At 70.4% G+C, this 57,469-nt stretch carries 53 protein-coding genes and 1 pseudogene (2 of these 54 cut by a window edge); 37 read left to right on the top strand and 17 right to left on the bottom strand.

What is annotated here, in order from left to right:
• Both EDD30_RS05350 and EDD30_RS05345 read right to left on the bottom strand, forming a co-directional pair.
• Positions 1–438, bottom strand: partial view of a hypothetical protein gene (locus EDD30_RS05350; protein ID WP_071809874.1) — the 5' portion only. It extends 171 nt beyond the left edge of the window; 438 of the gene's 609 nt are visible here — the first part of the coding sequence; it begins with the start codon at positions 436–438; the stop codon falls past the left edge of the window.
• A 308-nt stretch (positions 439–746) separates the two neighbouring features.
• Positions 747–1,211, bottom strand: coding sequence for a histone-like nucleoid-structuring protein Lsr2 (locus EDD30_RS05345; protein WP_071809876.1), 465 nt, complete (start codon positions 1,209–1,211; stop codon positions 747–749).
• A 627-nt stretch (positions 1,212–1,838) separates the two neighbouring features.
• On the opposite strand from EDD30_RS05345, the gene EDD30_RS40390 reads away from it, so the two are divergent.
• From EDD30_RS40390 to EDD30_RS40385, 3 genes are all read left to right on the top strand, one after another.
• On the top strand, positions 1,839–2,759 hold the full coding sequence (locus tag EDD30_RS40390; RefSeq protein ID WP_244945126.1) for an SRPBCC family protein: 921 nt from the start codon (positions 1,839–1,841) through the stop codon (positions 2,757–2,759).
• A complete protein-coding gene (locus tag EDD30_RS05335; RefSeq protein WP_071809880.1) occupies positions 2,756–3,931 on the top strand; it encodes a zinc-dependent alcohol dehydrogenase in 1,176 nt (391 codons plus the stop codon). Before EDD30_RS40390 ends, EDD30_RS05335 begins: the two co-directional genes overlap by 4 nt.
• A gap of 99 nt (positions 3,932–4,030) precedes the next feature.
• Positions 4,031–4,402: a hypothetical protein gene (locus EDD30_RS40385; RefSeq protein ID WP_084557881.1), complete on the top strand. Its 372-nt coding sequence runs from the start codon at positions 4,031–4,033 to the stop codon at positions 4,400–4,402.
• On the opposite strand, the gene EDD30_RS05325 is transcribed toward EDD30_RS40385, so the two are convergent.
• The 4 genes from EDD30_RS05325 to EDD30_RS05315 form a co-directional block, all read right to left on the bottom strand.
• Complete coding sequence (locus tag EDD30_RS05325; RefSeq protein ID WP_123678086.1) at positions 4,344–5,372, bottom strand: LuxR C-terminal-related transcriptional regulator; 1,029 nt, start codon at positions 5,370–5,372, stop codon at positions 4,344–4,346. The two genes, EDD30_RS40385 and EDD30_RS05325, sit on opposite strands and share 59 nt — an antisense overlap.
• Positions 5,369–6,232: a helix-turn-helix transcriptional regulator gene (locus tag EDD30_RS05320; RefSeq protein ID WP_071809884.1), complete on the bottom strand. Its 864-nt coding sequence runs from the start codon at positions 6,230–6,232 to the stop codon at positions 5,369–5,371. The genes EDD30_RS05325 and EDD30_RS05320 overlap by 4 nt, the downstream gene beginning before the upstream one ends.
• Before the next feature lie 316 nt (positions 6,233–6,548).
• A complete protein-coding gene (locus tag EDD30_RS38785) occupies positions 6,549–6,689 on the bottom strand; it encodes a hypothetical protein (protein WP_170047709.1) in 141 nt (46 codons plus the stop codon).
• A 380-nt stretch (positions 6,690–7,069) separates the two neighbouring features.
• Complete coding sequence (locus tag EDD30_RS05315) at positions 7,070–7,480, bottom strand: hypothetical protein (protein ID WP_084557883.1); 411 nt, start codon at positions 7,478–7,480, stop codon at positions 7,070–7,072.
• Positions 7,481–8,285: 805 nt separating this feature from the next.
• Here EDD30_RS05315 and EDD30_RS05310 point away from each other — a divergent pair.
• The 3 genes from EDD30_RS05310 to EDD30_RS38775 all read left to right on the top strand — a co-directional run bounded on the left by EDD30_RS05310 (position 8,286) and on the right by EDD30_RS38775 (position 13,110).
• Positions 8,286–11,510: an AfsR/SARP family transcriptional regulator gene (locus tag EDD30_RS05310; RefSeq protein WP_071809888.1), complete on the top strand. Its 3,225-nt coding sequence runs from the start codon at positions 8,286–8,288 to the stop codon at positions 11,508–11,510.
• Positions 11,511–11,633: 123 nt separating this feature from the next.
• Complete coding sequence (locus tag EDD30_RS38780; protein ID WP_170047711.1) at positions 11,634–12,530, top strand: GNAT family N-acetyltransferase; 897 nt, start codon at positions 11,634–11,636, stop codon at positions 12,528–12,530.
• Between the two features lie 82 nt (positions 12,531–12,612).
• Entirely contained in the window at positions 12,613–13,110 is a 498-nt protein-coding gene (locus EDD30_RS38775) for a peptidoglycan-binding domain-containing protein (protein ID WP_071809890.1), read from the top strand.
• 58 nt (positions 13,111–13,168) lie between these two features.
• Here the strand turns inward: EDD30_RS38775 and EDD30_RS05300 are convergent, their stop codons facing one another.
• A complete protein-coding gene (locus tag EDD30_RS05300; protein ID WP_170208251.1) occupies positions 13,169–14,914 on the bottom strand; it encodes an AMP-binding protein in 1,746 nt (581 codons plus the stop codon).
• Positions 14,915–15,252: 338 nt separating this feature from the next.
• On the opposite strand from EDD30_RS05300, the pseudogene EDD30_RS40380 reads away from it, so the two are divergent.
• Positions 15,253–15,495 (top strand): annotated as a pseudogene (locus EDD30_RS40380) (transposase); the annotation flags it as partial.
• Positions 15,496–15,762: 267 nt separating this feature from the next.
• Here the strand turns inward: EDD30_RS40380 and EDD30_RS05290 are convergent.
• Positions 15,763–16,125, bottom strand: coding sequence for a hypothetical protein (locus EDD30_RS05290; RefSeq protein WP_071805083.1), 363 nt, complete (start codon positions 16,123–16,125; stop codon positions 15,763–15,765).
• Positions 16,126–16,257: 132 nt separating this feature from the next.
• Entirely contained in the window at positions 16,258–16,893 is a 636-nt protein-coding gene (locus EDD30_RS05285; protein ID WP_084556344.1) for a LuxR C-terminal-related transcriptional regulator, read from the bottom strand.
• A 38-nt stretch (positions 16,894–16,931) separates the two neighbouring features.
• On the opposite strand from EDD30_RS05285, the gene EDD30_RS05280 reads away from it, so the two are divergent.
• The 28 genes from EDD30_RS05280 (at position 16,932) to EDD30_RS05145 (ending at position 51,425) form a co-directional block, all read left to right on the top strand.
• Complete coding sequence (locus EDD30_RS05280; RefSeq protein ID WP_143162651.1) at positions 16,932–17,831, top strand: helix-turn-helix transcriptional regulator; 900 nt, start codon at positions 16,932–16,934, stop codon at positions 17,829–17,831.
• 136 nt (positions 17,832–17,967) lie between these two features.
• On the top strand, positions 17,968–18,582 hold the full coding sequence (locus EDD30_RS05275) for a LuxR C-terminal-related transcriptional regulator (RefSeq protein ID WP_244945564.1): 615 nt from the start codon (positions 17,968–17,970) through the stop codon (positions 18,580–18,582).
• Positions 18,583–18,703: 121 nt separating this feature from the next.
• A complete protein-coding gene (locus EDD30_RS39790; protein ID WP_148088116.1) occupies positions 18,704–20,767 on the top strand; it encodes an AAA family ATPase in 2,064 nt (687 codons plus the stop codon).
• Positions 20,764–21,342, top strand: a complete 579-nt coding sequence (locus EDD30_RS05265) for a Pvc16 family protein (RefSeq protein WP_071805078.1) — start codon at positions 20,764–20,766, stop codon at positions 21,340–21,342. Before EDD30_RS39790 ends, EDD30_RS05265 begins: the two co-directional genes overlap by 4 nt.
• On the top strand, positions 21,339–21,989 hold the full coding sequence (locus tag EDD30_RS05260; RefSeq protein ID WP_071805077.1) for a hypothetical protein: 651 nt from the start codon (positions 21,339–21,341) through the stop codon (positions 21,987–21,989). Before EDD30_RS05265 ends, EDD30_RS05260 begins: the two co-directional genes overlap by 4 nt.
• Positions 21,990–22,006: 17 nt before the next feature.
• Positions 22,007–22,960, top strand: coding sequence for a coiled-coil domain-containing protein (locus EDD30_RS05255; protein WP_071805076.1), 954 nt, complete (start codon positions 22,007–22,009; stop codon positions 22,958–22,960).
• Complete coding sequence (locus EDD30_RS05250) at positions 22,953–24,473, top strand: phage tail sheath family protein (RefSeq protein ID WP_071805075.1); 1,521 nt, start codon at positions 22,953–22,955, stop codon at positions 24,471–24,473. The genes EDD30_RS05255 and EDD30_RS05250 overlap by 8 nt, the downstream gene beginning before the upstream one ends.
• Positions 24,474–24,499: 26 nt before the next feature.
• Entirely contained in the window at positions 24,500–24,940 is a 441-nt protein-coding gene (locus EDD30_RS05245) for a phage tail protein (RefSeq protein WP_071805074.1), read from the top strand.
• 16 nt (positions 24,941–24,956) lie between these two features.
• On the top strand, positions 24,957–25,301 hold the full coding sequence (locus EDD30_RS05240; RefSeq protein WP_071805073.1) for a hypothetical protein: 345 nt from the start codon (positions 24,957–24,959) through the stop codon (positions 25,299–25,301).
• Positions 25,298–25,480, top strand: coding sequence for a DUF6760 family protein (locus tag EDD30_RS05235; RefSeq protein WP_071805072.1), 183 nt, complete (start codon positions 25,298–25,300; stop codon positions 25,478–25,480). Before EDD30_RS05240 ends, EDD30_RS05235 begins: the two co-directional genes overlap by 4 nt.
• 10 nt (positions 25,481–25,490) lie before the next feature.
• Positions 25,491–25,913: a phage tail protein gene (locus EDD30_RS05230; RefSeq protein ID WP_071805071.1), complete on the top strand. Its 423-nt coding sequence runs from the start codon at positions 25,491–25,493 to the stop codon at positions 25,911–25,913.
• 797 nt (positions 25,914–26,710) lie between these two features.
• On the top strand, positions 26,711–27,436 hold the full coding sequence (locus tag EDD30_RS05225; protein WP_071805070.1) for a hypothetical protein: 726 nt from the start codon (positions 26,711–26,713) through the stop codon (positions 27,434–27,436).
• Positions 27,437–27,442: 6 nt separating this feature from the next.
• Positions 27,443–28,117: a CIS tube protein gene (locus EDD30_RS05220; RefSeq protein ID WP_071805069.1), complete on the top strand. Its 675-nt coding sequence runs from the start codon at positions 27,443–27,445 to the stop codon at positions 28,115–28,117.
• Positions 28,098–29,207: a phage late control D family protein gene (locus EDD30_RS05215; RefSeq protein WP_071805068.1), complete on the top strand. Its 1,110-nt coding sequence runs from the start codon at positions 28,098–28,100 to the stop codon at positions 29,205–29,207. The genes EDD30_RS05220 and EDD30_RS05215 overlap by 20 nt, the downstream gene beginning before the upstream one ends.
• Complete coding sequence (locus EDD30_RS05210) at positions 29,207–29,851, top strand: phage baseplate assembly protein V (protein WP_071805067.1); 645 nt, start codon at positions 29,207–29,209, stop codon at positions 29,849–29,851. Before EDD30_RS05215 ends, EDD30_RS05210 begins: the two co-directional genes overlap by 1 nt.
• Before the next feature lie 28 nt (positions 29,852–29,879).
• Positions 29,880–30,176, top strand: a complete 297-nt coding sequence (locus EDD30_RS05205) for a PAAR domain-containing protein (RefSeq protein ID WP_071805066.1) — start codon at positions 29,880–29,882, stop codon at positions 30,174–30,176.
• Complete coding sequence (locus EDD30_RS05200; RefSeq protein ID WP_071805065.1) at positions 30,173–30,604, top strand: GPW/gp25 family protein; 432 nt, start codon at positions 30,173–30,175, stop codon at positions 30,602–30,604. Before EDD30_RS05205 ends, EDD30_RS05200 begins: the two co-directional genes overlap by 4 nt.
• Positions 30,601–35,532 carry a baseplate J/gp47 family protein gene (locus tag EDD30_RS05195; protein WP_071805064.1) on the top strand — a complete coding sequence of 1,644 codons (4,932 nt, stop codon included), beginning with the start codon at positions 30,601–30,603 and terminating at the stop codon, positions 35,530–35,532. Before EDD30_RS05200 ends, EDD30_RS05195 begins: the two co-directional genes overlap by 4 nt.
• Positions 35,529–37,286: a baseplate J/gp47 family protein gene (locus tag EDD30_RS05190; RefSeq protein ID WP_071805063.1), complete on the top strand. Its 1,758-nt coding sequence runs from the start codon at positions 35,529–35,531 to the stop codon at positions 37,284–37,286. The genes EDD30_RS05195 and EDD30_RS05190 overlap by 4 nt, the downstream gene beginning before the upstream one ends.
• A complete protein-coding gene (locus EDD30_RS05185) occupies positions 37,283–39,424 on the top strand; it encodes a hypothetical protein (protein ID WP_071805062.1) in 2,142 nt (713 codons plus the stop codon). Before EDD30_RS05190 ends, EDD30_RS05185 begins: the two co-directional genes overlap by 4 nt.
• Positions 39,425–39,444: 20 nt before the next feature.
• On the top strand, positions 39,445–40,812 hold the full coding sequence (locus EDD30_RS05180; protein WP_071805061.1) for a hypothetical protein: 1,368 nt from the start codon (positions 39,445–39,447) through the stop codon (positions 40,810–40,812).
• 11 nt (positions 40,813–40,823) lie between these two features.
• Entirely contained in the window at positions 40,824–41,627 is an 804-nt protein-coding gene (locus EDD30_RS05175) for a hypothetical protein (protein WP_071805060.1), read from the top strand.
• 175 nt (positions 41,628–41,802) lie between these two features.
• Entirely contained in the window at positions 41,803–45,102 is a 3,300-nt protein-coding gene (locus tag EDD30_RS05170) for an eCIS core domain-containing protein (protein ID WP_071805059.1), read from the top strand.
• 161 nt (positions 45,103–45,263) lie between these two features.
• Entirely contained in the window at positions 45,264–47,744 is a 2,481-nt protein-coding gene (locus EDD30_RS05165) for a hypothetical protein (RefSeq protein ID WP_143162649.1), read from the top strand.
• Positions 47,741–48,922, top strand: coding sequence for a hypothetical protein (locus EDD30_RS05160; RefSeq protein ID WP_071805057.1), 1,182 nt, complete (start codon positions 47,741–47,743; stop codon positions 48,920–48,922). The genes EDD30_RS05165 and EDD30_RS05160 overlap by 4 nt, the downstream gene beginning before the upstream one ends.
• Positions 48,844–49,758: a hypothetical protein gene (locus EDD30_RS05155; protein WP_143162648.1), complete on the top strand. Its 915-nt coding sequence runs from the start codon at positions 48,844–48,846 to the stop codon at positions 49,756–49,758. The genes EDD30_RS05160 and EDD30_RS05155 overlap by 79 nt, the downstream gene beginning before the upstream one ends.
• Before the next feature lie 125 nt (positions 49,759–49,883).
• Entirely contained in the window at positions 49,884–50,270 is a 387-nt protein-coding gene (locus tag EDD30_RS05150; protein WP_071805055.1) for an effector-associated constant component EACC1, read from the top strand.
• A 3-nt stretch (positions 50,271–50,273) separates the two neighbouring features.
• A complete protein-coding gene (locus EDD30_RS05145) occupies positions 50,274–51,425 on the top strand; it encodes a caspase family protein (RefSeq protein WP_071805054.1) in 1,152 nt (383 codons plus the stop codon).
• On the opposite strand, the gene EDD30_RS05140 is transcribed toward EDD30_RS05145, so the two are convergent.
• From EDD30_RS05140 to EDD30_RS05130, 3 genes are all read right to left on the bottom strand, one after another.
• Positions 51,407–51,931, bottom strand: coding sequence for a zinc ribbon domain-containing protein (locus EDD30_RS05140; protein WP_071805053.1), 525 nt, complete (start codon positions 51,929–51,931; stop codon positions 51,407–51,409). The two genes, EDD30_RS05145 and EDD30_RS05140, sit on opposite strands and share 19 nt — an antisense overlap.
• The gene (locus EDD30_RS05135; protein ID WP_244945563.1) at positions 51,918–52,895 is read right to left on the bottom strand and encodes a M48 family metallopeptidase; all 978 of its coding nucleotides are present in this window, start codon (positions 52,893–52,895) and stop codon (positions 51,918–51,920) included. Before EDD30_RS05135 ends, EDD30_RS05140 begins: the two co-directional genes overlap by 14 nt.
• A gap of 171 nt (positions 52,896–53,066) precedes the next feature.
• Positions 53,067–53,423 (bottom strand): hypothetical protein, encoded by a 357-nt coding sequence (locus EDD30_RS05130; protein ID WP_071805051.1) that lies wholly within the window; start codon positions 53,421–53,423, stop codon positions 53,067–53,069.
• 29 nt (positions 53,424–53,452) lie between these two features.
• On the opposite strand from EDD30_RS05130, the gene EDD30_RS05125 reads away from it, so the two are divergent.
• Both EDD30_RS05125 and EDD30_RS40375 read left to right on the top strand, forming a co-directional pair.
• Positions 53,453–53,872 (top strand): hypothetical protein, encoded by a 420-nt coding sequence (locus EDD30_RS05125; RefSeq protein WP_071805050.1) that lies wholly within the window; start codon positions 53,453–53,455, stop codon positions 53,870–53,872.
• Positions 53,873–54,060: 188 nt separating this feature from the next.
• Positions 54,061–54,474, top strand: coding sequence for an alpha/beta hydrolase (locus EDD30_RS40375; protein ID WP_244945125.1), 414 nt, complete (start codon positions 54,061–54,063; stop codon positions 54,472–54,474).
• Between the two features lie 226 nt (positions 54,475–54,700).
• Here EDD30_RS40375 and EDD30_RS05115 read toward each other — a convergent pair whose 3' ends face one another.
• From EDD30_RS05115 to EDD30_RS05095, 5 genes are all read right to left on the bottom strand, one after another.
• The gene (locus EDD30_RS05115) at positions 54,701–55,045 is read right to left on the bottom strand and encodes a hypothetical protein (RefSeq protein ID WP_143162647.1); all 345 of its coding nucleotides are present in this window, start codon (positions 55,043–55,045) and stop codon (positions 54,701–54,703) included.
• 191 nt (positions 55,046–55,236) lie between these two features.
• Positions 55,237–55,599, bottom strand: coding sequence for an ArsR/SmtB family transcription factor (locus EDD30_RS05110; RefSeq protein ID WP_071805048.1), 363 nt, complete (start codon positions 55,597–55,599; stop codon positions 55,237–55,239).
• A complete protein-coding gene (locus EDD30_RS05105; RefSeq protein WP_071805047.1) occupies positions 55,596–56,435 on the bottom strand; it encodes a metal ABC transporter permease in 840 nt (279 codons plus the stop codon). The genes EDD30_RS05110 and EDD30_RS05105 overlap by 4 nt, the downstream gene beginning before the upstream one ends.
• Positions 56,419–57,303, bottom strand: coding sequence for a metal ABC transporter permease (locus EDD30_RS05100; protein WP_071805046.1), 885 nt, complete (start codon positions 57,301–57,303; stop codon positions 56,419–56,421). Before EDD30_RS05100 ends, EDD30_RS05105 begins: the two co-directional genes overlap by 17 nt.
• Positions 57,300–57,469, bottom strand: partial view of a metal ABC transporter ATP-binding protein gene (locus EDD30_RS05095; protein WP_071805045.1) — the 3' portion only. 601 nt of this gene lie beyond the right edge of the window; only the last 170 of its 771 coding nucleotides appear in the window; the start codon falls outside the window, past its right edge; the stop codon is at positions 57,300–57,302. Before EDD30_RS05095 ends, EDD30_RS05100 begins: the two co-directional genes overlap by 4 nt.

The raw sequence follows: 57,469 nt of genomic DNA, 5'->3' as shown, positions 1-57,469 counted from the left end.
CGAGTCGACGTAGATGGCACTGCCGGAACTCCACGCCTGCCCATTGACCTCTCGCGTGCCAGCGCCTCGCAGCCACGAGTAGCGCTGCTGGGCAATGTCCAAGGACCCGTCCGAACCTGTACTGACGGCGTCGGGCTCGGCAGATGCCACCGCGATGAAACCGGGCGGAAGGTGACTGCGCTTGTCGAGCACAACGACCCGAAATGAGCCGCCTTTCTGAGGGTTGGGTGGCCGGTTCCAGACAACCCGTCCGAGGAAGATCTGGTCGCCGTCCTCGGCTTGTTCCGCGTTGCCGGGCTTGAGCGCGGCGTCGGCGGTCGCCTGGTCGACGACCTCGAGCGTCGCGTGAGCGTTGAGCGCCTCCGGCCCGTACGGCACACGGTGGTGCCACCACCTCCAGCCCGCCACGCCGGCGACCCCAGCCAGCAGCAATGCCATGCTCAGGAGCAGACTCGCCCTTCTTTTCACACCCGGCAGTAGAGCACAGAGGGAAGAAGCCCGCCGCCCCTTCGACCGACCTATGCGTCGGCGCCATCCGTACCGCCGAGCCGCGTCCGCAGCTATCGATGTTCGTTGTGGCGGTCATGACGGTCCGGAGGAAGCGATCGAGGAGCCTGGCCGGCCTGGCCATCACCTGTGCGTGATGACCAGGCGGGAGCGACCGCTCGAGCCTTCGGTGCGGCGCGGGCAAGGCCGTACGTGAGGACGTCGGTGGCGACCTTCCAGTTCGCCTTGTCGACGTACGGTCAGTTCGCCTTGAACTGCACTGCGGCGGGCTTCTTACGCGTTACCTGCTTCTCTACTTTGACCGTTGTGCTCGCTATGGCTTTCGCCTTGCGCGCGGGCTTGGCCGGCGGCGCGGCAGGCACCTTCTTGGCGGCCTCGTGCGTCTCGACCACGGTGTGTGAGATGCGCTCTCTATCGGACACCTCGTGACCGTTGACGGTCGCCCACCCGCGGATTGCCTTGTTGTCGGTCTTCGCGGCCTGTCGACTCCGCGTGAGTGTCATGCCCGGCCGCCAGTTGCCGAAGCCCCGTCCGACCTTCGTGCCCGCGCCGACGTACGCTGCCAGCGCGTCGCGCAGCGTCGCGGCGTTGGTCTCGTTCAAGTCGATCGTGTAGTCGGCACCTTCGAGCGAGAACGTGACGGTTTCCGTGGCGACACTTCCATCGAGGTCGTCGATCAGGGTTTCAATAATCTGCTTTGCCATGTTTCCTCAATGGTGTCGTGGGCCGTGAGTAGCCACCGGATCGCCGGTGCATGGAAGTCGCGGTGATGAAGGAGCTGAACTGGACGTGAGTGTCCGTTCCGATTTGACCCGATACCGCGGCCTGCTGCAACCGCCGGAGGCGGTGCAACTGTTGAATGCCTCGGTGGCGGCGCGCGCCTGCCCATGTGGGTGCTGACCGTTCAAGCGCCTTGACGGCGTTGCACCGACGCGGTCTACGTGCCGGCTACGGGCGCATCGAGGCCGAACAAGCTCCCGTGGCGTGACTGGGCTATGCGCACTGGGTCGACCTTCCAGATCTCTGTTGGAGCACCGCCGTCCAGGCGGCCCGATCGTGACGACGCGGGCTCGCCGGCGCCCCACCGTTCCCAGGGTGACACGGCAACCCGCGTCGGTAGTGCCATCTCCACGAGGCGGTCGATTGGCGGGTTTGGGTGACTTCTTGCGGGGGATACCGGCTCGAATAGGACGTGTTCCGGGCCGCTGTGGGCCGGGACGCTCGACCGGGCGTGATCGGATACGGATGTCGCCATGACTCAACTGGCAACCCGAGAGGCAGTGAAGGCAAGGCAGGATGAGGTGCAGCGGCGGAGCCGCGGGCTGGGCTGGATGAGTCTCGGTCTGGGCGTGGCACAGCTGGCGGCGCCGGAGACGGTGCGCCGGATCAGCGGCGTGGACGACTCCCTGACATCGCGGGCGGTGGTGCCGCTGGTCGGGGCGCGGGAGCTGGTCCACGCGGCCGGGCTCCTGACGAGCCGGCGCAAGAGCGTCTGGGCGTGGACCCGCGTCGCGGGCGACGCGATGGACCTGACCGCGCTGGGGATGGCCCTCGCCCACCGGGGTGGGCGCCGTCGGCGGCGGCTCGTCGGTGTCACCGGCGCCGTCGTCGCGATCACGGTGCTGGACCTGCTGACCGCAGTGCAGGCCACCCGGACGCGAGAAATCGGCTCTGTGCCGGCCCTGCGGCGCTCACGCAAAGGAGGATCCATGGAATTGACGGCAACGACGACCATCCGCAAACCCGCGTCGGAGGTCTACGCGTTCTGGCGCGATCTGGAGAACCTCCCGACGTTCATGGCGCATCTCGAGCAGGTTCGCGCCACGGGTGACCGTACGAGCCACTGGTCCGCGGGTGCTCCGTTCGGCACGAACGTCGAGTGGGACGCGGAGATCATCGACGAGGCGCCCGGCGAGAGGATCGCGTGGCGCTCCACCGGGCATGCCGACGTGCCGAACAGCGGCACCGTGCGGTTCGTCCCCGCCCCGGACGGTGTCAGCACCGAGGTGCACGTCGTGCTGGTGTACGACATTCCGGGCGGCGCGGTCGGCAAGGCGGTCGCGAAGTACTTCGGCGAGGAACCGCACCAGCAGCTCGACGACGACCTGCGCCGGCTCAAGCAGGTGCTGGAGACCGGCGAGGTGGTCCGCTCCGACGGCGCCCCGTGGGGCAAGCGGGCCCGCAAGGAGTTCCCGCAGCGTCCGGCGCAACCGCTGTCGGACGCCGAGCTCGCGAAGGGAGCGGACGCGTGAGGGCGAACACCTGGGCGGGCCGCAACAAGGTCGAGGTCCGTGACGTGCCGGACCCGAAGATCCTGAACAAGCGCGATGCCATCGTACGGATCACCTCCACCGCGATCTGCGGCTCGGACCTGCACCTGGTCAACGGCTATGTGCCCACGATGCAGGACGGCGACGTCATGGGCCATGAGTTCATGGGTGAGGTGATCGAGGTCGGCCCGGGCGTCGATCCGGATCGGCTGCGCGTCGGGGACCGGGTCGTCGTGCCGTTCCCCATCGCCTGCGGCGCGTGCGCCGCCTGCGCCGCAGAGATGTACTCCTGCTGCGAGAACTCCAACCCCAACGCCGGGATCGCGGAGAAGATGTTCGGTCACCCGGTCGCCGGGATCTTCGGCTATTCGCATCTGACCGGCGGCTTCGCGGGCGGCCAGGCACAGTACGCGCGGGTGCCGTTCGCCGACGTCGGCCCGCTGAAGATCGAGTCCGATCTGAGCGACGAGCAGGTGCTGTTCCTGTCCGACATCCTGCCCACCGGCTACATGGGTGCCGAGATGTGCGACATCCGGCCCAGCGACGTGGTGGCAGTGTGGGGCGCCGGCCCGGTCGGCCAGTTCGCCATGGACAGCGCCCGGGTGCTCGGCGCCGCGAAGGTCATCGCCATCGACAAGGAGCCGTACCGGCTGGAGATGGCGGAGCGGGCGGGATACACGCCGGTGAACTTCGAGGAGGTCGACGTGCGGTCCCGGCTGCTGGAACTGACCGGTGGGCGCGGACCCGACAAGTGCATCGACGCGGTCGGCCTGGAGGCCACCCACGGCAGCGCGCACATCGCCGCGTACGACCGGGTCAAGCAGGCCGTACGGTCGGAGACCGAGCGCCCCCACGCGCTGCGCCAGGCGATCATGTCGTGCCGCAGCGGCGGCGTGGTGTCGGTGATCGGCGTGTACGGCGGACTGATGGACAAGTTCCCCGCCGGCGCGTGGATGAACCGGGCCCTGACCCTGCGCACCGGGCAATGCCACGTGCAGCGCTACATGAAGCCGCTGCTGCAGCGCATCGAGCGGGGCGAGATCGATCCCACCCGGATCATCACCCACACGATGCCTCTCGACGAGGCGGAACGCGGCTTCGACATCTTCAAGAACAAGCAGGACAACTGCGAGAAGATCGTCCTCAAACCCTGACTGCCAGCCGCATCCGGCCGCCGCGGCAAGCACGGCGGCCGGATGCGGCGTTGCTCCGGCGGCGCCGGTACGCCCTTCGTACCCGGGACGCTCGCGCTCGTGTTGCACGATCTCATCGCCGCAGGCGAGGCCGAGCCGTCCTTCATCGTCAGCCACGAGCTGCCCCTCGACCGCGCGCCCGAGGCCTGTCAGAACTTTGACAAGCGGGACGACGGCTGGACGAAGGTCGTCCTGCACCCGGCGATCGAGGTCCGCTTTCGCCGGGCCGCCGACGGCAAGAGCACCGAACTGGCGGCCCGGCTGCGCGACCGGCGGCCGTCGGGCGCCGCGCTCAGCCGGCTGAATGACCCCACCGGCCCGTCAGGCCGCGTGACTGAGTTGGCACCTATCGGTCCAGCAGATCCCCGTGTGGTCACCGGGGTGTGGCGATGGTCGGGGGTAGGTAGAGGCCGCGGTCGGCAGCGCGCATGACGGCGGCCTCGCAGCTCGGGGCGCCGAGTTTGATGCGGGCGTGCTCCAGGGCGGTCCGCATGGTGGCGGCGGTGATGCCCAGGCGGGCGATGACTTGGGCGGGGGCGAAACCGGTGATGAGCATGCCGAGGACGGTCATCTCCCGGTGGCTGAGCCGGTGCAGGTCACCGGGTGGGCTCAGCAGGACGATGGCGGTGAGGTCGTGTGGTGACTGGTCGGGACAGGCCAGCATGGTGGCTTTGAGGTAGCCGGGCGCGGCGTGGGTTTGCCGGCTGGGGGTGAGGAAGGCGGCGCGGGTGTCGCCGTCGGCGTAACAGGTGGCGGCTTCGGTGGGCACGGGTGCGCCGGGGGTGAGCAGGCGGTGTCCGGGCAGACCGGGGACCGCGACGGTGTCGCCGGTGTGGGTGAGCACCACGCCGGCGACGGCATCGCCGACCAGGGCGGCGAGGGTCGTGATGCTGCGCATGGGGTCGACGGCGTGGGCGATCAGCGGGGCGAGGCGCTGCAGCAGGTCGCGGGCGGCGTCGCTCAGCGGTGTGGCGCTCACGGTGTTAGCGCCGAACAAGCCGAGGTAGCGACCGTCAGCCGTGACCAGTGGCACGGCGATACCCTCGCGGAACCCGGCCGGGTGTAGCTGCTCCCTCCAGACGGTCAGTGCCGAGGGGCAGATCGTCAGGTCTTTCATCCGTAGCGGGGTCCGATCGCGCTCCAGCCCCAGGAGCTCCAGCTCGCGGATGGTTTCCGGTCCCTGCAGGTACTGCTGGATCTTTTCGTCGTAGCCGTGGCTGCTCAGGGCGGGTTGCCGGCGGCGTTGGCTGTCGAGCAGGGCGATGCGGGCGGCGTCGAAACGGATCAGCCGATGCAGTGGGGCCAGTACGGCCTCGGCGCGGGCGGTGATGCCGGCAGGCATCGCGGCGATCTGCGCTACCTCGGCGACGACCCTGTCACCGCAGGCGACCCGCGAGCTCACCCCGAATCACCTCGCGGAGGTGCGGCCGGTTCGGCGGGGATGTACAGGCCACGGCGCAGCGCCCGGATCGCGGCCACCTGCCGCGACGGCGCGCCGAGCAAGGTCAGGATGTGGTCGATGTGCCCCGTGACCGCGTGTGCGGTAGCGCCCAGCGCGGCACCGACGCGGGTCATCGGCCACCCGGCCACCATCAGGCCCAGGATCTGCAGGTCGCGGCGGGTCAACCCGCACAGGTGCGGCGGCGGTGACAGCAACACCACCGCGCACAGATGCCCGGGCGGGGCAGGTGGGCACGTGATGGCGCTGACCCGCAACAGCCCGACGCACGGGTCCGCGTCAGAGTCTGATCCGGGGTCCGGGCACAGGAAGGTCGTCAGGGTGTGCCCGTCTGCCAGCCGGGCGCCGGCCGCGGCCAGCACACGGGAGCCCGGGACCAGCAGCGCATGATCGGGTAGGGCCACGATGGCACCGCCGCGGGTCAAGACGACACCCGCCCCCGCGTCACCCACCAGCCGGGCGACGGCGACGACGGTGCGCAGCGGGTCGATCGCGTGCGCGATCCACGGCAGCGCGCGTGCCATCAGCATGCACGCGGCTTCAGTGGCGGGCCGCGGGTCCGCGCTGTTGGTGTTGATCGCGCCGAGGTAGCGGCCGTCGGCGGCGAACAGTGCGGTGCCCAGACATTGCCGGATACCGGACGGGTACAGGTGCTGTGACCACATCGGCAACGTGTCCACCGGTACCGGCAGGTCCGCGATGCGCATCAGCGGGCGCGGACCCTGCATGCCGGCTTCTTCCAGATCTGCCGTGAGCTGCGGGCCGTCCAGCACCGACATGTCAGCGGCGCACAGCTGCACCATCGAGCCTCACTTCTCGGTTCAGCCCCCGCCCCACCACTATAGAACCCGTTGCAGCCGACCAGCCGTACGCCGTGTCCGTGACTGTTCGGAGTAGCGGTCAGCCTGGCTCCCACTGCCACGCCTACCCGGTCAACCGAAGACTTACCCCGGCTAAGCATCCATCGTCCTGAATAGCGGGTCGTGGAAGATCCGCTCGGGTGTCCATGGCGTGACGTGCCGCCCGGTACGGGTCCTGGAAGTCGATCTACATCGTTTCCGCAGGTGGGCGTTGGACGGGCGGGCTGGGAGCGACTACGTTCCAGCGCGATTTCCGGCATCAGCAGCGGCACCCCGGGCGGCAGACCCCGAGCCGTACCGGCGTCGCCTTCCCACCGCAAGTAGGTGCGGGCCAGATGCCCTGGCGCAGCACGTCGTTGGCGCGGGCGCCGTCGGCCGCCTGATGCCAGGCCGACGCCATCGGCGCCTCCTGGTGCCGGCGCACCACCTGGGCGCCGGGGACGGCGGCTCTTGGCGCGGGCGGCAACCCGGACTTCGGCCGGCTTCAGCGGCGCTCCACCGTGCACGCCCCGTCCGTCGCCCCGCTACGTGCCGTGCCGTGCCGCTGACGGTCTACCTATTAGACCTGGAGGACCTGACCGCGCTGCCATACCAGCAGCGGCGCGAGCTCTTCGACGGCCTGGGCCTCACGGCAGCCGGGTCGAGACACCGCCGAGCGGTACCGGCAACGCGGCCGCAGCGGCGTTCGGTATGGCGTCACAGTGACGCTCCCGAACGCCGCCGAACGACCGGGGCCGCCCCCTGACATCGCGGGGGCGGGTCCGAGCGGTGCGCGTCAGGTCAGCACGGTTTGATGTGCCACCACGGGGTGACGTTGACCGACCCGGTTTGCGGTGCCGTGGAAGTCCACACCTGGTTGTAGTTCTGGTCGTAGGCCCGGAAGACCGTGCCCGGGGTCTGGTTGTTGTTGTACGGCGAGACGCCGGTCCAGTCCGTCAGGTCCCACCATCTGCACTCGTAGAAGCTGAACGTGGTGCCTCTCACGACTATGCAGAACCATCCGTAGCTGCAGTTGACGTTCAGCTGCGCGCCGGTTCTGGTGTTGCTGTCCGACCGTGGGTCGAACGTCACGACGAGACCGTCGTACCTGACCTCGGTCGCGGAGACCTGGTGCCCGCCGGGGATGGCGGCGAGGACGGCGTCGACGCGTTGCTGAAGGCTCGCCGCTTGGGCGGTGGTAAGTCCTGACATGTGCCCCTGGGCACGGAATTCCGGCTGCGTGGGTGCAGCGGACGAGACGCCTGCCGACCCGGCGAGCAGCGCAGTTGTCGCGACCAGTATCGCGGCTAGCTTCCTGAGCATTGTCTTACCCTCCACTCCTGAACCGTGACTCGACGAGAGCCGGTTAACGGGATGCCGAGCGACCTTCCGGGTTGGGGCGAGTCATGTCTCGGCATGGGGATGTCACTGCCCAGGTGCCAGCCGGCACGCGAGCCGTAGTCGTCGCTGCCCATCGCCGTCCACCGCCTTTCTCTTCGGTAGCCGGCTGTCGGCATGACCGAACACTTTGGTCATGCCGACATTCAGGCTTCCGATCATGGTCGGCATCACCATCACCCCGGGCACCGGAGGCGGCATCCTCGCGTCAACGAACAACTCCGGCGAACGACCCCACACTGACGCCCCGCCACCGGGGCCGCAACGGACAAAAGCGCCACCAACTGCGCAATCAGGCCCGTCACGTGCTGATGCGGCACGGCGACGCGCTAGACGTCACCGGACGCTCGACGTAGGTGATACCTACTGTGCTGGAGCCGAGTCCCACCTCTTTGGGCAACGCACGGCCGTGCCCGCGCTCAGTCGAGCAGGACTGGCGCCGCCCGGAGCTTCGCACATCGCGCACGACCGCTTTCAGACAGTCCAAGGTCGGCACTACGGTGGCGGCGACGATCCACGAGGAGGCAGCGGTCGTGCCGGGAGCGAGCCCGAAGGCGGGGGAGCGGCGAAGGCGGGGGAGCGGCGAAGGCGGGGGAGCGGCGAAGGCGGGGGCGCAAGGGTGGAGCGCGACTACTTCGGCATCCTCGGGCCGGTCGCGGTGTGCCGCGACGGCAGCCCGGTGGAGATCACTGCGGGCCAGCAGCGGGCACTGCTGGCGGCACTGCTGCTCAATGCGGGGCGCCTCGTCCCCGCCGAGAGGCTCGCCCGATACCTGTGGGGCGACGATCCGCCGCCGTCGTACCGGGGCACGCTGCACTCACTGGTGTGCCGGCTGCGGCGCCGGCTGGAGCGCGGCGCTGGGGAGCCTCGTCGGCTCGTCTCCCAACCCCCCGGGTACCTGCTTCGGGTGCACCCCGGCGAGCTGGACTTGCAGCGCTTCGAGGCGCTCGCCGCCAGCGGGCGGCGCCACCTCGCGGCCGGTGCCGCGCTCGCCGCCGCGGCCGACCTACGCGCGGCGCTCGCGCTGTGGCGCGGCGACCCGCTCACCGACGTGGCGGCCGAGGCGCTGCGCGCTGCCGCGCTGCCGCGCCTGACGGAGCTGCGGCTGCAGGCCATCGAGGACCGCATCGAAGCCGAGTTGTTGGCGCAGCGGCCGGACGGACTGGTGGCCGAGCTGCGCCAGCTGACCGCCGAGCACCCACTGCGGGAGCACCTGCACCTGCAGCTCATGCGGGCGCTGGCGGCCACCGGCCGGCGAGGGGAGGTGCACGAGGTCTACGGTGGACTGCGTCGGACCTTGGTCCGCGAGTTGGGGGTCGAACCGACCGGGTCGGCGCGGCGGCTGCTCGCCGAGCTGTTGGGTGCTTCGTACGGCGCCGCTCCGGCCGGCGCCCGAACGACCGCGCCGGTTCGGGAGGCCGCGTCCGCCCGTACGGTCCCCACCGTCGGGGCGGCGGCGCACGGCCGGTCCGGCGCCGCGCGCCGCGCGATCGCCGTGCCGGCGCAGTTGCCGCCCGGAACCGTCGACTTTGTCGGTCGCCGCGCGGAGCTTGCCGCCCTGGGCCGACTGGCGGCCGCCGACGCGTCCGGCGGGGTGATCGTGCTCTTGCTGACCGGCCTGGCCGGAGCGGGCAAGTCGGCGCTGGGGCTGCACTGGGCCCGGGCGACGGCGGCGCGGTACCCGGACGGCCAACTCCACCTAGACCTTCGCGGACACGGGGCAGAAGCGCCGGTCACGCCGGCGCGGGCGCTGGACCGGCTGCTGCGGGCGCTGGGCGGGTCGGCCGGGCGGACCCCCGACGACCCGGCCGAGGCAGCCGCGCTGTTTCGGTCGCTGTCGGCGGGCCGCCAGCTGCTGCTGATGCTCGATGACGCCGACCGCAGCGACCAGGTCCTGCCGCTGTTGCCGGGCGGGCCGGGAAGCGTGGTCGTGGTGACCAGCCGGCATCTGCTGCCGGGCCTGGTCGCCCGGCACGGTGCGCGGCGTGTGCCGGTCGGGCCGCTGACCCCCGCCGACGCCTTGGCGCTGCTGGAGCGGACAGTCGGAGCGGACCGGCTACGGGCCGAACCGGGTGGCGCCGCCGCCCTCGTGGCCGGCTGCGGGCGGCATGCCCTCGCCGTCCGCGTCGTCGCGACGAACCTGACGCATCGGCCGGAGGGATCACTGGCGGGATATGCGGCCGGCCTGGTCCGCGACGACGGGCTCACGGCGCTCGACCTTGACGCCGGCGACATCGGCGTACGGGCCAGCCTCGACCGCTCCTTGCCGGGGCTCACTCTCGGCCAGCGGCGGCTGCTGCGCCGGTTGGCGCTGGCCGACGCGTCCGGCTTCACGGCCGACGCGGCGGCCGCGCTCGCCCGCCTCCCGCCGGCGGACGCGACGGGGATGCTGGACGGGCTGGCCGAAGTCCATCTGGTCGAGCGGTGCGCCGACGACCGGTATCGGTTGCACGGCGTGGTGCGACGCTTCGCCGCCGACCGGCTCCGGGCCGCGGACCCGCCCGAGCTGCGGGCACGCGCCCGAGACGCACTGCTGGACTGGCAGATGGCCCGGCTGTGGGCCGCCGCGGCGATGCTGCGCCCGCGACTGTGCCCCCCGCCGGTCAGTGCGGCCACCGGCGGCGAGTCCTTCGCCGGCCCCGCGGCGGCCGCCGCCTGGATCGACGCGGAGCTGCCCGGCCTTGTCGGCGCCGTCCGCGACTGCACCGACTGCGCCAGCCGCCGGACCGGCTGGCGGCTCGGCAGTGCCCTGCGCGGCTGCGCCGACCCCCATGACGTCCCGTCCGAGTGGACGGCAGTAGCGGCCGCGGCGCTCGACGTAGCGCAGCAGCGCGGCCGGCCCCGATCCATCGCGGCGGCCCACCTCAACCTCGCCCACGCCCACCTCGCCGCCGGCCATCGTGCCGGCGTGACGGCACACGCCCGCCGGGCCTTGCCGCTGACCCGGGACGCCGACTGGCCGACGGGCCAGGCCGCCGCCCTAGTGCTGCTGGGCCTGGCCCACCGGCATGACGGCCAAGCCCAATTGGCCGTCGCGCAGCTGACCGCGGCGGCCGCGATCTACCGGCGGCTCGGCGACACCGCCGGCGCAGCCACCGCGCTGGACAACCTCAGCCACGCGTACTGGCAGCTCGGCCAGCTCGATGAGGCGGCCCGCTGCCTGACCGAGGCGCTGCCCGGGTACCACCGGATCGACTGCCGCATCGGCGAGGGGCACGCGCTGCTCGGCCTCGCGGCCCTGCGCTGGGCGTTCGACCAACCCGCCCAGGCAGGGCGCCTCGCCGCAGACGCTCTGGCCGTCTACCGGAGACTCGGGAACCAGATCGGCGAGGCGTACGCCCGCTGCACCGCGACGGTGGTGCACTGGCCACGCGCGGACGCGGAGCGTGCCGTGGCATCGGCCCACCGAGCGGTACGGCTGCTCCGCGACACCGGCGATCCGATGTATCAGACGGCGGCGCTGAACTGGCTGGGCACGGTCTGCCGGTGCCGGGGCCGTCCGGGACCGGCCCGGGCGGCGTACGCCGAGGCGCTGCAGATCGCCGGCCGGACCGGTGCCGCCTACGAACGGGCGACGGCCCTGCTCGGACTGGCCAAGGTCGAGGTCAACGGCGGCGCCGCGCCGCAGGCCGAGGGTCACCTCGCGGAGGCGGCCGAGGTGATCGTCGGCTGCCGCTTTCGAGTTCTCGAAGGCGACGTGCTGTCCACCTGGGCGCGGGCGTACCTGCTCCGCGGCCGACTGCGGGCCGCGGCCAGTCACGCCCGCGGAGCCGTCCGGCTGTACCGCGAGACCGGGCATCGCTTCGCCGAGCGGCAGGCGCTGAGCCTGCTCGCCCGGGCCTGACAGCGGGGCACCCCGCGGCGCGCAAGCCGCGCGCAAGGTCGGCACTGCAGCCTGGCTCATGGGTCGGGATGTTCGCGGTATCCGCCCGGCCCGTCGCAGCAGCCCGACGGAGGGGACGAGCGAATGACCACCGTGGACGACCGAACCGGACCGGCCCGCGCCGCTACCGACGAGCACCGCCGGGAGGCCCGCCGCCGGGAGCTCGGCGAGCTGATCGACCGGGACCCGGAAACCCTGTCCGACGGCGCCCTGCTGGTCGACCAGCTGGCCCTGGACAGCCTCGCCATGATGACCGTGCTCGGCTGGCTGGGCAGCCAGGGCGTCACCCTGGACGCCGGGCGGGACCGGCCGGTCAGCGTCGGTGACGTGCTGTCGCTGATGGACCGGGCGGCCTTCCCGGGGCTGTCCATCCAGGTGGCCGACGGGCGCGGGCCTCGCCCGTCCGGTCCTGCCGAGGTGGCGGTGCGGCCGCACTCGTCCGACGACCCGCTGGCGCCCGTGCTGTCCGATCCGACCTTCCGGCTGACTCCGGTGGAACCGGACGACATAGGTTTCCTGTTCGCCCTGGCCACCCGACCCGAGACCTGCTTCCGCTGGCGGTACCGGGGTGCGCCGCCGTCGCTCGAGCGGTTCGCCGGCGACCTGTGGAAGCAGGTGTTGGTCCAGTACGTGGCCCGTCGCGCCGTGGACGATGGGCCGGTCGGGCACGTGATCAGCTACGGCGCCGATCCGAGCATGCGGTATGCCTACCTTGGCGCGGCGTTCCAGTCCCGGTATGTGGGAACCGGGCTGGCCGCTAACGCCGTCGCCGTCTTCGCCCGTCACCTCTTCCACACGTTCCCCCTGCACAAGATCTACATGGAGATACCCGGGTTCAACTGGCCGCAGGTGCGCAGCGGCGAGGGGCGCCTCTTCCAGGTGGAGGGGGTGCTGCGCGGGCACGACTACTACGCCGGCCGCCACTGGGACCAGTACCTGTGCGCCATCTACCCGGACCGGCCCGGCGCGGAGGCCCTGTGACGCCGGGCCGGCCGCTGCGGGCCCGCTCGCCTCCGGTCCTGCTCCGTACCGACGCGTCCACATCCGACACCTTGGAGGAGCCATGACGACAACCGACAACCACCGCCGAACCCTGCTGACGATGACCGGCCTGACCGCCGGCATCGCCGGCGTGCTGACCCCCGCGGCCGCCCAGGCGTCGCCCATTGCGGAGCCGCCGGCAAGGCATGGCCAGCCGGAGCCCGCAGCCCGGCCCGCCGAGGCCGCCGCCCCGACCTGCGCGAGCCATACGGACTTCGTGACCGGCACCGGCTACTACGTCCCGATCCCGAGCATCACCCGCAACGGTGGCGAGAGCAACTGCATCCTCGGCGTCGGGTCCTCCGGGTCCGGGGTCAAGGTGCTGCAGGACGCCCTGGTCCGCTGCTACGGGCAGAGCATCGAACGCGATGGTCAGTACGGCACGGCGACCCGCGACGCCGTGGCCAATGTGCAGCAGTTCCACGGGCTGCCCGTCGACGGGACGTACGGGCCCGACACGCGAGGCGCGATGAAGTGGCCGAAGTACCGCGAGAGCGACCAGGGTTTCGACCACTGCTGAGGAGCCGTCTCAGCTGCCGCAGGGCCGGCCGGGCGCCAGCCCTGCGGCGCAGCCTTGGTCACGGGGCCCCGGCAGGGCCGGCCGGCGGGCTCTCCGGCTCCAGTTCGCCGGCCAGGAACTGCCGGCGGGTCTCGGCCCGCTGCAGCTTGCCGGAGGAGGTCCGGCCCAGTCGCCCCGGCGCCAGCACGGCCACGACCGTCGGCGTGAGCCCCAGCTCCGCCGCGACGGCGGCGGTCACCGCGGAGCGCACCGCAGCGGCCGTAGGCCCGTCGGACCAGGCGCGGGACTCGACGGCCACGGCGAGCCGGTCGCCGGCGAGCCGGTCGCCGGCGAGCCGATGCCCCGACCCGACGGCGTCGTCCGGCACGGCGAACGCGGCCACGCCGCCGGGGCGCACCCCGGGGACCTCGCCCGCGACGGCCTCCACGTCCTGCGGGTACACGTTGCGGCCGGCGGCGAAGAGCACGTCCTTCTCCCGGCCGCAGACCACGAGCTCACCGTCGGCCAGGTACCCCAGGTCGCCGGTGGCCCGCCAGCCACCCGGCGGAGCCGGCGGCTCGCCCCAGTAGCCGCGGACGACACTGGCCCCGGCGACCTCGACGTGCCCCACCCGGCGCTCGCCCAGCGGCCGCCCGGTCACCCGGTGCACGACCCGCAGCCGGCAGCCCGGCACGGGCGGTCCCAGCCGGGCCAGCGCCCGACCTGGGCGGGGGCCGTCGGCGGGGACGGCGTACCCCCGCAGCTCCAACTCGTCGGGGTCGACCACGTCGAACTCCAGCCCCGCACCGGGCCGGGAGAAGCTCACCGCGAGGGTCGCCTCGGCGAGCCCGTACCCGCAGGTCAGGACGGACGGGTCCAGGCCGTGCCGGCGGGCCGCGGCGGCGAACCGGGTCATCAGCACCGGATCGACCGGCTCACCGCCGGTCAGCGCGAAGCGTAATGAGTCCAGCCGCAGCCCCGTGTCATGTCGTGGAAGCGCGTCCAGTAGGCGGGTTGCCAGCCCCCAGGCGAAGTTGGGGGCGGCCGTCGCCGTCGCCCGGTACGCGGCCACCGCTTCCAGCCAGCCGAGCGGCCGGGTCGCGAACACCGCCGGCGGCTGCAGCACCAACGGGCAGCCGCAGGACATCGGGAGCACGGCGAAGCCGACCAGCCCCATGTCGTGGTACAGCGGCAGCCAGCTCAACAGGCAGCCGTGCACCTCCGCGTGGCGGGTCGCCACCCGGATCGACGCCAGGTTCGCGGCGAGGTTGCCGTGTGTCACCGGTACCCCGCGCGGCTGCCGCGTGGAGCCGCTGGTGTACTGCAGGACCGCGAGATCGTCCGGGGCGGGCGTCGCCGGCGTCGCCGGCTCGTACACCGCGGCGTCCGCCACCGCCGCGTCCAGATCGGCTGTCGGCGCGGCCGCGGCCAGCTCCGGTCGTAGCCCGGCCAGGGGCACCCCGACGAGTACGAGTCCGAGCCGGCCGTCGGCGATGGTCCGCCGCAGGTGCGCGACGTACGCCGCGTCCGCGCGCCGGACCGGCATCGGCAGGATCGTGACGGCGGCACCGGACAGCCAGACACCCTGAATCGCGGTGACCAGCCCGACGCCGGTGTCGGCGAGCAGGCCGACCCGGCTGCCCGGGCCGACGCCATGACCGCGCAGCAGGGTCATCAGCCGTCGAGCCCGGTCGTGGACGGCGGCCCAGGTGACCGACCGAACGACGGCGTCGCCACCCAGTACCGTCAGGGTGCCCCGGCCGCCGCGGCGCTGGGCGACAAGGTCCACCACCGTGGCTGGATCGGTACTGGCTGTCGAGGTCACGTCGTCGTCCTTCCGTCTTCTCCAGGCCCGGGTCGGGCAACGGCCGCGCGAGCGCCAACCGCGGTCGGCGCGGCCGCTGCGCACCGAGGATGGCCGGCAGGCCTTGCGCCGTGCTTGCGCGGCCGGACAACACCGGCACCGAGGCGACGCCAGCGGCGAATCAGCCTTGGTCTGGCTCGATCGGATCTCTGGACTCTTACGCCTCGAGCACCCTGGTTGCGCTTCGACCAGTTCGGGGACTGAGTCGAAATAACGGCGGATCTCGATCTTCAAGGGAGACGCCAGGATGACGACGGAACCCATCGTCGAGCAGGGGCTGGCCGGCATTCAGGCGGGGTGTGGTCACGGATGAGCAGATGGTTGCGATGCTGGTCGACCGGGCTCGGGGTGACGGGCTGAAACCGACCGGTGAGGGCGGTCTGTTGAAGCAGATGACCAAGCGGATCCTCGAGTCCGCGTTGAAAGGTGGGATCACCGACCACGTCGGCTATGACAAGCACGACCCGGCCGGTCAGGGCAGCGGGAACTCGCGTAACGGGCACCGCGCCAAGACGGTGATCACTGACGTTGCCCGTCCGGAAACCATGAAGCGGGTCTGCCCCAGGGCGCCAAGGTGGAGGGCCCTACCGGACGTAGGACCTTGGCGTCATGAGGCAGGTCTGCTCGGCTCTGCCCGCGACCCCTACGATTACGCCGACTTCACCACCCGGTCGTCAACATCGATGCCTCCCGGGTCCTCGCCCGTCCCCGGCTGAGCGTCACCGGAGCCCACTCGGATTATTGGCACACCACTCGATCCACCTGACGCTCAGCCTCGCCGCCCTGGCCCGTTGACGGCGGTCTCAGGGTCAGCGGTGGTCGCTGTCGATCGCCCTCACCAAGAGCTGTGGCGACAGCTCGCCCAGGAGGGTACGGGTCGGCCGGAGTTCCCAGAGGGAGCCCGATTGCCCGTCGCCCTCGACCACGAGGATTCGCAGGCGGGGATGGTCGTCCAGCAGTCGTGTCAGCATGTGTGTCGCGACGGCCGGATCCGCGTCGTTGCGCAGCGTGGTGACCACCACCTGTGGTCGTGCCCGGTTGACGGCCTCCGCCAGCGGGACCTCGCGAGGCACCTCGGCCACCGCGCGGTCGCCGTACGCCTCCTTGAGCAGCTCAATGACCACGCCGCCGAGCACGCCGCGGAGATCGATGAGAACGGTGACGTGTCGCACGCCGGTCCTATCTCGAAGCGGGGGTATCCCCGCAGTATTCCCGGTCGTCGAGGCCGCCGGCCATGAGGCGAAAGATTCGAATCCGCCCTAGTACCGCTACGGCGGATCCCTACGTCGAGTGCCATGGCCTTGCTAGACCGCGCTCTGCCGCCGCACCCAGGCCGCTACCTCGGCCCGGCCGCTGATCTGGAGCTTGGCGAAGATGTTGTGGATGTGATTCTTCACGGTGGACAGCGCCACCGCGAGGCGCTCCGCGATCTCCTGATTGGTCAGTCCGTTCGCGATCAGCTGCACGATCTGCAGCTCGCGGCTGGTCAGCAGATCGCTGCCAGACAGCGCGAAGGTGCTGCCACCGGCCAGCTCGGTCACCCGGCGCAACAGCTCGGCCAGGATCTCGGGCGGGCAGGTGGCCTCGCCGCGCCCGGCCCGCTCCAGCGTTGCGACCAAGTCCTCCAGCGATGCCTCGCGCGGCACGTAGCCGGCCGCGCCCGCCTCGACGCACGCTAAGACGTCGGGCCCGCTTTCGACGACTCCCAGCGCCACCGTACGGACCTGCGGAGCCGTCGTCCGAAGGCTCCGCAGGACGTCCAGGCCGCCGGGTGTCGCCGTGTCGACGAGCACCAGGTCGGGCCGAGTGCGCTGGACGCACGCGACGCCCGCGTCGCCGCTGTCCGCGGTACCGACCACATTGATCGTTCCGCGACCGTGCAGCACGTCGGCCAGTCCCTCACGGTAGAGGCGAACCGCTGCAATGATCACTAAATCCATGGCCGGCCACTCCGGTCTAACAGATCTGCTTTCTTATCGTGCCGGTCGGCTCGCCGCGAGGACATACGAGATTTGACGTATCCTCCGACTGTCCGACACCAATCATCCGATGGATTCCGGGCCGCCCCGCACGCGACCATACGGGTATGACGGGGACCGGGCTGGACAATAGGATTCTGGATCTGGTGTTGGCGGCGATGGCCGACCTTGACGAGGATAGGGACGTCTGGCCTCGCCTCTTCGATGAATTGACGTCGCACTTCGGCGTCACGATCGGCGGGGTGCTCGACATCGACCGGCCCGGGCTGACCACCTCCACGGTTGCGGTGTGGCCGGACTGGGCCGCACGGATCAGGGTTACGGCCGAGGAGAACATGGCCTATCCGTTGGTGCGCCACTACGGCCGTCGGTGCGATCCGCTGCCGCGCACCCTCGACGACGTCGTCGACGAGTGCCGGTGGCGCTCGGCCGCGCGCTTCGGCCGGATGCGGCGTGAGTTCGGCGGCGCCGGCCACCATCTCATGGTGCCGCTGTCCTGGTCCTCGTCGGAAGTACGTCTGTTCGGCATCGGTCGGCCCGACGGCAACTTCACCGAATCGGAGCAGCTGAAGGTGCGCCGGCTTCAACGCGCCCTCACCGCACTCGATCGGCACCAGAACACCATCTCGGGATGGCGTGCCGCGCGGGTAACCGATCCGCCGGACGCGGAACAGCGTGTCGGCGACCACGGCATCACCCCGCGCGAGCTGGCCGTCCTCTGCCTCTTCGCGAAGGGCCTGAGTATCAACGCGGCCGGCCGCCGGCTCGGGATATCGCCCCGTACGGTCGCCAAGCACCAGGAGAACCTACAGCGCAAGCTCGCCACACCGGATCGGCTCAACACCGTACTGTGCGCCCAGCGGCTGGGCCTCGTACCGGGCAAGACCGCAAGGGCCTAGAACCCGGTCCGAATCCATCGGCCCATGGCGGCGCACGGCCGCAGCCGGTAAGACTCGCAGGGACATCCCGGAGAGCGGGGGAGCGGCCATGACACGGGTGGCGGTCCTCGGGCACGTACGGATCTACCGCGTGCTGATGGCCCGGGCGCTGTCCCTGCCGCCGGAGATAGCCTTTCTCGGCCACGCCGGCCCGGATGCCGCCGGTATCACGAGGATCCGTCGTCTCCATCCTGACGTGGTCCTGGTCGACGTGACGCCTTCCGGCGCGCTCGGCTCGCTGCGCGAGGTCACCACGGGCTTGCCGGGAGTCCGGACCGTGGCCATCGGCGCGCTCGGCACCGACGATGCGGTCCTTGCCTGCCTGGAGGCGGGCGCGGCGGCCTACGTGACGGGCGAGGGTGATCTGAGCCGGCTAGTGGAGACGCTCCACCAGGTGGTTCGCGGCGGCGCCGTCTGCTCACCGTCGATTACCGGTGGGCTGTTTCGCCGGCTCGCCGCGCTGGCGCACGAGCACCGCGGCGTGTGCCCTGCCGAGCCCTTGACGATCCGCGAACAGCAGATCTCCGGTCTGCTCGCCGCCGGCTTGAGCAACCGGGAGATCGGCCGTCGGCTGTTCATCGAGGTCTGCACGGTCAAGAACCACGTCCACAGCATCCTCGACAAGCTCGGGCTGAGCCGTCGCGCCGACGCGGCTTCGTGGTTCGTCGAGACGTATGGCGTGCCGCCGGCGCTCGCGCCCGGCGAGAGATGAGCCCTGCTGAACCCTTTCTGAATCCGATGGCCCATGGGCTCGCGGCGTTCGCCCGGCGATAGTTCTCCTAGTCATCGAAGTGTCCGGCCACGCCGGGGCGATCAGAGAGACGGCCTGGGACATGGAGACGATCGTCGCGACAGCATCTCGTCAGGAGCTCCATGGCGCCGACACGGCCGCGTTGACCGAGTTCGTGGAGCTCAGCCTGGGCCGCAGCCTGCTCCGTCGTCTCGGCCCCGACGTCGCCGGCGTGCCCGGCTGGTCGATTTCGCCGCGCGAGGCGCTGGCGCTGCTCGGATCCGTGACGCCGACGGCCACGGCTTCGGAGATCGCCGACAGGCTGGCTGCCGCCGACCGGGCGCTGATCGTCGACCGCATCGGGCTGCCGGCGACCGTCGTGCAGATCGCCGAGGTGTTCGCGCTCACCACGCTCGAACTCCGGCTGTTCTGCCTCGTATTGGCACCGGAACTGGACGGCCGGTATGGGACGGTCATGGGAGTGCTGCAGGACGATCTCACCCGCCGCCGCCCCGGCCTGACCCTGCTGGCCGAACTCGTGTCCTCGGCCGGCCTGAGCACGTGGAAGCTGCGCCGTACGATCGACGCCCCCACCTCCGCTGTGTCGGGAGGGCTGATCCGGCCCGTCGACGGCGACGCCCTCGCCGTCGACGCCGGGTTGGCGCCCGCCGCGGCTGTCATCGCCCACCTGCTGGCGCCGTCGATCGACGATGCGGTGGCCCGCTCTGGGGCGCGGCTGCACCGGCCGCACCGCGACGATCAACCGACGCTGACCGACGCAGAAGCGGATGCGGCGCTTCGGTTGCGACGCCACCCGGGTGCCCACCCGATCCACCTGGTCGGCGGCGGGCACGCCACCGGCTGGTTCACCCGGCTGGCAGCGGCCGTCGGCCTGCCGCTGGTGGTCGGCGACGTCGAGCAGGCCGGGACCGACGCCGTGGCGGATTGGACGGTGCTCAGCCGGCTGGCCGGAGCCGGCCTGCTCGTCGTCGGCACGAGCGCGGTCGGACCGGCCGATCGGCTGGCGGTGGCGGATCGGCTGTCGCGCGCGGCCGACGCGGTCCGGTTGGTGGCGACCGACGGCGAGCGACGCCCCGGATCCGGCCCGATACTGCGGGCGCCGGCGATCACCGTCGCCCAGCGGACCGACTGGTGGAATCAGGCGGCGGACCGCAACGGGGTTCCGCTCGACCCGGACGACGCCCGTCGCCTGGCCGCCACCGCGCCGATCGACCCGGAGCTCATCGAGCAGAGCATCACGACGGCCCGGGCATACCGCGACGGCCAGCCGACCGTCGCGGCGGTGCAGCGGGCGGCCCGCGATCTCCTGCCCGGCCCGCTGCCGCCGGGTGCCCGCCGGATCGAACCGGTGTACGGCTGGGACGACCTGGTGCTGCCGACGGACCGGAAGGACCTGCTGCGAGCGATTCCGCTGCACGTCCTGCACGCCGGGCAGGTGTTGGAGGAGTGGGGCTTCGCCGGCCGGATGCCGTACGGCAATGGCGTGGCGGCCCTGTTCAGCGGGCCGAGTGGCACCGGCAAGACCATGGCCGCCCAGATTGTCGCCGGCGCGCTCGGCGTCGACCTGTTGCAGGTCGATCTCTCCAAGACGATCTCGAAGTACATCGGGGAGACCGAGAGGAATCTCGACGGCCTCTTCGACGCCGCCGAGAGCGCCGGCGCCGTGCTGCTGTTCGACGAGGCCGACGCGATCTTCGGCAAGCGTACCGAGGTCCAGGACGCGCACGACCGCTACGCCAACGTCGAGGTCGCCTACCTGCTGCAACGCATGGAGTCGTTCCGCGGGTTAGCCGTGCTGACCAGCAACATGAGGCAGGGCATCGACGACGCCTTCGTTCGGCGGCTGCGGTTCGTCGTCGAGTTCCCCCTGCCCGACGCCGCGGAGCGGCAGCGCATCTGGGACCGTGCCTTCCCGCCGGACACCCCGCTAGCGTCCGGCATGGATATTGCCGCACTGGCTCGTCGTCTGCCGATCGCCGGCGGCTGCATTCAGAACATCGCGTTGCACGCCGCGTTTCTGGCCGCCGCCGAGGCCGGACCGGTCAGCGCGGGCCACATCCTCGTCGCGGCCCGACGCGAGCTGGTGAAGATCGGCATGCGCAACGCTGAGCGAAGCCTCGGCGACCCCGCGGTCGTGACACCGTGAGCGCCGACGCCATCGCCGTCGCGACCGCCGAACTGCAGGACCGGCTGGCCGCTGCCATCGGTGCTCCTGTGTACGTCGGCCCGCCCATCGTGGACGACGTCGTCGACCGCAAGCTGTCGCTTTTCCTCTTTCACGTGGTGGTCAATCAGGCCCTCCGTAATGAGCGGCACCTCGTCGCCAGCTCGAACGATCCCCACGATCCGCTGGTGGAGGCCGAGGCTCTGCCGCTGGACCTGCGCTTCCTGCTCTCCGTCTTCCGGTCCAACGGGCCCGGTCCCGCGGCGGATCCGGACGAGCTCGTCACGCTGGGACTGGCGGTCCAGGCCCTGCATGCGAGTCCCACGATCAACGTGGGGTCGGTCGCCGCCCGGGTGACCCCTGAGCCATACCCGATGGAGGAGTTGAGCCGGATCTGGGGTCTGCTTCCGCGGGCCTCCTACCGAACCTCGATGGTCTATTTGGTCAGCCCGGTCTACGTCGCGCTCGCTCCGGCGTTCAGCGGGGCGCCCGTGCGCCGGCGCACGTTGCGGCCGGGCGCGCTCTCCGAGCCGGAGATCGACGCGGTGGGCTCATGACGCGGCCACCGATCGCCTTCGAGCCCGACCTCACCGACGTGGTCACCGCGGTGGTGATCCCCATGGACGGCATCACCCGTCGGGTCGTGGCCATGGGCGTCGCGGTCGAGCTCTGGGACCCGCAGCGCGGCACGGCGCTGCCGAGGCGGCTGGTCCGCAACCTGAGCGGACATCACGTCTTGCTGAACGAGCCGGCCGACCAGGACCTGACCTTCCGGGTGGTGCCTGGGCGGGCCGGCTATCGCGGACCGGTACTCGTCGCGTTCAACCCCGCCGCCGAGGGAATCAGCAGGGTCGTGCCGCTGGAACGACGCCCAGACGCTGATTTCGCCGATGTCACCACCCTGGTGCGAGGCCTGATCGTGCGGTCGGCCACGCCCGTGGCTGAGGCCGTGATCAGCGCACGGCCGTCGCCCCCGGCCGGACCCCAGTTCCCGGCCACGACCGACGAACGCGGCGTCTTCGCGCTCGCCGTCCACCTGGGGGAGACGGGGCCAGTCCGTACGACGCTGCACGTCGAACCGGGCGGCGGCGCGGCCCGGGACGTGATCGTGGACCTGGAGCGCGGCCTGACCCACGTGTTCACCGAGGTCATCGACCTCGACCAGACGACTACACCGCAATTCACCCATCAGATCAGGCCCTGAGGAAGGAGCGCGCGGCCGTGACCGAACCCACGGAATCCGCCGGCGGCGGCGCCGCACAGGCGGCCTCGGAACACGTAGTTGAAGTCGAGATCCTCGACCTCGACGCTGGCACCGAGAACATCGACAACGACAACGACACTCTCGAAGCCGGCGGTGCCGCCGATACGGCTGAGGAGGACGCGGGCGACATCGACGGTGCCATCAAGAAGCTGGAGGCGGAGGCCGGCCGGGCCCGGCAGGCCAAGGAGGCGGCCGAGAACACCTTGGCCGACAAGGAAAACCGGCTGGCCGCTCTGCGCACCGTCCAACGGGAACTCGACGCCAACAAGCAGGCATACGGCGCCGCGTACGACAAACTCAAGCGCGACGAGAAGGCCTACCGCGACTTCCTCACCTCGGAGAAGGGCAGCCTGGAGAAGCTTCTCGGGCCGGTGGCGGACGAGGTTCGCAAGAAGGCCGCGGCGCTTGGCGACGAGCGGAAGAGCCTCGAGCGGGAGGTCGATTCCCGCACGACGGCGGCGACCGAGGCGGAGGCCGCTCGCGACGCCTCTAAGGTGAAGGCCAAGGAGCTGAGCGACCGGTCCGGCGAACTGAAGAAGCTGGCCGCGACGATCACCGCCCGGCTGGCGTTGCTGAAGACCCGGCGCGACGAGATCACCAAGGCTAGCCAGGCCGGCCAGTACGCGCTGGCCTACTGGCTGCTGACCGGCCGTGACTACGCCGCGGTGCTGGATCGCGAGCCGAAGCTGATCGCCCCGACCGGCCTTGCACAGGCGTTGATCGACGCACTCGACGCCCAGGCCAAGGCCGAGCAACGCCAAGCGGACGATGAGCGGACCGTGGTCAGGCACCGGGCCGAGCTCACCGACGCCCGCAAGCGGCTCGACGACCACCTTGCCAACGGCGAAGCCCGGCTGCGCGCCGACCTGGAGCAGATGGCCACGATGGAAGGAGACAAGCCCCATGCCTGAATACCTTGCGCCAGGAGTCTATGTCGAGGAGATTGAACGGGGCCCGAAACCGATCGAGGGCGTCGCGACCAGCACCGCCGCCTTCCTCGGCGAGACCCTGCGCGGCCCGCTGCTTCCGCGGCTGGTGACCAGCTACGGCGAGTATCTGCGCTACTTCGGCAACATCTTCCACCCGGCGAAGTTCATGCCGTACGCGGTGAAGACGTTCTTCGACAACGGCGGTGTTCGCTGCTACGTCACCCGCATCGCCGGTGCGGGTGCGAGGCCCGCCAGCGCCAACCTGGCCGGCTTCGCGGTGACCGCGCTGGGTCCGGGGGAGAGCGCCAACGAGACCTGGGTGCGTATCGGGCCGGGGTCAACGAAGGACGGCGTCGGCAATGCGGTGGGCTTCCGCCTGCGCGTGGACTACTGGGAAGACCCGGCACGCCGCCCCGCCGACGTCGCCGACATCGACAGCGCTCCGGTGCCGCCCACCGTCTCGGAGGACTTCGACGACCTCAGCGTGGAGCCGGCCTCTCCGGCGTACTTCGCCAAGCGGGTCAACAACTTCAACTCGGTGCTGATCGAGCTGGCGGCCCCGGCGGACGTGGCGTTGCCCGGCGACGATGCCTCGGTTCAGCTTGCCGACGGGACCAACGGTGCCGCGGTGACGCCACCCGACTTCGACGGTAGCGAGGATCTCGCCGCTCCCACCGGTCTCGCGGCGCTTGATCTGGACCAGTTCCGATCGGTCGCCGTGGTGTACGCCCCCGGATGCGACCAGGACACCGCCCGCAACATCGTTCGCCACTGCGAGCGCAACCGTTTCCGGTTCGCCGTTATCGACACCCAACCAGGGGTGGCGAACGCCGCCGGCCTGGCGCCTCGCAACGATGTCACCGACACCCAGTACGCCGCGTTCTACTACCCCTGGATCCACATCAGCGACCCTCGCAGCGGCGGGCGAAAGCTGGTTCCACCGGGCGGCGCGGTCTGCGGCATCTATGCGTTGACCGACAACAACCGGGGTGTCTTCAAAGCACCCGCGAACGAGGTCATAGCCGGCGCCATCGACCTCGAGTACGACATCAACCAGGCGACCCAGGGTGTGCTGAACCCGAACGGCGTCAATGTCATCCGTCGCTTCCCGGGCCGCGGCATCCGGATCTGGGGAGCCCGCACGCTGTCCAGCGATCCACTCTGGAAGTACGTCAACGTCCGGCGGCTGTTCATCTTCCTCGAGGCCTCGATCTACAACTCCACCCAATGGGTCGTCTTCGAGCCGAACGACCCGCGCCTATGGGCCAGGGTCAAGCAGACCGTCACGTTGTTCCTGCGCACCCAGTGGCGCGAGGGCGCCCTCTTCGGCGACAAGGAGGAAGAGGCGTTCTCGGTGGCCGTCGGCCGCGACACGATGACCGAGGACGACATCCTTAACGGCCGGCTGATCGTCGAGATCGGCGTGGCGCCGGTCCGCCCGGCCGAGTTCGTGGTCTTCCGGATTTTCCAGAAGACCCAAGAGGCGAAGTCATGATCCCGACCAGCAAGAAGGCCTGACCGATGGCACGCCAAGACCCGCTCCGCAAATTCCGCTTCCGCCTCGAGATCGACGGGCTCCAACAGGCCGCCTTCTCCGAAGTGTCGATCGGTGACCTGGCCAACGATCCGATCGAATACCGCGAGGGCGACGAGCCGACAACGGTCCGCAAGCTCAGCGGCCTCACCAAGTACGCCAACGTGACGCTCAAGTGGGGAATCACCGACTCCACCGAACTCGCGGCCTGGCACCAGCAGATCGTCGGCGGGGCCACGGCACTGGAGGAAATCCGCAAGACCGTGGTCATCCGGGTTCAGGACGAGGCCGGCGCCGACCGGGCGGCCTTCGAGATCACCCGGGCGTGGCCGTGCAAGTACGACCCGACCGATCTCAACGCCACCGGCAACGAGGTGGCGATCGACAGCCTCGAGCTCTGCAACGAGGGCATCAGGCGGATCCAGTGAAAGGGGCCACTGACCCATGTTCTCCACGGAAGTGACCTTCACTCTGCCGAAGGGCTACCTCGACGCGGACGGCGTGCTGCACACCGAGGGCGTGATGCGGCTGGCCACCGCGGCCGACGAGATCCTGCCGCTGCGCGACCCGCGGGTCCAACAGAACCCGGCGTACCTGGCGGTCATCGTCATGGCGCGGGTGATCACCCGCCTCGGGTCGGTGCCGGACGTGAACACCAAGGTGATCGAAGGCTTGTTCGCTGGCGACCTGGACTACCTGCAGAAGCTGTACGAGCAGCTCAACGGCGACGAGCCGCAAGCGGAGCCTGCCGGCGATCGGGGGTTCCGGCTGGTGGGGGAAGCCTCGTGAAGCCGTACCCCCAGGACGAGCTCTACCAGGAGATGGCCTTCATCGCCTACCACTTCCACTGGGCCTGGACCGAACTGATGGCCCTGGAACACGCGGAACGGCGCCGCTGGTGCGAGGAAATCTCGCGGATCAACCGGCAGCTCAACAGCGCGCCCAGCAATCCGTTCGAGATCGCCTGAGAGGTGAGCGATGCCGCGTCCCGATCCGTTCCGGCTGTTCCGCTTCGTCGTGGAGATCGACGGCATCGAGGCCGGTGGCTTCCAGACCGTGGGCGGCATCGAGCGGCAGACCAAGATCGAGCCGTACCGCGAGGGCGGCATCAACGCGTACGAGCGTCAACTCGTGGTGGGGACGACCTATCCCGCGCTGGTGCTGAAACGCGGCCTGGCCGATGTGTCGCTCTGGGACTGGCATCAGGACGTGATCGCGGGTGTCATCCGCCGCCGGACCGTGTCGGTGGTGCTGCTCGACGACTCGGGAGACGAGGTGTGGCGATGGATTTGCGCGGGCGCCTACCCGGCCAAGTGGACAGGCGCCGAGCTCGACGCGATGTCGGCCGCGGTGGCGACCGAGTCCATCGAGCTCGTCCATCACGGGATCACCCGGCAATGACACCCGGCCGGCTGCCTCGGCGCCCCGCGCCCATGGGTCGACGCCCCGGAGACGGGAACGTGGACACCGCACGACCGTGGTCGGTCCGCGCCTACCGACCGCTGGCGCTGATCTTCCGGAGGCCGGCCGGCCCGGTACCCACGGTCCCGGCAGCGCCGGCGCCGCGTGCGCCGGCCCGGGCCGAGCCCATCGAGTTGACACTGCGCTTCCTGCTGCGGCTGCACCTGGTCGAACGGCTGCGAACGGTGGTTCACCAGGTCGCCCCGCCGCCGGGTCGCGCTGCGCTGCCCGCCGTGCCCGGCAGGGTTGCGGGCCTCGCCGATAGCAGGCGAGTGACTTCTTCGGTGCGAGAGCAGGTCGCGTGGATGATGCGCACGTCGGCGGCCACGTCCACGGCGCGGCTGAGCCACGGTGTGACGCCGGGATCCGTGGCACCGTTCTACCGGTTCACGGCGGGTGGCGTGGCGGCCCCCGGACGCAGGCGATCGTCCCTGCTCCGCCCCGCAACTCCACTCGCGCGGGCCTTGGCCGCGGCAACGATCGGGCCGCGAAACGGCCGCAGTCTGGTGGCCCGGCAGCTCTTCAGCCCATCAGCCGAGCCGGGACACGTCCGGTTGATCGCGCTGCCGGCGGGCACGGATGCGCGGCATGCGCTCGTGGCTGCGGCCGGGACCGCAGGGCAGGTAGGCCGGAGCGGGCCGGGGCGGCGATGGGTGACCGGGCCTGGGTGGCGATGGGCGACCGGGACCAGGTGGCGAATCGGAACCGGGCCTGGGTGGCGATTCGCCTGTCCGTCGGTGGCTACCGCCACCGCACCGGCCCCGAGCGAGGTGACGATGGCCAACCAGGCGCCCCCGCACATTCCGTCGGAGAGCCGCCCCTCCGCCACGGACGCCACACGGCGGTTCCGCCGTGCTCCGATCGCCCGGCGACATCTCACTCCGCTGGACCCCCGGCGTACGGCCGCGTCGACGGTGGACCCGGTACGCCTGACCACACCCACCCGGCGACTCGCCGGCCGGCAGCCGCCCAAGGTCGCTACCGCACCGGCCCCACTGGTGACAGCGGCGAGTCGGTTGATCCGGCTCACCACGGTCGGCATGGCCTCGGTCACCCCGGCGAGCCGTCTCGCGGCCGTCGGTCCCACTCTGCCACCGAAGCGCCGCGCCCCCATTGTCCGCCGGCGCCTGAGCCCGCCGACCGGAAAGGCAGACAAGACCGCGGCGACCCGGCAGCTCGCCGATCCGCGAAACACCGCGCCGGCCGCCGTCCGCCCCTACGTGCGACAGGTATTGACCGGGCAGGCGCGCCAGGGTGCGAAGCTGCCGGTTCATGACCGGACGTCGGTGGCCCGCGTCCACCGGACCACCCCGGACCGGTCGGTCACCGCGCTGGTCGCACGCCCTCATGCCGTGACTTTCACGCCCGAGCCGGCGATGGATCTGGACGCGCTCGGCCGCGACCTGTGGCGCCGCTTCGAGCGGCAGTTGCGCATCGAGCAGGAACGTCGCGGAAGGAGGTGACACGGCATGGCACAGGAACTGGCGAAGGCGACCGTGACCCCGCTCGACGGGCGGGCCTCCGGCACGGCGATCAAGGTGTTGTTCAACCCGACCGAGTACACCGTCGAGTATTCGGCCAGCTATCAGGAGACGGCACCGCCCGGACTGTCGAATCCGATCCTTCAGTTCGTGAACGGCAACGCCCGGGTGCTGACCATGGACCTGCTGTTCGACACCTACACCGACGGCGGCGGGGGCAACGTGCTCGACGCGACCGGCCCGCTCACCGATCTGCTCTCGATCGACGGCACCCTACACGCGCCGCCGCGTGTCGAGTTCCGCTGGGGTGTCGTGCGCTTCGTGGCGGTCGTGGAGCGGATCTCGCAGCATCTGACCATGTTCCGATCCGATGGGACGCCGGTGCGGGCCAAGCTCAGCGTCACCTTCAAGCAGTACACGTCGATCGCTGAGCAGCTCCGGGATCCGCGGCGCAACTCGTCCGACAAGACCAAGCGACGCGTGCTCGAGGCGCACGACAGCATCTGGCTCATGGCGGCACGCGAGTACGGCGAGTCGCGCTTCTGGCGGGTGATCGCGCGCGCGAACGACGTCGACGATCCACGCCGGATCGAGCCGGGCCGGGTGCTCGTGCTACCGCCACTAAGCCCCGAGGAGGTGTCCGATGCGGCTGACGGAACTTGAGCGGCGGCACGGCGGCTTCTACGTGCCCGCGTACGCCATCAAGGTGGGTGGAGACGACGTACTTCGGGATCTGTTCCTGGCGGTCACCTCGGTGAGTGTCGACCTGAAGGAGAAGGCGGCGGGGCACTTCTCGTTCACCGTGGCCAATGCCTTCGATTGGAGGGTTCGCCAGTTCGTGGCCACCCGGCGGGCCACCCGGGTCGACCTGCTCGACCTCTTCCGGTTCGGCAGCACGGTCGAGATCGGGCTCGGCTACGGCGACGTGTCCTCACTGGTGCCGCTGCTGACCGGGGTGCTGACCGAAATCACCACGGACTTCCGGGCGGGTGCGACGCCGGAGCTGACGATCAGCGGCTACGACGACCTCTACCCGCTCACCGTCGGCTGCCGTACCCAGCACTGGGAGGACAAGCCGGACAGTGTGGCCGTACGGGATCTGGCCCATGCACACGGAGTCGGCACCGACGTGCGGCCGACCAGCCCGGTGAAGCAGCGGATCGACCAGAACAACCAGACCGATATGGCCTTCCTCGGCACGCTCGCCGCGTCCAACGGCGCGACCTTCTATGAGCGGCGCCGCAAGCTCTACTTCGGACCGCGTCAGAACGAGCTTTCCGAGGCGGTCGAGCTGGAGTGGGGCCAGGGCCTGCTCAGCTTCCGGCCGGAGGCGAGCCTGGCCCGGCAGGTCGGCGCGGTCAAGGTGTACGGCCGGTCGGCCAGCACCGGTGAGGCCCTCATCGGCCAGGCCCGCCGGGGCCAGGAGTCCGGGCGCGACACCCGAGCGCGCAGCGGCGGTGATCGGGTGGCTACCGCGCTCGCGAGAGACCCGGTGCTGAATCTGCCTGCCGCGGTTCGTACCCAGGCCGAGGCCGACGCACGGGCCAAGGCTGTGTTGGAGGAGCGGGCCGAGGCATTTCTGACCGGCAGCGGGGAGTCGATCGGCCTGCCTGAGCTGCTGCCGGACACCAACGTCGGTGTTGAGGGGCTCGGACCGGCGTTCAGCAAGACCTACTACGTCTCGCAGGCGTCCCACCGCGTCGACGGCGGCGGCTACCGCACCACCTTCCAAGTTCAGGAGACGACGATCTGATGGACGAGACACTCTGGTGCGCCGCCGACGAGGCCGCACGCGAGTCCGCCGGCTTGCTCTCCGGCGTGGCCGTCGGGGTGGTTACCGACAACAAGGATCCGGAGAACCTGGCCCGGGTCCGGGTCCGGCTTCCCTGGCACGCGGGATCCGACACGAGCTACTGGGCGCGGCCCGCGATGCCGATGGCCGGCCCCGGGCGCGGCACATACTTCTTGCCCGAGGTCGGCGACGAGGTGCTGGTCGCGGCCGAGAACGGCGACCCCTCGCATCTCTACGTGCTGGGCATGGTGTGGAACGGCAAGCAACTCCCGCCGGAACGCAACTCCGACGGCAAGAACGACATCCGGGTCATCAAGAGTCGGCTGGGGCACACCATCCGGTTCAACGACGACGAGGCGGCCCCGCAGATCGAGGTGAGGCTCGCGAGCGGCAAGCGGGTGGCGCTCGACAAGGACGGGATCACCATCGACGACGCCAACAACAACGTCGTCAAGCTCTCCTCGACCTCCGGCGCGATCGACATCACCGCGGCAAAGCAGATCTCGGTCAAAGCCCCCACCATCTCCCTCGAGGCCAGCGCCTCGATGACCGTCAAGTCCTCCGGGACGCTGACGCTCAGCGGAGCCATCGTCCGGATCAATTGAGTGCGGATCGGCGGAAAGGACACCGGCCATGGGAAGACCAGCAGCCCGGGTCACGGACACCACCAGTCACGGGACGCCGCTCAGTCCCGGACCGGGATGCCCGACGGTGCTGATCGGCGGGCGCCCGGCCTGGCGGGCGGGCTTCGACTTCCACACCTGCCCGCTCGCCGACGGCCCGAAGCCGCATGTCGGCGGCGTGGTGGCGGTCGGCAGCACCAGTGTCCTGATCGGCGGCCTGCCCGCGGCTCGGCAGGGCGACCAGGTCGTCGAGATCGGCCCGCCCAACGCCATTGCGATGGGCGAACCGACGGTCCTGGTGGGATGACGATGGCGACCGACGACGATGGCCTGGGTCGCGAGTTCCTCGGCACCGGTTGGGCCCTTCCGGTGATGATCGCGCCGGACACCGGCCTGATCGCGGCGGTCTCCTACGAGCAGGACATCCAGCAGTCGATCGGGATCATCCTCGGCACGTCCAAGGGCGAGCGGGTGATGCGGCCGGACTTCGGCTGCGGCATCCACGACCTGGTGTTCGCCGCTGTCACGGCGGCGCTGGTCGGTGAGATCGAGACCACCGTACGCGCGGCGCTGCGGACGTACGAGGCGCGGATCGAGGTGCTCCGGGTCACCGTCGACGCCAGCCAGATCGCCCTCGGGCACCTCGAGGTGATCGTGGATTACGAGGTCCGGGCGACCAACCAGCCCGGCAACTACGTGTATCCCTTCTACTTCCAGGAATCGGCGAACCAGTGACCGCGTACGACATGAACCCGCCACCGGCGACCGATCCGCGCCGAGCCGCGGAGCTGCGCGCCTACCTGCGGCGCCTGGCGCCGGTGCTGACCCCGCAGTGGGAGCCGACCGCAGGGCGCGACGACTTCGGCTCGGCGCTGCAGGAGATCGCGGCCCGGCTGGCGGAGGAGACGACCGTACGGCTGGACCGTACGGCCGGACGGGACGCGCTCGCGTTCGTCGACTTTCTCGGCCTTCCCCCGGATCCGCCGCACGCCGCCACCGGGGTGTTGATCCTGGTCGTCGCCGACAACCACCCCGCCGCCGTGCAGATGGCCGCGCGGACCCAGATCACGACCGACGCCGGGCAGTCCTTCGAGACGACGAGAGCCCTGCGGGCGGTGCCCGGCCGGATCGCGGACCTGATCGCCGTCGACCCGGCCACGGACCGGATCGAACCGGCTCCAGCCGAGGTCGTCCTGCCCGAACCGCCCGTGCTGGCGCCGGGCTACCAGGTCGTGACCTTCGCCGCCGCCGCCAGCCAGACGGTTCAGCTGAGTCCCGCGGTCGGCCTGGCCGCCGGTGATCTCCTGCGGATCGGGACGGCGGCCTACCGGGTCGCCGACGCCGACAAGAACGGTTTGGTCACGCTGCTCGACCCGTTGCAAGCCGCGGCACCGGCCGAGTCCGCCGTCACGCGGATCGGGTCGCTCGAGTCATTCGCGCTGCGCGACCTGCAGAGTCACGCCCTCTACATCGGGCACAAAGACCTTTTCAATCTCAACCAGCCAGCGACGATTACGCTGGCCTTCGCGCCGCCGTCGCTGGCCGGCCGGCTCACCGGGCTGGACATCGACTACGCGATCTGGGGCACGCGGGATGGAGCGGCCGGCCCGGGTTGGCAGCCGCTGGACCTGCTCGGCACCCAGGGATGCGGGATCAGGCTGGCCAAATCCTGGCCGGGCAGCACGGGGGAACTGAAGATCGGCGGCCGCCGCAGCCGCTGGGTCCGCGCCCGGCTGCGGACGTCGATGTCCGGTCGGTCGCGCGTCATCGACGCCGCGTCGCAGATCAGTGTCGGGGTGGCCACACCGGCGGGCAGCCGGGTCGGCACCGGAAGCCGGACCATAGCCCGTGCCGCCCACAACAACACACCGCTGTCGACCACCAAGCGGTTCCTGCCGTTCGGGCCGGAACCGCTGCGCTTCGACGAGTTCGCGTTGGCCGCCCCCGAAGCCCTGACGAAGAAGGGCGCCACAGTGACGCTCGACGTGACCCTGTCGGAAGCGTCGCTGACCTCCTTCGACATCACCGAGACCGACGACCCTACGGTTTTCGGCGGTTACGGCACCTCGGGCACCGGCTACCTCGAGTCCATCACGCTGGGGCCCGGTGACTTCCAGTGGCACGAGCTGCGTCCCGCCGACGGCCAGGGCCGCCCGCTGCTGCTCGCGACGCCGCCGGCCGCCGCCGGGGTGACCGGGGCGTCGGCCGACGTGGTCGTGATCCGGGAAGCGAACGGCGACCGGTGGGCCGCGCGGCTCACCCGGGCCGACGGCAGCCTCGCGACCGGTTGGCAGAAGATGCCACCGCTGGCCGCAAGCGCGCCGGCCGGCCGGCTCGTGCTGGCACCGGTACCGGCCGGGACGGTCGGCGTGACGGCCATCCTCCTCGACGTGTCCGACGGTGGCCTGCGGACATTGCAGCTCGACGATCGCGCGCTCGTGCGGACCGAGTGGATGTCGCCCTCGGCAGCGGCGGGACCGCGGCTTCTGGCCGGGACGGAGCGGATCTTCGCGGTGCAGGGGGCCGGCTGGCCTGCACGACCGCAGGGCAACGCGTTCGAGATCGTGGCGCTCGACCAGGACGGGGCGTTCTGGCTCGGCACTGCGGCCGGCGTCTCCGCCGGGCTGCCGCTGGTACTGACCTGGCGGCCGCTTGCCACCCGGCCGGCGGCCACCCTCGACGCCCGTCCGGTGGTCACCCGCTACGACGCGGGAGACGGGAGGCTGTGGCTCTGGATCGCGTACGCCGGCTCGGACGGCGAACTGCACGGCCTCGTCTTTGATGGAGATCAGACCGAACACATCCCAGTCGGTCGCTCGCTGGTGCCGGGAACCGCCCTACACAGCAATCCCTCGGTGCTCGGCGCCGACCGTCATCCCGTGACCGTCGCGCTCGGACCCGAGTCCGCCGACGCGGAGATCTGGCTGGGCGCCAACCGGACCGTCCATGTCCCGCTCCCCGCCGTACCCACGGCCCGCCCGCCGCTGCTGCTCCGGACCGGCGCCGCCGCTGCGCCGCTCGAGATCGTCGTACCCGGCATAGGCGAACGCGTGTTCCGCAGCTCGCTGAGCCTGCCCGTCGCGGACTACGCGCTGCACGACGGCGTCGGGCTCGATCATCCGGATACGGCGCACTGGCTCGAGATCACCGACGACCCGACGGACCCCACCGCCTCGGCGATGGTGGAGCTGCCCGCGGCCAGCCGAAGGATCAAGATCGGGAACCTGCGCACCTACCAGGTCGACGGGGCATCGCTGACGCCGGGACAGACCCTGCGTTTCTGGCGTCTCATCCGGGTCAGCGACGCCGCCCGCACTGCCTCCTTCGACACCGCCAGCAACCGCCGGCTGCTGCACCTGCATCCGGGAGACACGGTCACCAAGCCGGGCCACTCGCTGATCATCGGCAACGCCAGCTATCCCGTGGACGCGATCAACGGCAAGATCGCCACCCTGCGCCTTCCGGTGCTTGGCACCGACGCGGCACCCAGGTACCGCCCCGCAAGGGTACTGGCGATGGGCCCGGTGACCGAGGAAGACCTTGGCACACTCGTCGAACTGGGCGTGGACGCGACGCTGGAGCCTTCTGCCGAGCTGCGGTTCGGAGGCGGGGCCGATCCGGGCGCCCAGAGGGCCGCGGCGCAGCAGAACAACGCCACGGCCCTATGGGTCCGGCTGTCGAAAGCCTGGCGAACCAGACCACCCGACGCAGGCCGGGCTGTGATCGTCCGTACGGCGGGCACCCCGGTCTGGACCGCTGACGCCTTCGCGCGCGGTTACCAGAACCCGGAACTGTCCTGGGAGTACTTCACCAGCCAGGGCTGGCGGGCGCTGGAAACCGGCTTCGTGGACCTGACCCGCAACCTCTCCACCGGTGGGACGATCACCTTCGTCGTTCCCGAGGACCTCACCACCACCGAGATCGGTGGTACGCAGGACTACTGGATCCGGACCCGCCTGATCGGCGGAGACTACGGTCGGCCCCGGTACGTCGTGAACAGCACCACGGTCGACGGCCGCCAGATCCAGTCCGTGACGGTCGACAACTCGGAGCTGCACCCGCCGGAGATCGTCGCGATCGAGGCCAGGTTCGAGCTTGCCACGCTGATCGCGCCCGACGCCGTCCTGGTGGAGAACAACCTGGACGTGCGGGACGAGACCGATGCGTCCGCCGCGGCCACCGCACGGTTCGAGCTGTTCCAGGGTGTGACCGCGCTGGACCCTGCCGCTGCCGAGCGGGCCATCTACCTCGGGCTGACAGCATCGCCCGGCCAGGGCTCCCTCGTCGTCCTGGCGGATGTCGCCGACCAGGCCGGCACCGGTCCGGTCCGGGTCGATCTGCGGACGGCGGACGGCTGGCGGCCGGTGAGCGTGGACGACGGCACCCGGGCCTTGCGCGGCCGGGGGCTGCTCACCATGACGCTCGACGTGGACCCGGTGCTGGTCCGGCTCTTCGGCAGGGACCGGGTCTGGCTGCGGCTGCGCCCCGAAGTAGCCGGGTCGCCGGAGCCTTGGGCGCCCATAGTGGACCGGCTGTTGGTCAACGCGGTCGGGATCACCCATGCCCGTACGGTGGTGAACGAGGTGGTGGGCTCAAGCGTAGGCGAGCCGTGCCTCACCCTGGCGCTGGCCGAGACGCCCGTGCTGCCGGACACCGTCGAACTGCGGGTCCGGGAAAGCCTGGGCGACGAGGAGCAGGCGCTCCTGACGGCTCGGGCGGGCGCTGTGCCGGCCATCCTGAGCGACCTCGAGCTCCTGCCCGGGACCTGGGTGTTGTGGACCCGGGTGGACAGCCTGATCGGCCAGGACGGGGACGCCCGGGTGTACCTGCTCGATCCGGGGTCGGGCCGGGTGCGGTTCGGCGACGGCCGCACCGGGAAGATTCCGCCGGCCGGCCGGGACAACATCCGCTGCTTCGGCTACCAGCAGGGCGGCGGCGCGGAAGGCAACCAGCCGGCCTGGAAAGCGGCCAAGCTGGCTTCGGCGGTCGAGGGCGTCGACACCGTGCAGCTTCCGATCGACACCGCCGGCGGATTCGCTGCACCACCGCCCGAGTCCCTGATGGCCACGGCTGCGCACCGAATCCGGCACGCCGGCCGGGCGCTGAGCATCGCGGACCTCGAGGCCCTCACGGTCGCCTCGTCCGCCGACATCGTCCGCGCCCGGTGCGCCGGCCCGGCCGGTCCCCGCCGGCCGATCCGGGTCACCATCGCCGTCCGCGGCGGCGCCCGGTGTCCGGTCCCGACCCTGGCTCAGCGGGCGGCCGTCGCTGCGACGCTGCGCGCCGCGGGCTGGGGCGGCCTCGGGGCGGACTCCATCGCGGTCACCGGACCGGTGTTCGTCCCCGTCGCCGTACGGGCGCACCTGGTCGCCCCGGCCGACCGCCTGGCCGAGGTGGAGCGCGCGGCCGATGACGCGCTGACGACACTGTTCGACCCGATAGCGGGGGGACCGGACGGCACCGGGTGGCCGTTCGGCCGCCGGCCGGTGCCCGCTGACCTGCTGCGCACCCTGAGCACGATCGCCGGGGTGGACCGGGTGGAAAGCGTCGAGATTACCCCGCGGGGCGGTGTCTCGCTGGACCGGATGCCGGCCGACGGCCTGGCCTGTGCCGAGGTCACCGACATCGCGGTGGTCGTGGATCCGCTGGAGAGCACGTCATGAGCGACTTCGTTCCCGACCTCGACACGGTCGCCTTCGATCAGATGGTCGAGCGCGCTCGGGCGGACATCCCCCGGTACGCGCCGGGCTGGACCGACCACAACCTGCACGACCCCGGAATGACCCTGATCGACCTGTTGGCATGGATCGTCGACCAGCAGATCTACCGGGCCGGCTTCGTCGGTGGCCGGTACCGGCGAGCGTTCGCGGCCCTGCTCGGACGGAATCCGACCGGACCCGCCCCGGCCCGTGGCCTGATCTGGCCGGACCGGCCGCCGCCGGACGGGCGACGGGTGCCGGCCCGCACGGCACTGCTCTGCCTGACCCATCGCGAGCTGGCGTTCAGCCTGGACCACGACGAGCTCTACCTGCCGCCGGTGACGCTGAGCGGCGTGGTCCGCGCCGACGGCGCGGGCATTGCGCTGGACGGGGGGTCCTGGATGGCCGGCAACGGCTTCACGCTCGCCTTCGACGGGCCGCTCGGCGCGGACGCCGACGAGACGCCGGTCGTGCTCGGGTTCGACGTCGTTGCCCCGCCCGGCCTGCCGGTGGATCCGCCGTGGGGGCCGGTGACGTACGCCTACCGGGCGAGTGGTTCCGGCTGGCGCGAAGTGTGCGTCGTTCGCGACAGCACCGCCGGGCTGACCGCGACCGGCGTCGTCGTGCTCAGCATCCCGCGGATGCCGGCAGGTCCCGGCGGGAGCGAGCTGCGGCTCTCCTTCGACCGGGGCTTCTTCCCCCTGACACCGCAGATCCGGGCCGTGGCGGTCAACGTCCTGCCGGTGGTGCAGCTCGGGCACGAGCAGGCGGCCGCATTCCCGGAGAACGCCACCGGCCTGCCGGACCAACTGGTCGAGTTCGACACCACCGATCTGGCCCGCCTGCCCGAGATCACGGTCGGCGCGGACACCTGGGCCCAGCGGGCCGACCTCACCCGCTCCGGTCCGACGGACCGGCACTATCTGGTACGCCCGGACGGGATCCAGTTCGGCAACGGCGTGAACGGGCGGCGGCCCCCGACCGGGGCGGTGATCAGCCATGGCGAGCTGTCTCGCACCGAGGCCACGAAGGGCAACCTCCGCTCCGGTCTACGCTGGACAGTCCCGGTCCTGAACCTCTCGTCCTACGGCCACAACCGGCATGCGCTCGTCGGCGGGCAGGATCCCGGTGGAGACCTGACCGCCGTCGCCCGTGATGCCGCCGTCCAGCGGTCGGCCCTGCTCAGCGACGCCGAGCTTGTCGAGGCCGCGCTTGCCCTGCCGGGCCTGGCCGTCCGCCGGGCCGAGGCACTCGCCGGTTTTGACCCCCGGCTTCCGAACCGCCGGGTCGACGCGGTGCGCACGCTCGTCATCGTGCCGCCGCGGTCGGCCGGCGCCCGGGACTACCCGGCCGTGGTCGCCTCCCGGCTCGAGCCGCGCCGGGTGCTGGGGGAGCGGCTGATCGTCGAGGAACCGACCGTGGTAGCCGTCGATCTGCAGCTGACGCTCACGATCGAGCCGGGCGCCCTCGAGGCGCCATCCACGGTGGAAGCCCGGCTGCGGGATCGCCTGTCGATGGGCGTCCGGCCACTCGGACGCGAGCTCACGGCCGCCGACGTGATGACCATCGCGGCCGTGGTACCGGGCGTCACCGACGTCCCGGCCGTACGGATGGCGAAGGCGGGCGAACCATTCGGTGCCGGCCCGATCGTGGTGCCGCGCGACGCTCTGATCGTGGCCGGCCGGATCGACTTCACGGGCGGGAGATCGACCCGATGATCCTGGTGGACGAACGAGCCTACGACTTCCGGACGGCCGCACAGTGGTCGGCCGGGGCGCGGAGCAACCTGCGCGTACAGGGCGATGTGCTCGCGGTCCCCGCGCGCCTCGCCGTCGAGAACCTGGCCGGCACCGGCCGGGCCGACGCCGGCGCCCTGCTTGCCGTCGACACGCGCGGCGAGCTGCTGTGGCTGCGACCGCGGACCCGGGAACTGGTCGGCTACTCGTCATGGGGAGTGACCGAGGAAGGCATCCTGGACGGCCCGGTCCCCGCGCGGCTCATGGTGGCCGGCCCTGGGGTCGTATGGGTGCACGCCCGAGGCACCCTGGAACGATACCAACGGACCACCCGGCAGCGGCTCACCCCGGCCGCACCACGACCGGGATGGCGGATCGCCGGCGCCACCGGCGACGCGACCGACGGACTCTGGCTGGTCGAGGGCGACCATGCCGGGCACTGGCGGCTGCGGCACGTCGACTGCTGGGGGCAGACCTGCCGCGATCCGATCCCCATCGACGCCAAGGGCGAGCCCGTGATCGCCGCCACCACCGACGGGACGCGGCTCGTGACGCTCGACCCGGTGACGAACACCGCGACGATCCGCGACGCCGCGACCGGCCAGGTCACGGCCACGGTGCCGCTCGACCCTGCCTATCGCGGCGAGTCGACGATGGCGACCGTGGACGCGGACAACCGTCTTCACCTGCTTGGGGCGAACGTCTACCAGTCGCTTCACCTTGCCGACTGCGGCGTCGAGGACCGCCAGGAGCTGCGGATGCCGCTCCGGCTCGGCCGAGCGATGGCGCTGGCGGCCGCCCGTACCGGGCTGGTGGTGGCCTGCACCGGCGGCGTCGGCCGGATCGCGCCACACGACGGGGGGAACGAGGGCCGCCGGTCCACCTTCATCACGCCCGCCCTCGTGTCACCGCTGGGCGTCCGGTCCGGCTGGAATCGGGCCGTGGCTGACCTCTCACTATCGGCCGGCACGACGATCGAGTTCGCCTGGGCCGCCACCAACGACGCCTCGCTCGTCGAGCGGGCGACCGCGCTGCTCGCCGGTCCCGCCAGCGCCGGGCGGACGGACGCGCTCGAGGCGCTGCTGCCGTGGCGCGAGGAAGAGGCGGTCGTCTACCGGGGAACCGACGGCGGCGGTACCGAGGTGTTGGCCGCACTGTTGGACGAGGTGGCGGAGACGACGCTGTGGTTGCGCCTGCGACTGGTCACCCCGCCCGGGCGTACGCCCCCGCGAATCCACCGGCTGCGCGTGCGCTATCCCGCCGACTCGTTGATCGACCAGCTACCTGCCATCTACCGGGAACAGGCGCGGTCCGCCCACCGGTTGCGCAGCGTCCTGGCCCCGTACGAGGTGCTTCTCGACGGTCTCGACGAGACACTGGCCGCACTTCCCGGACGCATCGACCCGGAGATCGCCCCGGACAACTGGACCGCCTACCTGCTGAGTTGGCTGGGTTTCCCGCCGCTCGCCGATCTACCGCCCGACCGGCGGCGGGAGCTGTTGGTGCGGGCCGGCGACCTCCTCGCCGGCCGGGGTACGCGGGCCGGCCTCGAACTGCTGCTCGGACTGGTGACCGAGGGGCGGTCCACGGTGAACGACGCGGCCACCGATTCGGCGGGCTGGTTCCTCGGCACGCCGTCGGCCCGCCTGGGACACGACACGATCGTTCTCGGCCAGATGCCGGCGCCCGCCCGCCCCGGCTCGATGGTCCTCGGCGACACTCCGCTGGGCGCGGGCTGCCCCGATCCCGCCCGGATGCTGGCGCATCGGGCCGGAGTCGTCACGATCGACCTCGAGCTCGACCCGGAGCGGCAACGGGTCCTGGCGCCCATCATCGACCGGCTGCTGCCGGTCTTCGTCCCGGCCCACTGCCGGGTCCGGCTGCGATACACCGGCACGGACGGCCGCAGCCGCAGCCGCCTGCTCGACGCCGACCTCCGGCTGGGCCCCGACGTTACGGACCGCGAGCCGCCCCCGTACGGCTCTCTGCTGCACAGCGACGCCCACTGGCGCCTGAGCACCACCACCCGGCTCGGCCGATGGTCCCTGTCCCGGCCGCAGCCGCGCTCGGTCGCCCTCGACGACGCACCGGGACCGGGCGCCGGGCCGCGTCTGCAATGACACGAAGGAGCGATGACGACATGACGCACACCGAGCACATCGCCTGGTCCCAACGACCGAGCTTCCGACCCCGGCAGGTACTCACGGCCGAGCAACTCAATCGTGGCCTCGAGGACGAACTGAACCGGCAACGACTGCTGAATCGGGCGGTCCACGGCTATGGCGTGGTCCTCGGGTTCGGCCCGGTCGTAGACGAAGACGGCGACCTGGTCCTGCGGCACGAGTGCCTGGAGATCACCACCGGCCTGGCGCTGGATCGGCACGGCCGGATGCTCTACTGGCCCGGCGGGCACCTCGGCGTCCGGGACACCGTTGGTGAGCGCCTGACCCGCCCCGGCCATTACACGCTCTACGCCCACTACGCCCGGCGCCCGCCACTGACCGACGGCTGCCCGCCGTCCATCGCCGACCGGTCCCCGTGGTGGCTGGAAGGAGTCGTCTTCACCCTGGGACACGGCTGCCGTCACATCGACCGGCACTGTCCCGACCACCCGATCGGGTTCTGCGTCGGGCATGAGGAGTACGTGTGCCGGCGGACCGGGAGCCTGCCCGGCCAGAACGACCACACGGTGCCGGTCAGCGAGGACGTGGCGTGGCTTCCTCGGCGGCCGGGGGACCTGCGGCCCACCTGCGTCGAGGACTGGACCTATGACCCCGATCCGGAGGTGGCCGTACCGATCGCCTGCCTCGAGATCGGCGACCTGGTAGACCGTGACCGGGAAGGGCCAGACTGCGAGCCCCGGTACGGCCTTCTCCCATCGCCGCCCCGGGCCTGTTCGGTGCGCCCGCTGGTCTACCGCAACCCGTTGCTCTATGAGCTGGTCACCGGCGGCGACGTCGCGCTGCCCCGGGTGAAGTCGATCTCCTGGTACGGCTGGATCGAGCGAGGCTGGGCCACGCCGGTGGAGTGGAACGAGTTCGAGCACACGATCACCACCACCGGCTTCGAGGTGTGGTTCACCCGGCCGATCCGGGTGGCGACCCTGCACGAGGCCAGCGTCTTCCTGACGGCGATCCTGCGGGACCGGGACGCGGACTACCTCCGGAGCCGGCGGGTGCCGACCGACGGCAGACACGACAAGTCCCGGGTCGAGCCGCTCGACCGGCACGGCGACGTCGCCGGGGGTGTGCGCCTGCGGCCGACTCGCGAGTGGTTGCAGAACGAGGTGACCGGCAAGTACTCGAACCTGTTTGACGGCGTCCGGTTCGAGCTGACGATCCGGGGGCAACTGCTGCGCGACCACTGCGGCCGGATGCTCGACGCGCGCCCGATCGACGCACGCGGCCACGGTGAGGCCCGTCCCGGTGGCGACTTCGTGTCCGCGTTCCAGGTCGGGAGCGCCGAAGGCTACCGCCAGATCCGCCCCGACGGCGAAGACGAGGAATGAGGCAGACATCGATGAAGACCAGCCAGCGCCCCACGCTTCCGCGCAAGACGAAGCCCACGTCCACCGCCAGTGTCACGTTCCGGGACGGCATGATCGTCACCGCCGAAGACCTGGCGGCGTCCCAGCAATACTCGGTCTCCCTGCTGCAAACCGTGCTCCGTGCGTACTTTGGCCGCGGTGTCGTCTGTGGTCTGTCCCTGGCGGTGAAGACTCCGCCGGAGAAGCAGCCCGCCTGGGTCGTCCGGGTTGATCCCGGGATGGCGATCGACTGCGAGGGTCGGCCGATCGAACTGTGCGGCCCGGTCGAGCTGGACCTGAGCCCGGAGGCCTGCTCGTGCCAGACGCCGCCCGACGAGGTGTACCTCCTGGCCCGGCGCGTCACCACCGATGAGGCGCCGAAGGACCCGTGCTCGTGTTCCTGCGCGTCCGACCTTGACGCTGCGCAGTTCGACTGCCGCCGGACCAGGGAACAGGTGCTCATCCAAGCGTTCAGCAGGGAGGACCTGGAGGCGTTGCGGGCCAAGGTCTGCCGCCGTCCCGAGGAGGAGGGCGACGCCCACTCCCTCTGTGCCGGCTGGACCCGCTGCCCCGGGTGTGGCTGCGGGGAATGCTGGATCCTGCTCGGCTCGGTGAAGCTGGACAAGGACAACGGCATCGACGGCCTTCCGGACATGACGGAACGGGCGTGGGTCAACCCCATCGAGGTTCTGTGCACAAAGGTGGAGGATCGGCTCGCCGCGCTGGAGAAGAACCTCGCCGACCTCAAGCCGCCGCCCGCGTCGGCGGCGCCTGCGGTACCCGGGTCGACGTTATGACGACCTTTGCTGTGTTGTCCTCGACTGCGGATCGCTGACCATGGCCCGCAGCACGCCGCAGCCCGGTCGTACCGGGCCGGAGCCGGACAGGCAACGACCGGCTGCTGTCCCCTCGCCCGCGGCACCAGCACGCGGGACGCCAGCGGCTTTGCAGCGGCGTCTCGGTAACCGCGGCGTGTCGAGCGCGCTGCTGCGCCGGCCGGCGGTCGAGCCCCCCGAGCTCGATCCGATCGGACCGGCGGCGACCGCCGTGCAGCCCAAACTCGCGGTAGGCGCGCCGGACGATCCGCTCGAGCGCGAGGCCGACCGGGTCGCGGCCGGTGCGTCCGCCAATAGCGTGCACAGTGCGACGGCGCCGACGGTGTCGCGTGCCCCGGTTCCCGACGGCGGATCGCTGGGTGCACGCATCACCTCGCCGACCGGCGGTCGGCCAATGACGGCGGTGATGCGTGGCGACATGGAGGACCGGCTCGGTGCCGACTTCTCCGGCGTACGCATCCACGACAGTGAGCAGGACCGCGGCGACGCCGACCGCCTGGGGGCGCGGGCCTTCACCCACAAGCAGGACATCTGGCTGGGCGGCAAGGGCAGCGTGAACGACCGCGGCCTGATCGCACACGAGCTGACGCACGTCGTCCAGCAGACGGGCGATCTCCCCCGCAAGACACCGGATGAGGCGGGCAGACAGCCGGTGGTCACGGCCACCGGCGACAAGCCGGACGTGCAGGGAGCCTGGTACAACGTCAGCATCCCGTTCACCGACTACGAGTTCGACCCCAGCATCAGCGGGGTCACGACCGCAGCCGGGGTGGTCAAGGACGCCGCCGTCGACTCCGCGGTGTGGGTGAAGGACAAGGTCGTTGCCGGTCTCGAGTGGGTCTACGACCGCATCGTGAGCGTCGTCACGGCCGGGACCGACTGGCTCAATGCCAAGTACGCGGACATCAAGAACTTCGCAGGCTCCGCCTTCGACTCCATCGGTAACGGCGTGCGGGCGCTGCTCCGGAACATCACCTCGCCGGCCGAGATGTTGACGGCCGCTGTCAAGATGATGAACGGCGACCTGCTGGGTTCCGCATGGAAGCTGCTTCAGGCCGGCGTCACGCTGGTCTGGCAGGGCATCAGGTCCACGATAGACGCCGTACTCAGCACCGGCACCGGGATCTGGGATGCCGTCTCCAGCTTCGTTTCCGGGCTGTTCGGCACCATCACCGGCATTCTCGACAGCTGGCCGTTCCGCCAGTTGCCGCAAGCCGTGCAGTCCGCCGCCAGGCGACTCGTCGACGGCGTCCGCGCGCTGTGGGAAGAGATCCGGGACTACCTTTCCGGGCTGCTGCAACGGCTGAGGGCGTACGCCGATCAGATCCTTGCCGGCATCGGCGAGTTCGCCGACAACGTCACCTCTTTCGGCGTCGACGCGGTGCTCAGCACGATGCGGAAGATCAGCGAGGCATGGGAGTTCGTGAAGAGGGTCGCCGCCGACCCGGTCGGCTTCGTGAGTCCCTACGTCGACAGGCTGGCCGCGCGGCTGAACACCGAGGCGCCACCCAAGGCTGTCGCCTTCGGTGAGGAGAAGCTGCGGGACACCGTCCCGGCCGAGTCGACCGGCGTGGTCGTCCAACGGCAGCCCGAGCCGGGCAGACCCGAGCGGAGCATCACCAGTCCCCGCGACGTCATTACCGGCTTCACTAAAGCGATCGGAGAGGCCTGGGCGCAGCTGGACATCAGCGAGATGCTGTGGGATTCGCTGAAAAGTCTGATCTTTCCGTTCCCGGGGATCGCCCGCGAGTTCCATGATCTGTGGTCTACCGACTGGGCGAATGCCGTTTCCAGCTTCTTCGCCCCGCGCTGGCCGTTCGGGAGCTGGGCCGACTTCGCCGGATTCTGGCACGACATCTGGTCGAACATTCTGGTCGTACTCGAGTTCCCGCTGGCACTGAGCCGACGGCTCACCAATGTTCTCATGCTCCTGAGCGGGTTGTTCACCCTCTTGGTGGTCGGCCTCGGCGCCGTCGTGGGGGGACCGGCCGGCGCGGGGGTGGGCTTGGCACTGGCCTCGGCTGTCGGCCTAGGACTGTTGAAGGTGTATCTGCTGAACGAGGGAGTGAGTTTCGTCAAGGCGGTGATCGACCTCATCACGACGCGCCAGACGCAGACGGAGAAGAACCGCGACTACGTCCAGATGGCCGGGAGCCTGCTCGGCGTCGGTGTCGCGCTGACGCTGATGGCGGCTCTGTTCGTCCTGTCGGCGGTCGTGAACGGGGTGATCGCCGTTGTCAAACGCGTCCGGATGAGTCCCGTCGCCACCACGACCGGCACTCCGGTCGAACCGCCCAAGGCAGGCTCGCCCGTGCCTACGGAGACGAAGCCGCCCGTGCCTGCCGAGACCGGCCCGACCATGCCCAGCGAGACCGGGCCTACCAAGCCGACGCCCAAGGAGACCGCGCCTACCGACGCTCCGGGCGAGACTCCGGCGCCCCGGATGCAGGAACCGATTCGCGAGATGGAGTCGGGCCGACCGATCGAATTCGGCCCCCGCCACGCGGAGGCACTCCGGCAGAATGCGGCGGCGGCGACCGACAAGTGGTTGAAGATGTACGAGACTCAGGGGCGGGTCCCGTGGGAATCAATCCGCAACCAGATGAAGCTGTCCCGCTGGCGCTTCCTGCCCGAGGCCCCGGAGGCGGCCGCGATTCTCCGGGACGCGGTGAATCGCCTGCCCGCAGGCGCGGAACGCACTGCGATCATGGAGATGCTCGAGCGATGGACCAAGGGTGGGAACGACCCCGGCCCGGCGGGTCCGTCGAGGCCGAGCAACCGCGGTGGGTTCGACCCCGAGAGGTTGCGCGGCGAGGCCGCGAACGACAACGTCGAGCCCTGGGATGGGCCGCCGGCGAACGAGAACCGGCTGCCACGGCCCGAGCAGGCGGCCAACTCCGACGTCGACATCCCGGCCGTCGAGGTGGAGTGGGGCCGCACCGGTACCTCCGACGGCCCGGTCGCCGCCGGAGGTGGCCGCGGGCGTGGAGGAGGCAAGGGTAAGTCCGGCCGGCAGCCTCGGTCCCCGAAGAACGAACCAGACGAGGCCGGGGGGCGTGACCGGCTGGCACCTCCCGGCACGAGCTCCTACCATGCGGACATCGGGCCCCAGGTCCTCCGCGAGATCAAGAAGATGATCAACAGCGGGATGCTGAAGATAGCGGAAGCCGACGCAGAGCGCTGGAAGTACCGCTTCATGGGGCGGGTGACGGTAATGCACAAGGACGCGGGCCACGGCGATCATCTGCCAACGGGTCGCAATCTCAGGCTCGAGGTGTTCGACTGGTTCGACAGCGAGCATCGACGCCTGCTCGACCTCGAGCACCCCGACACGGAACCCTTGCGCGCTGAGCGGGCACGACGTCAGTCCAGCGGCCGGGGGACGGCCGTGACCCACGAGGAGATGGAAGCCCGCCGCGGCGACAAAGACAAGTAGGCCGGGTGACCATGTCGTCGGCGCGGGTGATGGGGTAGAGCCACCTTCCTCCGCGTCGTGCCAGACCTGACCGTCGCGCAGGTAGCACGCCGAAGACGGTCTGCGGGCTGCGCGAACTCGACTGCCGCGTCGCTTATCTAGATCAATTCAGTACTCCTCGTATGGGACACCTCGATGATTGCCGGAATGTTGTCTACTTTCCGTCATCATCGATGCCCGATAGGCCGACGACGAACCGTTCCACCGTCGACAGACTGGTCGAGGCATGCGCGTTTATCGCTCGAATCAGGAAAGATCGAATGACGCAAGGGTGCGTGGTTCCCATGGAGGCAGCAGCGATCGCGGAGAGCTCAGAGATCACCGGTCGGATCGACGCCATCATCGCCGCGCGCCGGCGGCGGCTGCCCACCCTGCAGTCCGCGATGCTGCGATGGCAGGAGACGGCCGCCCAGATGAGCCACCTCGATGCGGCGTTGGCCCAGCTCCGCGAGCAGCCCGCCGTGCCGGACGCCACCCGGTTGGCCCTGGCTGAGCGGGGCGACTCGCGTCAGTTGCGGCTGGAGATCGCCGAGATGCTGGCCGACATGCAGGCGCTGGAGTCACGGCTCGCCCGCGACACGGTAAACATCGGCGTCAGCGGCCAGGCGCGGGTGGGTAAGAGCACATTCCTGCAGTCCGTCAGCGGGCTCGATGACGAGCAGATCCCGACGGGTTCGGGGCTGCCGGTAACCGCGGTGCGCAGCCGGATTTTCCACTCCCACACCGAGGCCGGCGCCCTGATGCGGCGGCGCAGCGAGGAGTCCTTCCTGGCCGACCTCGTGGGGCCGTTCTACCGCGGCCTCGGCCTGCGCGAGCCCACGACGCTCGACGGGTTCGCCGCCGATGATCGCCTGACCGGGCTGGACGTCCGACCCTTCCCCAACGGGGCCAGTCTGCGCGACGACCTGCTTAAGTGGCAGCGTTCAATTCCCACCTACCGGGCCGACCTGCTGGGTGACGTCCGGAATGTGCCGCTGACCGAGCTGCGCGGCTACGTCGCCTACCCGGACGACGGCGACCTGCGCCGGGAGCGGCAGGGGGCGATCATCGAAAGGAAGTATCTGGCGGTCGAGGACATCCGCATTCGCTGCAGGTTCCCGCATGCGGATGTCGGTCGGATCGCCCTGGTGGATCTACCCGGGCTTGGCGAGATCGGTATCGAGGTCGAGGCACACCATCTGGACGGCCTGCAGCACGAGGTGGATCTCGTCCTGATGGTCGTTCGCCCGGCCGGGGACTCCGCTTTTTGGAACGATCAGTCCGGCCGTGCCATGCAGCTCGTGAAGCAGGTGTGCGGGGCCGCCGTCGATCCCCGGGACTTCGCTTTCATCGTGGTCAATGACGATGGTAAGCGGCCCGAGCTGATCGACGCACTGAGCGGCTCCATCCTGGACAAGGTCAATTCCGGTATGCCGAATCGCTTCCACATCGTGCTCACCGCTGACGCGGCCGACCCCTCCTCGGTGTCCGCCAACGTCCTGGGTCCGGTGCTGCGGCACGCGGCGGACAACGTCGGGGCGATGGACTCCCGGCTGGCCGGCAGCCTGCAGGATCGCAGCGACCAGTTGGCCTCCCAGGTCGAGGCGCACGCCGGCGCCCTTCAGGCGCAATTGCGGACGGTGCCGACCGCCAGCTCCGCCCAGCTGCTCGATGCCCAGACCGACGCGTTGCGCGAGCGTCTGGCCGCCGCGCTTGGCCTCGTCCGGGAGCACTACCAGGAGCAGGCCGGCAACATCGATGAGGACTACCAGGAGGCGGTATCCCATGCGTACGCGGACGCCACCGCCTGGATCGCCGACGCGTTCGGCCGCGGCGAGCAGGAGTGGCGCACCGAGGCGCTGGCGAAGATGCGGAAGTACCGCAACAGCGCGCCGTTCGCGGTGGACGAGCTGAACCGGCTGCGGGTCGAGCTGAGCGGCCGGTTCCGATCGCTGGACGACTACTTCGCCGATACGGTCGGCGAGCTGCTCACCCGAATCGAGGACACCCTGGCGGACGAGTTCGGCGCGCTCCTCGCCGAAGGCGAGGGTGAGAGCGCGCGTGTCGGCGCAGGCGATCCGATCGATAGGCGATCAGCGCCCGGCAACCGGTTGCGGGTCCTGGAGAACCGGCTGAACGAGGCTGCCGAGCCGTGCCCGCACTTGGCCGCGACCGTCGGTGAGCTGGCCGGCCTGACGCTCGACTACCGCTCACACGTCTACCCGTGGATCGCCGAACAGTTGCGCAACCTCAACTTCGAGGTAGAGGGCCCAGGCGGCGAACGGACCGCGCAGTTCGTCGTCGCGATTGACGAGCGCGGTGCCGGCAACCTGCTCCAGCGGATCACCGAAGCGGCCGAGAGCGCTGCCTATCAGACCCGGTCGGCGCTGCTTGACGGCAATATCCGGCCTGCCGCGGTGCTGGGCGCTGCGGCAGAGTACTTCGAGGACGCCTTCATCCGGTCCGGGTATTCGGAGGCCGAGTTCCGGTCTCTCGGCCGGTCATACCAGAACGAGATCTGGCCCGGCGTCTTCAGCGAGCTCTCTCCCCAGAACGCGCACCTTGCCCGAGTGCGGGCACTGATCAAGAGCATCAGCGAGAAGCCGAAGGGCGTCCGACTATGAAGTACACACTGGAGGACGCGGTACCGTTCGCGATGCGGGCGGTCATGGTGGGCCCGTCCCGGGTCGGCAAGACGTCGCTGATGACCACGCTGCTCGAGGGCGGCCGGAAGTTGCTCGGCGGCACGAGGGTGTCACTGCAGGGTGAACCGGCCACCGAGGGATGGCTGCGGGACTGCCGCGACGCACTGGCCGACTCGCTCAGCGGCGAGATCTACGATCCGGGTCGGCTGGGCGGCAGCGATGAGATCCGGGAATACGACTTCGTCGTCAACCCCAGGATCAGCGGCGCAGAGCGGTTCCGGTTCCCTTTGACCGTGCTCGACTACCCCGGGCGGCTGTTGCGTCCGGATGCCGACCAGCAGCAGCGCCAGCGGCTCGAGAAGTTCGTGTCGGACACGATGACGCTGCTGATCCCGGTCGACGCCACGGTGATCATGGAGGCGAAGGAGACACGCCACATCCGCGGGCTGTCCCGCATGCTGCAGATCTCGGACGTGGAGGAGGTCATCCGGGAATGGGCCAAGCACCGGCCCGACGACGGGAAGCTTCCGATCGGCACGATCGCGCTCTGCCCGGTGAAGGGTGAGTCCTACTTCGCGGACAACGGCGGCACGGTTGACCGAAGCATGGAGCTGCTGGAAAAGGTGACGCGGCTCTACCTGGGCCGTGTCCTGGAGGTTCTCGGCGAGGAGGAGGCGCAACGCCGTACGTCGATCCTCTACTGCCCGGTGGACACCATCGGGCCGATTCGGCTGCACCGCGTGGAATGGGAGGTCGACGGGGACCGGGTACAGTGCGCGCCGACCTTCGTCAAGCGCGGTGACGCGGTCCGCCGGCAAACCAAAGGCGCCGAGGAGCTGTTCGCGGTCATCTGCGCCGAGGCGCTGGCCAACGTGCGGTCGCACTGGCAGGGACAGGCCTCGACGCATGCGGCGAAGGGGCAGGCGGCGATCCGGCCCACCGCCGGCGCGAACAAGACCTGGTTCTACCTGTTCGAACAGTGGGACGAGCGGCTCGAGCGGCGGCAGAGTCGGCTGGCCGGCACGGAGCTGCTGACTCAGCTCAACGAGTTCGACCGGGCCGTCACGAAGGTCATCGAGTGTCGGCGGCAGGCATTCGAGTGGAACGTGAGCCGCGGTACCCGGTTCGCCGTACTGCACCAACCCTCGGAGGGATAAGCGCCATGCAAGGTTTCCTGATGACCCGCGGCTATGCCCAGCAGGACGACTACATCTTCCTCGGGCGCGGACCCGGCAGCCGCTGGTGGGAAAGATTCGAGAAATATGGCAACAGCGAGCGCTCCGGGCTCGTCGTCACCTCCGACGGCGAGCGCTGGTTCGCGCTGCTGAGTGGCATTCCGACGAAGCGCCGCGACGTCATGCGCACGCCGATCCGGATCAAGCTGGCGCTCGAGGGTTCGCGCACAGACACGGAAAGCGGTGCGGCGCAGGCGGTTCAGCGCCTCATCGCGGTGTGGCTCGAGGACCTGGCCACCCGCAGTGGACGGGTCGCCGCGGCGTTCGACGAGGCGTTTCCCGAGCAGGACATCGCGGGCCTGCTGGTGGAGAACGACGATACAACGGTGCAGGCGGTCGACGAGCGACTGCAGCGGGTGCTGGCCGCGTTCGGCAAGTCCGGCGATACGCCCGGGCCCTCAGGGCGGCCCGCGGTCGACGGGTGGTGGGTCGGCAGCCTGCATGACGAGCAGGACCAGGATCACCGTACGGCTGCGGCAGCCGCTGCCGCGCTGCTGGCCGGGGCACCGGGCATCGCCGGCTACTTCAACATGTTGCGCACCTCCGAGTACGCAGGTCAGGCGGCCGAGGCGCTGCGGGCGGACACCGGCGGCTCGGTGCATGTACTCACCGACCTGCGTACGCACGAGCTGCCGAGCCCAAAAGAGGCGCCGCGCCCGCCGAAGCCCGATCCGCGGACGATCGCGGCGATTCTCGGAGCCGGAGCGATCGTGATCGTCCTGGTGTGGGTGATCACGAGGTGGCTGGATCACGACTGAACGACCTCATCAAGGGGCCGGCGGACCTGGTGCGTTTTTTGGTCGTCACGGGTTCCGATCTCTTCGCGGGGTCCGACTCCGGGGGCGATGACCGCGACGACGATGAACGGGATTGAGGTGGGGCAGTGAGCGGGCAGGACACCGGCCTGGACCTGGCTGTGCGGCCGGGCAGTTCCCGGTTCGATACGGACGACGAGCGTTGGACGGCCCACGAGCTCGAACTGTTCGGCGAGCTCCGGCGCGAGGTCGGGGGCGTGCGACGCGACCTTACCCCGGCGCCGGGCGAGAAAGGCATGGTCGAGACGATCGTGGTGGCGCTGGCCTCGGCAGGCACGTTCAACGCGGCACTGCAGTGCCTGCAGGCCTGGCTGACGCGGGACCGCACCCGCTCGATCGAGCTCAGCTGCCATGCGGGCGAGCAGACCGAGACCATCGTGTTGAAGGGAACCGAGGTCGATCAGGAGATGATCGACCGGTTCACGGCGTCGGTCCTGAACAGACTCGAGCGGTAGGGCATGGACGGGCCGCGCTACCGCGCCTTGTTGATCGGCAACTGGCAGTTCCCCGAGGAGCCGGCGCTGCAGGACCTCAACGGGCCCTGCAACGACGTCGAGGCCCTGGCCCGGCTCTTCAGCCACCCGGTCATCGGCCTGATCGCCCCGGAGGACGTGACGACGCTCTGCCAGCAGACCTCGTTCGAGATCAACAGTGCGCTGGAGGACTTCTTCACGTCCGCGACGCGTAACGAGGTGCTGATCGTCTACTACAGTGGTCACGGGGTGACTACCGACGGAGACGGCTCGTTGCTGCTCTGCGCGAGGGACACCCGCCTGGACCGCAAGCTCGCGACCACCGTGCGGGCAAGCCTGATCAACGACCTGATCCAGGGGTCGGCGGTGCCGATCGTCATCATCGTACTCGACTGTTGTTTCGCCGGATCCTTCAAGGACGGCGACGCCTCCGCGCACTTCGCCGGCCGCGGCCGGTACGTCCTTTCGGCGACCCGCTCCCGCGATCGGGCGCCCGACGCGACGCACTCGGCCGGTCTGAGCCGATTCACCTTGCACGTCGTGCAGGGGCTCGGCGGCGCGGCGGCCCTGCCGGGCCAGGACCACGTGACGATCCACGACCTGTACCAGTACACGCTCCGCAAGATGCGCGCGGAGGGTCCGGTCCGGCCGCTGAAGCGGTTCGACGGCGACGGTGACGACCCATTGATCGCGAAGGTCGGACAGATCCTCGTGACGGTCCCAGCACCGCCGGCCCGAGGCTGGGACCTCAACCGTCTCAAGGATGTGCTGACCTCGTTCGAGGCGGCCATTCCCCGGCTGGAAGTCGAGCCGGGCAGCCGGAGGCGGGTCGAGAAGGGAATCCGCAGGCTGGGCGGGGTGTCCGACGCGGAGGCAACGCTCGCCGTCGCTGATCTTCCCGGCGGGCCCGGCATCCTGTTCACCGACCGGGCGATGTACTGGATGGATCGGGACCGCCACACCACCTTGGCGATCCACCACCGCGAATTCGGCGGGCGCACCTTCGCGCTGATCGCCGCGGCCTCTACACACATTGACCTCGGTGACGGTGTCGCCCGGCTGGTCGGCAGCGCCGCCCCGGCGGTCGTCAAGCTGCTGACCAGCGTCGGGCGGCTCGGTTACGACGACGCCAGATGAGCCCCGCAGTTGGTGCAAAACCGCCCGCCGGAGCTCTGAGGCGTCCCGCACGCTGCGCAGCAGCCCGCCGTACCGGAGCCGGCACCAGTCGTCGCCTGGCGGAAGATCGCCTTCGTCCGCTCCAGTCCGGCCTCGATGACCGCGATGGCCTCGTCGTCCGCCTTCGCCGCCCGGACCACACCCCAGATCTGGGTGACGATGACCGGCCATAAGAAGAACATCGTCACGACGGCTGGGAGCACCTGCTGACCGAACACCCCCACGCCGGCTCGCGCCCAGACCGACCCGGGCTCGGCCTCGAGCCGCACCTTCAGCGCGGTGCGGAGCCCAGCGACGGCGCGGAAGACGCCGGTGCGGGTGATGTCCACGTCCCAGGCGCCCGACCCGGTCTGGCTGCTGACGACCTCGTACCCCTTGGCGCAGAAGTGCTCGGTCAGAGCTTCCACGATCGGCTCGAGATCGGTGACGTCGGTCCAGAATCGACGCTCGGTCTTAAACATGCCCATGGGGTTCCATTTCCACGGCTCGCGCCGCCGCGGTGTCCGGCCGGACGGCGGGCACGGACAGAGAATTTCCGCAGTTCTGGCAGTGATGCCAGTGCGGTTGGGCGCGGTGGCCACACCGGCCGCACCGGAAGGCGGTGCGGATCTCGGCAGCGGTCTCGACCAGCCGGGCGAACGCCGGGGTCGCCGACCAGTTGTGGATCTCGCGGACGCGGACCGCCAGCAACGGATGAGTCGACGCCTGGCCGACCTGCCACTGGAGGAAACGGTCCCACCGGGACTCCCGCAATGCCTCGTACTCCAGCGCCTGCGCGGCGAACGCCTCGACGCTGTGGGTGAGTTTCGAATCGTGCCGGATGCCGGCGAACCGGAACATGACCCGGGTTATCGCGTCCGGGCTTCCCATGTACGCTGCGGCGGCACGATCGGCGGACAGTTCGCTTTTGCGGCTCCAGGTCTCCAAGGCGATCTGCAACGGCCCGGCCACCACCTGGAGTATGGCCGAGGCGAAGGGAATCCGCGCTACACCGCCGACGTCCACGGCGAGTTGCAGCACCTGGGCCATCGAGTGGTAAAGCATGTGCTGGCACAGGATGTGCCCGCACTCGTGTGCGAGCACCGTTTCGATCTCGTCCATCGACATGTGCTCGAGTAGTTCGCTGAAGAGAGTGATCGATGTGCGCGTGGTGCCTATCGTAAACGCGTTGACCGGCCCCATCGTGAGGTATAACTCCGGCTCTGGGATGCCGAAAGTTTCGCAGATCGGTGGCAGCATTCGGTAAATTTCCGGCAGTTGGCCCGGGCTGAGCCGTAGGCTCTCGGCCAGCTGGGAGTTGCGCACCAGGCGTTCGCTGTAATTGCGGTGGAACAACGTGATCGCCCGCTGCAGCCCATTCATTGCCTCAAGATTGCGGCGGGCGCTCTCATCAATGGGATGCACGACGTCGGATGCAGTAAAAGCAGCCATCTTCACTCACAGGACTCTCGCGCCGGGATTGCGGTCGGCAGCATTCATTCGAACGCTACTGCAAGATCTCGATAAACAAATCACCCGATCGGCTACCTGACAGCGGGAACACCGGTCGTGATCATTTGCAAGGGCCATAGCGCGACGATTGCCTTCATCCCTCAATAAGGTCTATTGCGGACTTCGCCGGGAATGAGAAGTGCCTCTGGTTGGACTCCGCGCCGCATCAGGTTTCGGCCGGCGGGGGTGCGCGATCTCGGATGTGCCGTAGATGCTGCGGAGCCAGATCGTCGCCAGGGCGTCGACGCGCCGTCGGTCGTCGGGTGTCTCGGTCGGGCCGAGGCTTTCGAGCACCCGGTCGCTGAGCCCGAGCAGTAACGCGGCGAGGGTACGGCTGTGCGGTCGCCGGACGCCGTTGACCCGGCCGCGCTCAACACGGTGGCCTTGCTGCACCGGATCCGTGCGGTTGCGCTGGGCAGCCCGCTGGAGGAACGGCACGCGGTCGGCGCGTTGCAGGTCCTCGTCCACGTCATCGACCCGGCGGCGGTATACCGCCGATGGTCCGCGACGAAGTCGCCGACGCCGTCGCTCAGGGCGCGGACGTTGACCCGCCGACCGCGGTGCTATGCGCGGTGCAAGGCCACGCGTCCGCGGTCCGTGCCGCGTGGAAACGTCAGCCTGACCCGCAATTGGCCGACACGTTCGTGCGCGCATTCGCACGCATCATCGACAAAGCCGGTCCCGACCGGCCGCAGGTCGCCACGCGGCTGCTCGACTGCGCCGCCGCGCTGGACGCGCGGTTCGACAGCCGAGGCTCGGATGGGGATCCGGGCGACCTTCGTGAGGCCCTGCGTCTGACCGAGCAAGGGCTCGCCGCGTCCGGTGGTGACCGGGCCGTCGTGCAACGTGCACATAAGCTGCGCGGCCCGATGCTTATCGCCTTGGACGAGATCGACCCTGCCGCCGGAGCCCTGTAATCGGCCGCCGAGCCCTTCCAGACCCTCGTCGACCTGTGCACGCCAGGTGATCGATGGCCGACCAGCACACAGCCCTCATGGCCGTGGGCCGGAGCCGTGATGCTTCCTATGGCTCCGAGCCACGACGGCGAACCGTCCTCGTCTCAGCGAGGAAGCCGGGCGTTCTAGCTGATCGCCTGCGCCAGCGGATGTGGTTCACCGGTCAAAGCGGCGACCGCAGCAGCAAGAGCTGGTCGAAGTGGCAACGGGACAACTGGCGCACGTACGGGAAGGCGCCGTTCATCACCTGGAACAACGCCTGGTACAACGCGCCGTGCCGGAACTGGGGCGCGAAGCCCGGCAAGCCGGTGGCCGTCAACGGCAAGAAGGCACCGCCGATCCTGCTGATCAGCGAGACCCACGACGCCGCCACGCCGTACTCCGGCAGCCTGGAGCTGCGCAAGCGCTTCCCGCGGTCGGTGCTGCTCGAGGGCGTCGGGGCCACCACGCACTCCGGCTCGCTCAGCGGCATCGCGTGCACGGACGGACACCACCGCCGCGTACCTGGACACCGGCGCGCTGCCGAAGCGGGTGCACGGCAATCGTTCCGACAAGCGGTGTGAGCCGGTCCCGGTGCCGGACCCGTCGGCTGCCGCCAGGGCCAAGAGGCTGAGCGTGCGAACGACGACACCCGGACCGAGTTGCGGGACCTCGTCACCATCCGCTGACAGCGGACCGGTCAGCCGTTGAACAGCCGCCCCTACGGCGGACGTGACCGGACCGGGGCGTCCAGCAAGGACGCCCCGGTCACGGCCGTAACTACAGCATCCGGTCAGTCCGGGTGGGGTGTCAGTGCGGCGTCTCGCATCGACAGCCACCGGACGGCGCCGACGACACCGCGGGGGCGTCAGCAGCCGCCGGCTCCTGCGCCGTCGAGTCCGAGGCCGCCATCATGGCGGGGCCGGCGTCGATCGCGGCGCGCAGCCCTGCCGGCAGGAGGGTGGGCGCGAGCGCGGTTCCGCCCAGCAGACCTGCCAGGTCCGACCCGGCTGCCGTGGTCCGATACTGCTCGCCGCCGGACTGGAGTTGATTCAGCACCGCGGCGAACTGGGTGCCCGACGTCGACGAACCGTAGTTCGGCACTGCCTGCGCCTGAAGCTGGGCAACCCGGACCAATACCTCGTTAACGTTCATACGCACTCCCCCGTTCGGTCCAACCTGCCCACCAGTATCAGCCACATTCCGGTGCAGATCGGTATCCGATCAGGTGCGGAACGGGTGCAAGCCGGAGCAAGTCAGGGGTGCCCGTCTCGTCAATCGCGGCCGGGCCCGGTCACGGCGTGAGCCGAAACCTCGACGCCAATCCTGAGCGCACGAGTCGGATCTCACGCCACGGCATCGCGGCTGGACACGCCCGGGGGTGTCTCGTGGGTCGGGCCAATGCGAGCCGGTGCGGGTTCCGCGTAGGCGAGGATCTCCGCGACCAGCCGCCGGATCGGTTCGCCGTGCAGGTCGTAGTAGACGTGGCGGCCGCGGCGTTGCCTGCGGATCAGCCGGGCGTCCTTGAGGTAGCGCAGGTGGTGCGCGACCGCGCTCGGGTCGATGGGGAGGCGTTCGGCGAGGGCGGCCGGTGTCTGCTCGCCGTGGTGTAACAGCAACAGCAGCAGATGCAGCCGGTGCTCGTACGCCGTCGCGCGCAGCACGACGGCGGCGCGTTCCAGCATCGATACGGTGTCGCCGCCGATCATGAACGCACTCCCGTCAGGCTCAGCCGCACAGGCAGGTACCGAACGGGTAGCCGGGTCAGCACCAGCGAGAGCGCCAGGATCGCGGTAGCTGTCAGGGTGATGCTCGCCCCCGCGGCTATGTCCCAACGGGCCGAGGCGTACAGGCCACCCAGGCCGCTGGCCGCACCGAAGGCGACGGCCAGGGCGGTGATCACGCCCAGCCGGGTGGACCACAGGCGCGCCGCCGCGGCCGGGGCGACGATAAGGGCCAGGGCGAGGATCGTGCCGGCGGCCGGCACGACGGTCACGACGACCACCTCGATGGTCAGCAGCAGCACAATGTCCCACAGGCCGGTAGCCAGGCCCGCCGCCCGCGCACCGTCGCGGTCGAAACCGGTGAACAGCAGCGCACGTCCACCGGCCAGCAGCACGGCCACGACGACGACCGACACCACCGCGGTCATCACCAGATCGCGGACATTGACGGTGAGGACCGACCCGACAAGAAACGACGACAGATCCCGGCTGAACCCGTTCTGAGTCGCGACGAGCGCGGCGCCGAGCGCGAAGCCACCGGACAGGACGACCCCCGTGGCCGCGGCAGCGTTCTGACCGCGACGGCGGCTCAGCGCGGCCACGCCCAAGGCGACGACGGCGCCTGCGACCACCCCACCGAGGACGATATGGACGCCGATGATCGAGGCCGCCACGACGCCGGGAAACGTCGCATGGGTCAACGCCATCGTGAAGAAAGACAACCGGCGCAGCACCACGTGCACGCCAACCAGACCGGCAAGCATGCCGACGAGCAGCACCTCGGCGGCGGCGCGGTGCACGGCGTCATCCCACCAGTTCATGCGGTGACCTCCTGCCCGGCTGCCGGGGTTGCGGGTGACGGCGCAAGCGCATGACGCCGGCCGGCAGCAGAACGAGGTAGCAGAGCACCAGCACGAGCACGACCGCGGACGCCGACGGCAGGGAGATGCCGTGCTCGATCGACGCGGTCCAGCTCAGCCACAAACCAAGGTGGCCGGCGAGGGCGACCAGGACGGTGCCGGCGGCCGCCATGGCCGCGAGCCGGGCGGTGAGCATGCGGGCCGCCGCGGCCGGGACGATGAGCAGGGCCACGACCAGGATGGTGCCGACCGCGCGGACGGCGGCGACGACCACGAGGGCGACCAGCACGTTGAGCCACAGGTCCAGCCAGGCGATCCGGTAGCCAGCGGCGGCCGCACCCGCCGGGTCGAACGCCCGGAACAGCCACGCGCGGGCACCGGCGAGCAGCAGGGCGAGAATGAGCGCGGCCAGGACGGCGGTCTCGGCGAGCTGCCGCGGCGTCACCGTCAACAGGCGCCCGAACAGGAAACTCGTCAGATCCGCCGTGTACGAGGACCGGCGCGACACCAGCGCCACACCGATCGAGAACATCGCCGTGAGCACCACGGCAGTGGACGCATCATCCGACAACGCCCGACCGCGGGTCAGCAGGGTGAGCACGACCGCGGTGACTATCCCGGCGACCAGCGCCCCAGCGAAGATCCCGTCCAGGCCGCCCGCGAGGAAGCCGATGACGACGCCGGGGAACACGGTGTGGGTCAGCGCGTCGGAGACGAACGACAGCCGGCGGACGAACACGAAGACACTGACCGGCCCGCAGACCAGCGCGAGCAACACGATCTCGGCCAGGGCACGGCCCATGAACGGTACGGCGAACGGTTCGATCACGGCTCCACCAACACCGTACGGCCGTCGCCGACGTCGACCGCGTGTCCCCCGTACGCGCGGCGCAACGCCTGCGCGGTGAGCACCTCGCCGGGCGGTCCCAGCGCCCATTGCCGGCCGTTGAGCAGGGAGACCAGATGCGCGAAGTCACGGGCGAGGCCCAAGTCGT

Origin of the sequence: Couchioplanes caeruleus, from assembly GCF_003751945.1 — a bacterium.
Classification (GTDB): domain Bacteria; phylum Actinomycetota; class Actinomycetes; order Mycobacteriales; family Micromonosporaceae; genus Actinoplanes; species Actinoplanes caeruleus.
Note: the sequence above shows the minus strand (reverse complement) of the source record. Positions and strands in the feature narration are given on the sequence as shown.

What these genes read in the sequence shown, in the direction of transcription:
- EDD30_RS05345 (WP_071809876.1), bottom strand. Translation starts at nt 1,211, where the DNA reads ATGGCAAAGCAGATTATTGAAACCCTGATCGACGACCTCGATGGAAGT.
- EDD30_RS40390 (WP_244945126.1), top strand. Translation starts at nt 1,839, where the DNA reads ATGAGTCTCGGTCTGGGCGTGGCACAGCTGGCGGCGCCGGAGACGGTG.
- EDD30_RS05320 (WP_071809884.1), bottom strand. Translation starts at nt 6,232, where the DNA reads ATGGTGCAGCTGTGCGCCGCTGACATGTCGGTGCTGGACGGCCCGCAG.
- EDD30_RS38785 (WP_170047709.1), bottom strand. Translation starts at nt 6,689, where the DNA reads ATGGCGTCGGCCTGGCATCAGGCGGCCGACGGCGCCCGCGCCAACGAC.
- EDD30_RS05315 (WP_084557883.1), bottom strand. Translation starts at nt 7,480, where the DNA reads ATGTCAGGACTTACCACCGCCCAAGCGGCGAGCCTTCAGCAACGCGTC.
- EDD30_RS38780 (WP_170047711.1), top strand. Translation starts at nt 11,634, where the DNA reads ATGACCACCGTGGACGACCGAACCGGACCGGCCCGCGCCGCTACCGAC.
- EDD30_RS38775 (WP_071809890.1), top strand. Translation starts at nt 12,613, where the DNA reads ATGACGACAACCGACAACCACCGCCGAACCCTGCTGACGATGACCGGC.
- EDD30_RS05285 (WP_084556344.1), bottom strand. Translation starts at nt 16,893, where the DNA reads ATGGATTTAGTGATCATTGCAGCGGTTCGCCTCTACCGTGAGGGACTG.
- EDD30_RS05275 (WP_244945564.1), top strand. Translation starts at nt 17,968, where the DNA reads ATGGCCCGGGCGCTGTCCCTGCCGCCGGAGATAGCCTTTCTCGGCCAC.
- EDD30_RS39790 (WP_148088116.1), top strand. Translation starts at nt 18,704, where the DNA reads ATGGAGACGATCGTCGCGACAGCATCTCGTCAGGAGCTCCATGGCGCC.
- EDD30_RS05260 (WP_071805077.1), top strand. Translation starts at nt 21,339, where the DNA reads ATGACGCGGCCACCGATCGCCTTCGAGCCCGACCTCACCGACGTGGTC.
- EDD30_RS05250 (WP_071805075.1), top strand. Translation starts at nt 22,953, where the DNA reads ATGCCTGAATACCTTGCGCCAGGAGTCTATGTCGAGGAGATTGAACGG.
- EDD30_RS05245 (WP_071805074.1), top strand. Translation starts at nt 24,500, where the DNA reads ATGGCACGCCAAGACCCGCTCCGCAAATTCCGCTTCCGCCTCGAGATC.
- EDD30_RS05240 (WP_071805073.1), top strand. Translation starts at nt 24,957, where the DNA reads ATGTTCTCCACGGAAGTGACCTTCACTCTGCCGAAGGGCTACCTCGAC.
- EDD30_RS05230 (WP_071805071.1), top strand. Translation starts at nt 25,491, where the DNA reads ATGCCGCGTCCCGATCCGTTCCGGCTGTTCCGCTTCGTCGTGGAGATC.
- EDD30_RS05220 (WP_071805069.1), top strand. Translation starts at nt 27,443, where the DNA reads ATGGCACAGGAACTGGCGAAGGCGACCGTGACCCCGCTCGACGGGCGG.
- EDD30_RS05215 (WP_071805068.1), top strand. Translation starts at nt 28,098, where the DNA reads ATGCGGCTGACGGAACTTGAGCGGCGGCACGGCGGCTTCTACGTGCCC.
- EDD30_RS05210 (WP_071805067.1), top strand. Translation starts at nt 29,207, where the DNA reads ATGGACGAGACACTCTGGTGCGCCGCCGACGAGGCCGCACGCGAGTCC.
- EDD30_RS05205 (WP_071805066.1), top strand. Translation starts at nt 29,880, where the DNA reads ATGGGAAGACCAGCAGCCCGGGTCACGGACACCACCAGTCACGGGACG.
- EDD30_RS05200 (WP_071805065.1), top strand. Translation starts at nt 30,173, where the DNA reads ATGACGATGGCGACCGACGACGATGGCCTGGGTCGCGAGTTCCTCGGC.
- EDD30_RS05190 (WP_071805063.1), top strand. Translation starts at nt 35,529, where the DNA reads ATGAGCGACTTCGTTCCCGACCTCGACACGGTCGCCTTCGATCAGATG.
- EDD30_RS05185 (WP_071805062.1), top strand. Translation starts at nt 37,283, where the DNA reads ATGATCCTGGTGGACGAACGAGCCTACGACTTCCGGACGGCCGCACAG.
- EDD30_RS05180 (WP_071805061.1), top strand. Translation starts at nt 39,445, where the DNA reads ATGACGCACACCGAGCACATCGCCTGGTCCCAACGACCGAGCTTCCGA.
- EDD30_RS05175 (WP_071805060.1), top strand. Translation starts at nt 40,824, where the DNA reads ATGAAGACCAGCCAGCGCCCCACGCTTCCGCGCAAGACGAAGCCCACG.
- EDD30_RS05165 (WP_143162649.1), top strand. Translation starts at nt 45,264, where the DNA reads ATGGGACACCTCGATGATTGCCGGAATGTTGTCTACTTTCCGTCATCA.
- EDD30_RS05160 (WP_071805057.1), top strand. Translation starts at nt 47,741, where the DNA reads ATGAAGTACACACTGGAGGACGCGGTACCGTTCGCGATGCGGGCGGTC.
- EDD30_RS05145 (WP_071805054.1), top strand. Translation starts at nt 50,274, where the DNA reads ATGGACGGGCCGCGCTACCGCGCCTTGTTGATCGGCAACTGGCAGTTC.
- EDD30_RS05140 (WP_071805053.1), bottom strand. Translation starts at nt 51,931, where the DNA reads ATGGGCATGTTTAAGACCGAGCGTCGATTCTGGACCGACGTCACCGAT.
- EDD30_RS05135 (WP_244945563.1), bottom strand. Translation starts at nt 52,895, where the DNA reads ATGGCTGCTTTTACTGCATCCGACGTCGTGCATCCCATTGATGAGAGC.
- EDD30_RS05125 (WP_071805050.1), top strand. Translation starts at nt 53,453, where the DNA reads ATGGTCCGCGACGAAGTCGCCGACGCCGTCGCTCAGGGCGCGGACGTT.
- EDD30_RS40375 (WP_244945125.1), top strand. Translation starts at nt 54,061, where the DNA reads ATGTGGTTCACCGGTCAAAGCGGCGACCGCAGCAGCAAGAGCTGGTCG.
- EDD30_RS05115 (WP_143162647.1), bottom strand. Translation starts at nt 55,045, where the DNA reads ATGAACGTTAACGAGGTATTGGTCCGGGTTGCCCAGCTTCAGGCGCAG.
- EDD30_RS05110 (WP_071805048.1), bottom strand. Translation starts at nt 55,599, where the DNA reads ATGATCGGCGGCGACACCGTATCGATGCTGGAACGCGCCGCCGTCGTG.
- EDD30_RS05105 (WP_071805047.1), bottom strand. Translation starts at nt 56,435, where the DNA reads ATGAACTGGTGGGATGACGCCGTGCACCGCGCCGCCGCCGAGGTGCTG.